Below are 57,671 nucleotides of genomic sequence, written 5' to 3'. Positions count from 1 at the left end.
CCGGACGCGACAAAAAATATTCCAGCATGGAGTGGCATTGGTGGCATTTTGACGCCATTGATTACAACGTTTACGACACAGAAACCCATGCCGTTTACCTGCTCAAAGGTAAAGAATTCGATCGAGGAGTAGACTTAGAAAAAGGCAATTTTGACTACCTCATGGGTTGCGATTTAGATATGGACAACCCAGAAGTCACCGGGGAATTAAAATACTGGGGTGAGTGGTATGTCGATACAACAAACGTTGACGGCTTTCGCTTCGATGCCGTCAAACACGTTAAAGCAGAATTTTTCCAAGAATGGTTGGAACACGTCCGCCACTATGCCCAACGCGACCTATTTGCCGTAGGCGAATATTGGTCTTACGAAGTGGAAGCTTTGCACAGCTTCATCCAAGCAACCGACGGTAAAGTCACCTTATTTGACGCACCCCTCCACTACAACTTCCACGCTGCTAGCAAGGCCGGCAATAGCTACGACTTGCGAACAATTTTTGATAACACCCTCGTCCAACAGCAACCAGCCCTCGCCGTTACCTTGGTTGACAACCATGATTCTCAACCATTACAATCCCTAGAATCTGTTGTCGAGGCTTGGTTTAAACCTCTTGCCTACGCTTTAATCTTGCTGCGAAGCGAAGGATATCCGTGCATTTTTTACCCGGACTATTACGGCGATAACTATAAGGATACAGCAAACGATGGCAACGAATACGAGATTTGGTTAGACAAACATCAGTTTCTTCTCGATAAATTCTTGTTAGCGCGCCAAACTTATTCCTACGGCAATCAGTACGATTACTTCGACCACGCCAATACCATTGGCTGGACGCGACTCGGAACTGAAGAACATCCGGGCGGCATGGCTGTGGTACTCAGTAACGGAGACGAGGGCACCAAGTTTATGGAAGTCGGACAACCGAATCGAACTTATATTGACATCACCGAACACATCAAAGAACCAATCACAACTAATGACGATGGTTGGGGTGATTTTCGGTGTAACGCCGGTTCTGTTTCGGTCTGGGTGCCGCAGCAGTAAGGACTGCGTTAAAATTGACGTACTCCTCTGCCTAAAGTAGGGTGCGCAGTGCGCACCTTACCGCTATAATAAGTACCTTAAACCACTTTTTACTTTCATAATTTTGATCGCGGAAACTTGTGTGTAGTGAGGAGTAAATTCCTCTATCTAGTATTATTTTTATGCTCTGCGATCGCCCAAAAAAATATTTATCTAAAAAAATATGAAACTTTCAGAAAAAGTTGCAGTAATTACCGGCGGTGGGTCGGGAATTGGTCATGCAGCAGCAATTTTAATGGCCAAGGAAGGCGCAAAAGTTGCTATTATCGATCACATTTTGGAAACGGGGCAAGAAACCGTCCGCCAGTTGGTCAATGAAGGAGGCTGCGGGCTGGCTATTGCCGCAGATGTTGGGGATTCTCAGCAAATGCAACAGGCATTTCAAACAATTTTTGACGAATATCAAAGAATTGATATTGTCTTTGCAAATGCGGGTATTAACGGTGTATGGTCGCCGATAGAGGAGATAGAACCCGAGGAGTGGGATCGGACAATTAACACCAACCTCAGAGGAACATTTTTGACTGTTAAGTATGCTGTTCCTCATCTGAAAAAACAAGGAGGTTCGATTGTCATTACATCATCAATTAATGGCACCAGAAGTTTCAGGAAAGTTGGCGCCACCGCCTACGCTTGTAGTAAAGCAGCCCAAGTAGCCTTTGCAAAAATGCTAGCGCTAGAACTTGCTCCCAGCCAAATCAGAGTCAATGTTATCTGTCCGGGTGGGGTGCTGACTGCGATTGAGGAAAGTACCACTAAGCGAAATCTCGATCGCATTCCAGTCGCACCTGATTCCATTCAAGACATGATTCCTTTGACTGATAATACCGCCGGTTCTAGCGAAGAAATCGCCCAATTAGTGTTCTTTCTGGTATCAGATGCCTCCAGCTTTACCACAGGTACTGAAGTCTGGATTGATGGGGGCGGTTCTTTGATTTAAAATCTCAATTGTTTATTTTTATCATATCAAATCTCGCTGCGCCGAATGATATAGAGGACACGGCAGTGCCGTGTCCCTACGACTGATCGCGGTAGGGAAACGGCAGTGCCGTGTCCTGATTTCGGGTAATATTAATTCCGATACAACCGGAATTGATATCACTCGGCGGTTGAAACCGCTGCTGCTATACAAACGAAGTCCGCCTCCGCCGACTAAGAAATTAGAATAATTAATGACTAATTCTGAATTGTTTTACAGCAGTTTGCAATGTCTGGGGCAGCCAATTATCGTACTGAGGATAAACAGGCAAACGCTGCACAAGTTGCCATCCCGATGCTGCTAAAATTTCTGTTAAAGTTTGGTGTTGCAAGTGAGGATAATCGGGATTAACTTCATCCAGCGGCCCGATTCCTCCTAAATCTCTAGCACCAGCTTCTAAACAAGCCAGCAATATGTCTGGCTGTGCAACTAAATTCGGCGGAATTTGTAGCCTGATTTCATCAGGTAAAATGCTGCGGGCGATCGCAATTACTTCCGGCATTCTTGTAGCATCAAAAACTTCCCCGTCCCAACTTTGCTGATTTCCCGGACTGTGCGGCTGGATGATAACTTCTTGAATGTGATTGTAACGCGAATGAATCCGGGCGATCGCCTCTAAAGTCTCGACCCAATCGCCCTCACTTTCCCCAATTCCCAGCAGCAAACCAGTTGTAAACGGAATCTTTAATTCCCCAGCCCATTCTAACTGTTGCAGCCGCAGCGCCGGCACTTTACTCGGTGCGTGTCGGTGAACCGTTTGTAACAAATCTCGGGCAAGCTGTTCTAGCATCAGCCCCATCGATACATTTACCTCTTTTAACTGTGCCATCTCCTGAAAGCTGAGCGGCCCCACATTAGTATGCGGCAAAAATCCCAGAGCAAGTGCCAGTTCGCACAAATCGTAAATCCGCTGCAACCAAGCTTTTCGCCGTTTACTTTGAGGATGTACCTCGCCGCTGAGGATGAGAATTTCAATTACACCTTGAGTTTGCAGGAAGTTGAGCTGTTTTTCGGCTTCTGGTAGCGTCAGCCAAGGACTTTGCAGGGGTTCGGCCCGAAAATTGCAATAGGTGCAGCGGTTAAAACACTCGTAAGTGGGAACCAGAGTATAAGCAGGGCTGTAGGTGACTGTGCGGGACATTTCTTGGGATTTTTATCGATCTGACTTGTGCAACAACATATATCTGTGCAGTGCGAGTTTTGCGATCGTCAACCGCAACCCTTCATCTATCTTAACAAGGATGCCTGTCCCGAATCTCGTTGCCCAGGTAGATTATGAGTATTCTTCATTTGTGGGCGATCGTCCGCAAATTCCGCTTTCTGCTTTTAAACTCCCGATACAGCAAGGCTTATGGCTTGGAATAAGCATAATTTATCTTAAGTATAAGAAAATTTGTGCTTAGAAGGCCTTTACAAACAGAAATAAAAGCTTTATCTTTATTTACATGGCGGAACACAAAGCCGTCACGAACATTGAAAACCAAATAAAGCAATCATAAAACCATGACCACAACCTTACAGCAGCGCGAAAGCGCCAACCTGTGGGATCAGTTTTGCAACTGGGTCACCAGCACCGAGAACCGCATTTATGTAGGTTGGTTCGGCGTCTTGATGATTCCCACCTTGCTCAGCGCCACCATCTGCTACATCATCGCCTTCATCGCTGCCCCTCCAGTGGACATCGACGGCATCCGCGAACCAGTAGCAGGTTCCTTGATGTACGGCAACAACATCATCACAGGTGCAGTTGTTCCTTCATCCAACGCCATCGGCTTGCACTTCTACCCAATCTGGGAAGCAGCTTCCCTCGATGAGTGGTTGTACAACGGCGGCCCCTACCAATTGGTAGTATTTCACTTCCTCATCGGCATTTTCTGCTACATGGGTCGTGAATGGGAACTGTCCTACCGCTTAGGTATGCGTCCTTGGATCTGCGTAGCTTACTCTGCACCAGTTGCAGCAGCCACCGCAGTATTCTTGATCTACCCCATCGGACAAGGTTCTTTCTCTGACGGTATGCCCTTGGGTATCTCCGGCACATTCAACTTCATGATCGTCTTCCAAGCCGAGCACAACATCCTGATGCACCCCTTCCACATGTTGGGAGTAGCTGGTGTCTTCGGTGGTTCTTTGTTCTCCGCCATGCACGGTTCTTTAGTTACCTCTTCCTTGGTTCGTGAAACAACCGAAACCGAATCCTTGAACTACGGTTACAAATTCGGTCAAGAAGAAGAAACCTACAACATCGTCGCAGCCCACGGCTACTTCGGTCGTTTGATTTTCCAATACGCTTCCTTCAACAACAGCCGTTCCTTGCACTTCTTGTTAGGTGCATGGCCAGTAGTCGGCATCTGGTTTACCGCTTTGGGTATCTCCACGATGGCTTTCAACTTGAACGGTTTCAACTTCAACCAATCGATTATCGACTCTCAAGGTCGTGTCATCAATACTTGGGCTGATGTCATCAACCGCGCTAACTTGGGTATGGAAGTCATGCACGAGCGCAACGCTCACAACTTCCCTCTCGACTTGGCTGCTGGTGAGACAACTCCCGTAGCAATGGTTGCTCCTTCTATCAACGGCTAAGTTTTAGTCCTTGATTGACAAAAAGCGCTCCTAGAAATAGGGGCGCTTTTTGTTTGGGGAAAAATATTTTTATCGACATCCTTTTTCCTTCTTCCTTCTATCCGTTACCCCCGTTACCCACATTACATCCATCCGTTGCCTTCCTTCTTCCTTTTTCTTTCTTCTTTCTTCCTTCATCCTTTAATTTTTTATGATTACTATAGAATATGGCCACTAAGCCGATCGAGAGACTGTGACATACTCCCACACTAAATCTCATATTATGGTCTAGGATTCCAATAGTCGGATTCAGAAAATGTTGGGCTTGCCATAAAGTGTTCGCTAGCAGCAATGCAATTGTGTCAATTCCAGAATCTAACCATAGACAAATGTAGCTGATCGGAGTCGCTCCTCACCGTCCCAAGCGCTCTATCTCTAAGGAGGATTTGTATTATGAAAGATGGACAAGAAGTACGCCGCGTCTCCACAGCAGTGATTGCCGGTGTTTGCGGGTTAGCTTTAGTGGCAGGAGGGGGCATTGCCTGGTGGACGGCGAACCGTTCGCCAACCCCTGCAGACACGCACTCTTCCGCTCCGACTACCGCTCCGGCGCTGTCCCCAAGTCCTGCGGAATCCCCTGCTGTAATTATCCCGGTACCCCCTCCAAATCCTGTCCAAGCGCCTACAGCTCAGACGCCTACCGCTCAGACGCCTACAGCTCAGACGCCTACCGCTCAGACGCCTAACGCTCAGACGCCTAACGCTCTGGTATCAAAGTTGCCTCAGCCCAAGCTTTTGCCGCAGCCGGCAGCCCAGACAGTGCAAGTCTACTGGGTTAAAGATGCCAGTGGCAAATTTGAGGGAGTTCCTACGAAAGTAGCTGTCAAACAAGCTGACAAGCCTGATGCAACTTTACAAGCTGCTTTTAACAGTTTGTTGGCCGGGCCCAAGGATGCAAATGTTTCTAGCGAAATTCCTAATGGGACAAAACTCCGGGGTTTGAGTGTCAAGAATGACGGAGTTTATGTCGATTTGTCGGCAGAATTTACTTCGGGGGGAGGTAGCAATTCAATGACTGGCCGGTTAGGGCAAGTTATCTATACGGCTACGAGTTTACAACCGAATACCAAGGTTTGGATTTCGGTGGAAGGCAAGCCTTTAGAACTTTTGGGTGGCGAAGGTTTGGAGGTGGCTCAGCCGAGTACCCGCCAAAGTTTTGACAAAAATTTTCCCCTTTAGTAATTATCAGCCATTAGTGAGAAGTCATTAGTTAGGAGTCATTAGTCATCGGTCTGAAGACAGAGAGTAGGGATTGATAACTGATGACTGATGACTGATGACTGGCGACTAATGTTTAGTGCTTGGTAGTCAGGCTAAATGCGCGAAAGTGTAGGGCTTGCTGTTCGATCCGGCTGGCAAGCCGATCGCACACCATATTACACAGCTCGAAAATTAACTCGTCCTGCACCTTATAATAGGCTGAAGTCCCTTCACTTCGGCGAGTAAGGATACCAGCTTGGAGCATGAGTTTTAGGTGCTTAGAAACATTGGCTTGACTCGTTTGAGTAGCTTCCACCAACTCTTGCACGCATTTTTCGCCGTCGCGAAGCAAGTTCAAAATTCGTAAACGCATTGGCTCGCTCAAAATACTGAAATACTCAGCAACTTGTTGCACAACCTCTTGCGGGACAGGCTGGGATGACTTCATCAAACTCACCGGAGAGAAGTGATCTGGAACTATTAGCATTTATTCCATAACAATAAAGTAATCTTTTAATCCGGATTAATTCGCATCAAAACTTGACCGTATTCCACAGGTTCCCCATTTTGAACTAAAATTTCCATCACTTGACCGGACACTTCATCAGCATCGATCTCGTTCATCAGCTTCATCGCTTCGATAATACAAACTGTCTGGCTGACCTTGATGCGATCGCCCACATTGACAAAAGGCGGCTCGTCGGGAGCAGCAGCGCGATAAAAGGTTCCTACCATCGGCGAGATAATTGGCACCCATTTCGTATCGACAGGAGCAGTCACGGCAGCAGGCACGGCGACTGGTGTGGCGGCAGGGGCCTCAGCCAGAGCTGCTCCTACATTTTGGTCAACAGCAGGAGGTGAGGCTAAGGTGGGGCTAGCAACAGCGCCCAACGCGCTCGGAGCGACTGTCGCCACGGCAGCAGGGAGCGCAGCAGCGGTGCCTGGTGAACTTGCCAGAATGCCTTTGCGCACTGTCAGTTCAAGATCCCCACTTTTTAAGGTCAGTTCCGAAATGCCTGTTTTGTCTAATACAGTTAGGAGTTCGCAAAGCTGGTTTAAGTCTAGTTGCACAGCAGATTCAAGGGTAATTGAGAATTGAAAATTGAAAATTGAAAATTGAAAATTAGGAATCCGGCGAAGCTTGGAGAATTCACCGAGTTTGGAGGGCAAAGGGATAGTTTTTAAGCTGTGAGCGATGAGTGTTGAATTTTGAATTCTTTAACTCATAACTCAGAACTAAAAACTAAAAACTCCCTTTTCCTCCGTCGTTTCTACTCTCGGCCGAGGTACTTGTCTTCACGAGTATCTATCCGAATCCGTTCTCCAATGGAAATAAATAGAGGCACCATAACCTGAGCTCCGGTGGAGACGATGGCTGGTTTGCTGCCACCGGTGGCAGTATCTCCTTTGACTCCCGGATCGGTTTGCAGCACTTCCAAAACAACAGAGTTGGGCAGTTCCACTTCCAGGATTTGGTCGTTCCAGCGAAGGATGTTGACTTCCATCCCTTCACTGAGGTACTTGACACGATCGCCTATTTGCTTGGCACTGAGGCGACTTTCCTCGTAAGTTTCCATATCCATAAAGACGAACTGGTCGCCCTCTTTATAGGTATGCTGCATCGCGCTCTTTTCCAAGTTGGCTTGAGGCATAGTCTCGCCCGCCCGGAAGGTTTGTTCTACTACGTTTCCGGTTTGGACGTTTTTTAATTTTGTCCGCACGAAAGCCGAGCCTTTTCCTGGCTTGACGTGGAGGAATTCGATAACCCGCCACACGCCGTTATTCCATTCAATTGAAACACCTGGTCGAAAGTCGTTACTGGAGATCATATAAATTTTTGCGGGCAATCCCGTCGCCTTGCCGGCACGGGGGAACTACAGTCAGTCGATTTTAGATTTTAGATTTTAGACTTTAGATTTACTCCACAGATGAATTTGGGAGATTGAACCTTGGTCTAAAATTTTGATCTCTCCACGACAGGAGTCTGGGGATTGTATCCGTTTTTGAGCGGCTCAAGTTAAAGCCGCAGTCTAGCTGACGGCATCCAAAAGCAATTGGCATTTTATTTTACCGTTCAAAGGGAGCAAGTGCTGTACAGAAAGCTAAAAAGCTCTCAAGGGAAGGAAGTTCGGCGACGAGCAGTGTACGCCAAACGGATAGAAGGCCGACAGCGCTGTGGGAAGATAATAGAGGCAATAAAAGTTAAAGTTATGTTGCATTGGCCTAATTTCTCGATCGATACGTGCAAGCGCTGGGTCAAAACCCTCGCTTTAGCACTCCTGCTGTTCTCTCTCGGACTGAGTTTCAGTCCAGTCTCCCATGCCAAACGCCCCAGCAGCAGTATGCCTGCTGGGAATGCGATTACCGACGGCCGAGCGCTGCTGCGCTTCGCTTTACCTATTGACAATCAGACTGTGCGAGATTTGCAAATCAGTCTCGAAGACATTGGCAACCACATACGGTCTAAACGTTGGGGGCCCATTAGCAGCGATGTCAGCAAGGCTTCCAGGATTCTCAACCTTCGGGAATCTGACATTTTAGCGAGTATTCCCGACGCCAAAAAGCCGGAAGCTGAGGTGCTACTTGCACAAGTCAAGGAGGGAATTGCTCAACTGGAAAAGGCTGTTGAGGCTAAAAACAAGGAAAAAGTGATTGACTTGAAACCCACAATCCTGGGTTCGGTAGGCGAAATCGAAGAGTTGATGGTGACAAAGTTTCCGTTTGAAGTGCCGGCAAAATATGCTAGTCTCCCTCAACTCAAAGGGCGCGCTACTGTAGCCGTACAAACTGAAAAAGGGGAAATTACTGTAGTGGTTGACGGCTACAGCGCGCCGGTTACGGCTGGTAATTTTGTGGATTTAGTCGATCGAGGTTTTTATGACGGTTTGCCGTTTATTCGATCGGAAGAATCCTACGTTTTGCAAACCGGAGACCCCGAAGGCAAGGAAGAGGGTTTTATTGACCCAGGTACTGGCCAATACCGGAATGTTCCGCTGGAAGTGCTCGTCAGAGACGAAAAGGAGCCTGTTTACGGGATTACTCTAGAAGATGCGGGGCGCTATCGCGACGAGCCTGTTTTGCCTTTTTCTGCTTTCGGTACTGTGGCAATGGCGCGCAAGGAAGCTGAACCCGACAGCGGTTCTTCTCAGTTTTTCTTTTTCTTGTTTGAACCTGAACTCACGCCCGCTGGCCTGAATCTGTTGGACGGCCGATATGCTGTTTTTGGTTACATGATTGAAGGAAAAGAAGTTTTGGAACAACTGAAGCAAGGAGACAAGATTGTATCTGCTAAGGTAGTTAAAGGAATAGAAAATTTGGTGCGACCTCAAGTTTAATTAATGACGGCAATTGAAATCGCTGCTTGTCAAAAGTGAAGGCGATTGAAATCGCTTCTGCACACACAAAGCCCGCCTGCGCGGGCTAAAAAAATCAATAGTGACAGCCATTGAAATCTTTTCTAAATAAAGGTGAAGGCGATTGAAATCGCTTCTGCACACACAAAGCCCGCTGAGGCGGGCTGCAAGAAGAGATAATTTTTATATTTCGTTATTGAAATCAGGAATTTAATCGAGAGTATGGCAATTTTAGAATTTTTATTGGTAATTGGTTTGGGCGGATTCGCAGGATTGTTGATTGTAAAAAATGTGAATGAAAGCAAGCAAAAGCAGCGGTTAGATGAGGCTTTTTATCAGTTGTTGGAAACTCAAAAGAGTCAGGTTTCGCTGATACAACTGGCCGCTAATGCTAGGGTTGAGGCCGAAGTTGCTCAGCAGTATTTAACTCGGCAAGTGAAGATTTTTTCGGCAATTTTAGAGGTAGATGATGAAGGGGATACTTTTTATAGGTTTCCTAGGTTGCGCTTGCCGCCGAGTTCCGGTAAGGAATGGTGAAGTGAGAAAGTGCGATCGACTAATTCCAAATTATGAAAGTTAAAGATATCGGTGAACAAGGTCTTTTAAGAATATTGCAAAAATTCTGCCCCGCAGAGATAGTGGGTGATGATTGCGCTGTGATGCCTACAAATCCCAACCAATCTCTCGCTATTACTACAGATATGTTGGTGGATGGAGTGCATTTTAGCGATCGCACTACGGGGCCTTATTACGCAGGATGGCGCGCCGCAGCGGCAAATTTGTCGGATCTGGCTGCGATGGGAGCAACGCCTCTGGCGGTGACTGTAGCCCTTGCTGTGGCGTCGGATACGGCTGTGGAGTGGGTTGAAGAGTTTTATCGAGGGATGACGGCTTGCTTGCAAGAATATCATACGCCGATCGTCGGTGGCGATGTTGTGCGATCGCCCGTGGTGACGGTGGCGATTACGGCTTTCGGACAAGTTGAGCGCGATCGTACCATTAGTCGGTCAAATGCGCGATCTGATTGGGCGATTGTGGCTACTGGGGTTCACGGAGCCTCCCGCGCGGGATTAGAATTGCTGTTAAATCCAGAATTCGGGCAAAATCTTACAGAAGTCGATCGAGCTTCTTTAATTCTCGCTCACCAGTGCCCTAAACCGAGGCTGGATGTTTTGCCGGTTGTTTGGGAAATTTTAGGTTCCGAAGGCGCGATGGAACCCCCCCTCAGTTCCCCCCTTGCTAAGGGGAGGAAGCAAGAGTCCAATTCTCCAGGTGCGATGGAACCCCCCCTCAGTCCCCCCCTTGCTAAGGGGGGGAAGCAAGAGTCCAATTCTCCCCCCCTTAGCAAGGGGGGGCCGGGGGGGGTTAAATCCCCAATTGCAATCGCCGGAATGGACAGCAGCGACGGTTTAGCTGATGCGATTATTCAAATTTGTCGGGCTAGCGGTGTTGGCGCAAAAGTCGATCGCACAAAAATACCAATTCCCGATATTTTCAGCGAAATTGTATCAACCGAAAAAGCTTTAGATTGGGCATTATACGGCGGCGAAGACTTCGAGTTAGTGCTGTTTTTGCCGATCGCAAATGCTCAGTTATTAGTGGAAAAAATAGGAAACGGAGCCGCGATTGTGGGAATCACTACGGAGAGCACCGATATCTGGTTGACTGATAGCAGCGGTATTTACCCTGATATTGTATTAAAGCTCGATAGAGGATTTCAACACTTCTGAATTATCTCTGAACCCGCATAGACAACTGCCAGATTATTTTGTGTCGTTTGCCATTGTTCGGAAAAGCATCGCGGGTGCGGACTTCTAATGCCGCCGTGTAAAATGCGATCGCCCGTTATATCAATTCCGGCTAGGCCGGAATGATATAGAGGACACGGCAGTGCCGTGTCCCTACGCCAGATTTATTGTAGGGACACGGCACTGCCGTGTCCTGATTTTGGGTGATATTAATTCCGATGCAACCGGAATTGATATTACTGATTTTCCGCCAGCGAATCGTTGATTCTGTTATTGTAGGCAATAGCCAGATTATTTTGAGTTTGCGTCCATTTTTCGCTTCCTGGTTCCCGATTATTTAAAACTATTTGATAACCTGTAATGGCAATTTCAATATTGTTAGCTCTATTACCGCTGGGAAAGTCACTAATATGAACACTCAAATTTTCAATCAGGCTGATAATTGAGTTAATTGTTTCTGAGTTTTCGCCGTCAATTAACTTGTGGGATACTTGCTGTAAAATCTCGGCAAAACGGGCATTGAGGAGATGTTGCCGTTGTTCGAGCATGGGGTAAACTACTGCAATATCGCTATTACTATCTTGTTCGGATCGCAATAATTCTAGGAAAAAGTTTGCATACTCTTGGAAATTTTCACTTTCAGAGTTATTGCTATCTCCGTCATCGTTCGTATCGATGAATTGCCATAGCTGACTGGCCAGATTTCGCAGGAAATTAGCGCCATTCTCGCCTCCTTGTTCTGCCAAGGTTGATGCTACTAACTCGCAAGTTTCCAGAAATCCGCGATCGAGCAATTCTGAGTTATCCTGTAATATCTGCGGTTCCTCTCCGTTGGGGCAATTCAGCAGGGTGTGAATTAATTGCAGATAGGCTTGAGCGCGGTTTTCTTCCATTGTGGGGAGTTGTGAATAACACCGGGATTTATTTTATCATGATTGGGGGTGGGTTTTTGGGTTTGTTTCTGATTTTTGATGATTTTGACCAAGATTTTCTTGATGGTACAAGCCCCCGGATTTATCCGTGGAATCAATCCAAAATCTAAAATCTAAAATCCTCAAGCCCCCGAATTTATCCGTGGAATCAATCCAAAATCCAAAATCTAAAATCTAAAATCGAATGACCGCAGATGTTGGCGGATGGACGCGGATAAATACGGTTATCTGGGCTTGCAGTTAATGTTAACGCTTACATAATGCTACTTTGGGCATTAATCTATCCAAAATTTGCTCGATCGCAATTACTGTCCAATCAATATCAGCTTCTGTGGTTTCTCGTCCGAGAGTCAAGCGAATTCCACCAACGGCGCCGCTTTCGTCATATCCCATTGCTAATAATATCGGACTGGGAGTTAGTTTCCCGCTGCTACAAGCAGAACCGGAACTAATGCCAATTCCTGCTAAATTTAGCTGCCGCACCAGAGTTTTGCCTGTGATTCGCTCTGTATCTCTCTTTTGGTAAGGGCGGCAGGAAGGGGAGACGATGCAAAAACTGACGTGGTGCGGCAGCCGACAATATCGATCGCCTGTTGGTACTAAACTGGGGACATGAGCTAATAGGTCAAAAAGCCGATCGCGCAATCCAATTAACCTCGGCGTTTCCACATCTATTTCCTGCAATGCTAACTCCGCCGCCACCCCAAAACCGACGATTGCCGGCAGCGCTTGCGTCCCGGATCGCAGTTTCAATTCTTGGCCGCCACCGCCTAACATTGGCACTAATTCTATTCCTTGACGCACGTAAAGCGCCCCCGCACCTTGCGGCCCGTAAAGTTTGTGACTGGAAACCGAAAGCAAGTCTACGGGCAATTTCTGCACGTCAATCGGCAGCTTGCCGGCAACTTGAACTGCATCGGTATGAAACATGATATTGCGATCGCGCGCAATTTGTCCCAAGGCCTCTATTGGTTGCAGCGTCCCAACTTCGCTTTGTCCGTAAATAATTGAAATTAACACTGTATTCGATCGCAGCGACTCTTGCAAATCCAAAGGATGAATTCGCCCAAATTTATCCACCGGTAGGCGCGTCACTTCCCATCCCAACTGTTCGAGTTGTCGCGCCGGTTCTGCTACTGCGGAATGCTCTACGCTGGAGATAATAATATGCTGCGGCTTTGTATAAAGACGAGCAATTCCCATAATTGCCAAATTGTCCGCTTCAGTGCCGCCGCTGGTAAAAATTATCGATTCCGGTAGCGCGTTAATCAAGCTAGCAACCTGCATTCTCGCTAATTCTAAAGCTGTCGCCGCCCTTTGTCCCCACTCGTGCAAGCTGGAAGGATTTCCCCACTGCTGAGTCAGGGCTATTTGCATGGCTTGAATCGCTTCTGGGCGCGGTGGCGTTGTGGCGCTATAGTCGAGGTAAATTTGCATGATTTTAAATAACTAATTAATGAATGTTGACTGTTGACGGTTGACTGTTGTGAGTGGCTACCAATAATTAATAACCAATAACTAACTTCCTGGTTTGCAGACGTTGTAGTCTTCGTGCGACAAAACTTTTTGGGGAATTAAAAAAGTGCCGCAATCTTCACAAAGCATTCTGTAGTTGCGCGTTACAGGAATACTGACGATCAAACGGTTGTGACGCAGGCGTTTGCCGCCGAAATCTCTGTAATTCTTATTTTCTCCCAAAGCTGCTATAATGGCGCGAGCTTTAGTGACTACGTGGTCTGGCAGACCTCTGAGATCGATGATATCTCTAGCAAATGATGCTTCCCTCCGTTGTTTTTTGGTTTGTTTTTCTGCCAGCTCTTCAACGTAATGCTGCTGGGCTACCAACTCTTGCGTGCAGCGATGGCACGCTTTACCATATCCTTTGTGACCGCACGGAAAAATTCTTTTTCTTTTAGCCATAAAGCAGGGGTATCGGGTTTGACCCACGCCCCTGATTGCTGCTACCCTACCAGTGATGCTTCCGGCATCGAGGCAGTTCTACAAGACGCAAAATCTCTTCCCTTGCATAAATTTAATAAGTTGTAACTTTACTTGCTCCCATAGCTTTGAACTGTCGGAAGGCTAATAACCTCTATATTTTTTAAAATTTTGTGGCTGTATTGTATTATCATTTACTCGGTTTCTGTTGTGCTGGGCTGCTGGCGATCAATCTGGCGGGCTGTGGACAAACAAAGCAAGACGTGCAGAATTTACCTCTGAGTCTGGCTCCATTGCCTCAAGACCCCTTGTTGCAAGTATACTTCAATCAGTCGATCGCTTCGAGTTATACAGAGCCTTACCGCCAGCAAACTAGATTTGGAGATGATTTGGAAAAGTTGGTCACTGTTGCGATCGCCAGTGCTGGATCGACGTTAGATGTAGCAGTTCAGGAGTTTCGCTTGCCCAGTATTGCGAGGGTTTTGGCCGCTCGGCAGCGATCGGGAATTAAAGTGAGATTAATTGTCGAACAGATGTATAGTCGCCCTTGGAGCGATTTTACAGCCCAGGAGTTGGCGAAATTACCGGAAAGAGAGCGCGATCGTTATAGCGAATTTGTCCAACTTGCTGATACCAATAAAGATGGTAAATTGACTGCCGATGAAATCAAGCAAAACGATGCTTTGGTAATTGTCAAAGATGCAGGAATTCCTGTAATTGACGATACTGCTGACGGCAGTAAAGGCAGCGATTTGATGCACCACAAATTTGTGGTAATTGACGGCAAAACCGTAATCGTCACTTCTGCTAATTTTACCACAAGCGATATACACGGCGATTTCAAGACAGCAGCAAGTCGCGGCAATGCGAACAATTTGCTGAAAATTGAAAATGCTCGAGTAGCGCAACTATTTACTCAAGAATTTAACCTGATGTGGGGCGACGGGCCCGGAGGCAAACCGGACAGCAAATTTGGCATCAAAAAGCCGTTTCGTCAAGTACAAAAAGTGAGAGTAGGGAATGCGACAGTTGCGGTGCAATTTTCGCCGACAACTGCGACTTTGCCTTGGGAAAAAAGCGTCAACGGTTTGATAAATCGAACTTTGGGTAGTGCGAAAAAGTCGGTTGATTTGGCACTGTTTGTATTTTCGGCTCAGCGGTTGTCAAATACTCTGGAAATTGAAGCTAGGCGAGGAGTTGCGGTGCGAGCTTTAATTGACTCTAATTTTATTTATCGCTCTTACAGTGAAGGTTTGGATATGATGGGTGCGACTTTCATCCAAGATTGCAAGTTAGAAGCTGACAATCGCCCTTGGAGAAAGCCGCTGACTACGGTGGGAGTGCCGCTGTTACCAATGGGCGATCGCCTGCACCACAAATTCGGCGTTGTGGACGGCAAAACTGTGCTTACAGGTTCTCACAACTGGAGTGAGGCCGCAAATCACGGGAATGACGAGACGCTGCTGGCGATCGAGAGTCCCACGGTTGCAGCCCATTTTGAGCGGGAGTTCGATCGGCTTTACAAAGGTGCAATCTTGGGAATTCCCGCCCGAATCAAACAGAAAATTGACGCTAAGAAAAAAGAGTGCGATTCACTACAAGCAGCATCAAAATCTGCGATCGCTAAACCTCAAATTGCTGGTCAAAAGTTAGTTAATTTGAATGCAGCGAGTCAGGAAGAATTAGAAACCTTGCCCGGGGTTGGCCCGAAGTTAGCCGAGAGAATTATTGCAGCGCGGCAACAGCAACCTTTTACCTCTTTGGAGGATGCAGAACGAGTGCAGGGAGTCGGGGAAAAACTATTAGAAAAATGGCGCGATCGAGTAACTTGGTAGTTAAGTTCGTACTCAGGACTTTATTCATGACTCTACCAAGTTCGCAGTCAGGACTTCAGTTTTTACTTTCGCCACTCAACATCAAGGACTAAAGTCCTGACTATAAAACTATCCGAGCGACTTTGACAACATATCTGCTCTCAAGCTAAAATAATAACTTGTAAACAAAAGGCTATCTATTAACATTAGAGGTAGAGAAATGAAACAGGCCAGATTTTTTACAGGGAGGCCACAAATTAAATTTCTAGCTATTTTGCTGGGGGCAATTTTTTTGACGCTAGCAGCTTTCACAGTCAGCGCCCAGCAGACTAACGAAGCACAATTTAGGGTCAAAAACGAAAATAGTTTTAATATTAATTTGATTCAATTTAAGCGCACTGAATATGTAGGTGCGTGTGCCGGTACTGCGATCTCCCCTGATTCGCAAAGCGCTCGATTTGTTTCCAGCAAGACTCCTCCCGGCCCTAACAGAAGGGTGGTGATTAAAAATGTGACTGAGGGCATGGAAACTAACCCCTATCCTTACACAGACAGAGGTTACAACAAAGGTGAGTTTTCCGAGGATTTTGGATTTAAGTTGGCTAACAGTCACAAAATAAGAACTTTTTCGGTTTTAGAGGGAGAAAATAAGTTTCTCTATGAAATTAAAGAAAATAATCAAGTTATAGACCAGGGTGGGCTTACCGCTGAAGTGTCTATACAAAATTTGGGTATTTTTCCCCGTCAGCAAATTTGTGAAGATAAGGTAGAATGTCGGGATACTTCTGATTGTCGCGACAGTAAAGGCAGAAAAAGAAGTTGCAGACGACAGTGTTTTCCTGTTCAAAAGTGTACCTGTCCGTAATTACTTTGATCCCAAAAATTATTTTCTTTAATTAACGGCAGAAGACAAAGAGAAATAAAAAATCAGAAAAAAGATAAGTTATTTTCAAGGAAGAAAGGCAACCACGCACGATTGCCCTTCCAATAAAATTGTTGCTTCAAGTAATGGGGTGAAAGTAAAATGCTGCTCCTAACACGATATATGTGGCTAAAAGCAGCACTCCTTCTAGCCAATTAGAGCGCCCGTCAATACTGATTAGATTGGCAATTGTCACTGCAATGGCAACTGCAACTACTTCAAACGGATTGAAGTTTAAATCCATCGGCTGATGAATTACTAATCCGATAATCACCAACACCGGCGCTACCAGCAAAGCAACTAGCAAACTCGAACCCATCGCGACAGAAACTGACAAATCCATATTGTTTTTCATCGCAACTCCCACCGCAGTTACATATTCGGCCGCGCCACCAACAATCGGCAAGAGAATTACCCCTGTAAACAGCGGCGTCAATCCCAATCCTTTGGTAGTTTCTTCGACAACGCCAACGAAAATTTCTGATTCAAAAGCAACGGCAACAGTTGAGGCAACTAGCACTCCTATCCACAGCCACAAATTAGGTTTGTGCGTAGTAGATTCCTCTTTTGTATTTTGAGGATTTTCTGACTCTAGTTCTAGTAAGCCGACTTCGTAAAGATAGCTGTGAGTTTTTAATGAAAATAGCAGAGTTAAAGCGTAAACTGCAATTAGGACGATCGCAGTTATTAAGGAAAGATTCTCTATAGCTGCGGGTTCGACTCCATTGGAGGTGTATATTACCATTGTTGGCAGCAGAATTGCAATCACTGCTAGAGTCATTGTGGAACCGTTCACCCGCGCGATAATTGGCTTAAATTCTTGTTCTTTGTAGCGTATGCCTCCTAGCAGCATGGAAAATCCCATGACTAAGAGTAAGTTGCTGATAATTGTGCCGGTTATGCTGGCTTTCACAATGTCAATTAAGCCGGCTTTCAGGGCAACTATGGCAATAATTAATTCTGTAGCATTGCCGAAGACTGCATTTAATAAGCCACCTATGGAGGGGCCTGTAACGATCGCCACTTCTTCTGTTGCTGTGCTCAACCAAATAGCCAGAGGTATAATGCCTAAAGCGGATGTGATGAAAACTGCGAGGGAGCCCCAGTGCAAATACTCAGCGGCGATGGAAATGGGGATGAAAATTAACAGCGCTATGGAAAGAATTTTTTTGATTGACATAGGAACTCGGATGGTGTACGGCAGTGTGAGGTCGAGTTGTCGGAGCGATCGCCAAGTTGAGTTTACATGATTCAACTGTTGCCTGACAATTCCTGGGGCAAGGGCGATTGGACGTTTTAACCCCAGATGCACACAGATTAACGCAGACAGATATTTAATGAAGGTTAATTTTTTAAACTTGCCAGTTTTCTATCTGAGAAAAAGTCCGCCGTCATTCCGAATCCTTAAAGATGTTTTATCCAAACCTAAATCATTCGTCTCGTCTAATCTTACTTCTACTGTTCCTTCGCCAACAGGTTTCAAACTGGGTTTCAATAATGCGCCATCTGGTCGCCTAAATACAATTGAGGCTGGTAGTGTCAATGCTGGCAGCGCGACTGTTGAATTTTCTGCTAAACTGCGGCGGTTAGTCTGTCCAGCTACCTGATAAAATAGTCGATCGTTGGTTTTATTTGTTAATCTAACATTGACTTTGCCATTGACGGGAACTATCTTGCCGTCAGGAGCTATTTCTGGTTGGTTAGTTTGGGATATTTCGCCAGCAAAACTCGCATTGTGCGTGAAAGGCAAAAAACTGTTGCCTGGTACGGCTAAGCTGACAGCCAGTAGACTTGCCACCCAGGTTTTGTCGATCGCTAATTTGCACATTTATTTTTTTTGTTAGATGAAGTACGCGCGTGCGAAGCTATCCCGAAGGGAATCGCCCTGGCTTCAAAGCACTAATTAAACGAAGGAAGAAGCAAGAAGGAAGAAGCAAGATTTTCTCTACTCTCCCCCTCCCGCAACAGCTATTCAACCCAACGCACCCGCACAAAATGAGCTTCGCGTCCCCAGAAGTCGTGACTTAAAGTAATATCAACAACACCTAAATTAAACGGAATAGCAGTTGTGACGTAACGCTGAGCCAGAGCTCCCACATCAGGAGCTAACTGAGCCGCCGCCGCTGCCGCAGCTCCCAAACCTAAAAGTTGCAGAATGGGCCCCCGGGGCAGGGCTAAATTGATGCCGACAGCAAGTCCAGCAGTCAGTAGCATTCCCACCGACAAATTCGTGCCGCAGCGGGGATGTACAGCTAAATCCCACTCTCCGCTGGCAATCCGCTGCAAAGCCTCGCGCACTGCCTGACGCAACTGTGCAATGTTAACGCGACCGTAAAGATAAAATCCTTGGTCTGTGGACATCCCGCCCAATAAATCATTATCGGCTCTTGCTGTCGCCGTACCGCCAGATTGGCTGAGTACCCAAACCGTAGCGTGTTCCAAAGCATGAACTTGGCGCAAAGTCAAGACTTCCTTCAAACCGGGCACAAAATTGAGTTGTTGCAACAAATCAGCATCTTGAGTCCGCTGCGGGGCAAAGTCGAAGGGAAATTGGCCGGTGCGCCAAGAACTAGAAGCAGCATTTGTCGTCATCTCAAAACGCCTCCACTGATGTCAGATGTTAAATTTTAGAGGCTAGATTCACGGTTGAACGCGCTTGCCTGCGCGAAACTCTCCGGGAAACCGTCTGCCTTTAGCATCTGTAATTACTCCTCTACCGTGAGGCAGTCCCTTGCGCAATTCGCCTTGGTAGCGAATGCCGTTTGGGAAGGTGCAACTACCTTTGGCGTCTAGCTGTTCGTTGAAAAACTGACCGTCGCAGCGCGTGCCGTCAGCGCGGGTGAACACTCCCCGACCAAACGGGTTTCCTGCGAAAAACTGTCCGGCGTAGCGATCGCCGCTAGCAAAGATAAATTGCCCTTGACCGTGCGGCTGACTGCTAGCAGCCCCGCCGCCAACTTGTTGAACAATTTCAAATGTTCCCCGGTAGCGATCGCCACTAGCAAAAATAGCTTCTCCCCTAACGATCAGACCGTTGCGGAACTCTCCCACCATGCGGTCATCGTTGGCGAACAGGAAGACACCTTGACCGTTGGGCACGCCGTTGCGAAACTGTCCTTCATAGCGATCGCCCTTCGAGTATACGTATATTCCTTGTCCCTGAGGTCTGCCGTTGACGAAATTTCCTTCATAATTGTCGCCATTCTCGTAGTTGCATTTGACTCGACCGTTGGGGGGAGAGCCTTCGCAAACGGGAGGGCGGTTTTGGGCGGCTTCTGGCGCCGCCAATGACTGCTGAATGTTGGCTAGCAGTGAGAGGCATCCTACCCCCGAACTAACCAACATCACTATTCCGAATTTTTGAATTGAGCGAAGCATGACTGTTCTCAATTTTCGTTCCAAGGATTGAGGTAAATTTTTCATTAAACTGGGTTTTGGGCAACTCGGGGAGATTTTTCTCCCACAATTTTAGACACCTCTACACCGTTTTCTTCTAAAATCACAACCGGATCGGCTGCTGATAGGAAATCAACCCGTTTGATCAGCACCTGCCCGCTGGCAATCCGCTGTCCTACTTTGATATATCGACTTGTTGGCTCGTTAGGTGCCTTCACAATTACCAGTATGTCATTACCAACTCTGACTACGCCACTAACTTCAACTCCTTTGGCATTGTCTGTCGAAGGCGGAGGCGGTGGGGCTGGTGCAGCCACTGGGGGGGGTGGCGGGTTGGGGTCTTGCCAGGAGGGCGGCGGCGTTAATTCTGGCAGCTTGGGTAGACCGGGCAGTTCTCTGGTGGCGATGTTGGGAATGCTGGGAGGGCTGGGGGGGCGAGCAGCGATCGTTGGGGATCGTCCCGGTGCTCCCGGTCGTCCCGGTGCTCCCGGGCGTCCCGGTGTTCCCGGGCGTCCCGGTGTTCCCGGGCGTCCCGGTGTTGCTTGGGGGCGTGCGGTGGTGCCTCTTGGGAATGCCGGTATAGATGGTAGTCCGGGTATAGATGATGCGGGAGCTGCTGCTATATCTGGGGAGCCTGCCGGTCTAGATCCCGGGCGTCCGGGGCCGGCTGGCTGCCGTCCGGTGGTGCCTCTTGGGAAGCCCGGTAGGGAGGGCAGTCCAGGTATAGATGCAGGATCTCCTGCTATGTCTGGGGAGCCTGCTGGTCTAGCACCGGAGCCTGCTGGTCTAGTACCGGGGCGTCCGGGGGCTGTTTGGGGACGCGTTGAAATTGGCGACCTCCATTGGGGTATGCGGGTTAACGGCAGGTTGGGAAGACTGGACACCTGTACGGGGCTTTGGGTTTGGGGAAGTTCGGCAATTGCGCCGCCGCCCCCTGCGCTTGGGCGCTGTGCTGGCGTCCACTGAGGGGGGTTTCTATCATCTGGCAGCTTGGGCAGATTTGGCACTTGTCGGACAGGCAGGTTGGGGAGTTCGTTGCCCTGCGTCCCGCCGTCTGTTCTGATCGGTTGAGGCGGAAGGACTGAGAATGGATCGTTTGCTTTGCCGGGGATGGGGGTCTGTCGAATTGCCGTCCCGTTTAAGTCCGGTGCTGTCTTTTTGGCCTGGATGTCTGCTTGAGCTTGTCTTGCTCGTTCGTCGGGGTTTGTGGGTCGGAGCAAGCCGGGGGGCTGGGCCGCTACTACGGGGGAGGGAAATGTCTGGGCTGCTGGGGTGGGACTTGCCGCGGCACCGGGAGTTCCTGGAGCGTTGGCGGCCGGTGACGGAGATGCTGCACCGGGACTGAGAGTAGGACTAGGAGTGGGACTGGCCGTGTTGCCGCCCCCGTCGCCGCCACATCCCCCGATCGAGAAAGCCAGCATTCCTATAGTTGCAAAATATAAAAGTTTACGCATTGCCGATCATTCCCAAACGCCTGACTTTTAAGTGATCCAAATGGCAAGTGCAGTTGATGCCATTTGCCGCTTTTAAGTTTACCTGTGTTTGATGGTATGCGATCGCTTGAAAATTGCCAAGCTTTCCTGATGATCTGATGTGGGAGCGGGCGATCTGTTTTCGGGAGCAGGTTAGGATATCAATGGCGGTGGTTCTTCTAGATATTGAATCAATCAAGGCATTCCTCTAATGGCAAAAGTGATTCTCAAGCGGATTTGGCGATCGGGCATTGTTTCTGCGGCCGTTTTGGCTGCTGTTGGCTCGGTGGGGGGCGTCGAGCTACATTCTCATTTACAGGGGGCAGCATTCTCAACAATACCTAAGAAACCGGGTTTGTTGACGAAAAACCTAGGATTTCAGGTGATCCCGCAGCCTGAAACCAAGGTGATGACATTGGTGTCCCATGTGAGTTCCCAGCAGCTCGATCGCACTTTAACAGCAGGATCGGGAGCCGCAACAGGCAATGTGTACTCTCAGTTTCGCAGGGGCCCCTCCAATCCTGGTGCCCGACCGCCGGCGGGGAATCAAAAGATATTTCAAGCTAAAATCAAGCGGCGCGCTGGCGGGACGCCGGTGATTGATGTGGTATTTAACGGCAACAACACTTTTGAGATGATTGTCGATACCGGGGCGAGCGGCACTTTGATTACTCAGCGGATGGCTACTGCACTGCGAGTGAAACCCGTGCGTACCGTGAGAGCGGGGATCGCTGACGGTAGCGTTGTCGAGTTCCCGATCGGCGTAGTGCGATCGATTCGGGTTGGGGGTGCTGCGATCCAAAATGTCGAAGTGGCGATCGCCAAACAAATGCCAATAGGTCTGCTCGGTCACGATTTCTTTGGCAATTACGATGTCAAAATTAAAAAAGATGTTGTAGAATTTTATGTCCGCTGAGAGTGAGCCGGTTCGGAAACCGATTTTTGCTCAACTCGTTGAACGTTATTCCCACCCCAGTCAAAGCTTTTTAATCTATTCCTTAAGGCAGTAGTCAAAGTCCGCCATCTGTGGTAATCTTCTTAGTGTTTCAATAGCAACCTACCGTTGAACAATTGGTGAAAATGCGGCGGCAAAAGCAGGGTCGCTGTTGGTGAGATAGGTAACAGCCTCCGACTGTGCATTCACAGTACAGGGCAAGGCAATCAATTAAACAATTCCCAAAGCAGGTCGAAATTAGTTCCCACAATGCTGTGGCTGAGGGACTTTAGGTTGGCTTTGTTCAGCCGGAGCGTAGAAAATATGTAAACTGATTAGCGGAAGATGTTCCGCAAAATCGGAAATCATGCAAATCGAGAAATTAATTATTCTAAATAAGGTATTCGCATGGCACAAGCGTCTGTATCTCCTGTAGTGCTGATTATTCTGGATGGCTGGGGTTATCGTGAAGAAAAATACGGAAATGCGATCGCAGCTGCGAAAACACCCGTGATGGACAGTCTCTGGGCCGCTTATCCCAGAACTCTGATTCACACATCGGGCCGGGCGGTAGGGCTTCCTGACGGACAAATGGGCAACTCAGAGGTCGGCCATTTGAATCTGGGCGCGGGCCGCGTGGTTCCTCAAGAGTTGGTGCGGATCTCGGATGCCGTCGAAGACGGTTCTTTGCTCAACAACCGGGCGCTGGTTCAGCTTTGTGAGAAAGTGCGCCTTCAGGGCGGCAAGTTGCACCTAACGGGTCTTTGTTCTGAAGGCGGGGTTCATTCCCATCTCAGTCATATTAAGGGTTTGCTGCAATTAGCAAAGGCACAGGGAATTTCTGATGTTTGCATTCACGCGATTACAGACGGTCGCGATACTACTCCGAAAGAGGGCGTCGAAGCTCTAGGCAAGATAGAAAGTTATATCGCAGAGGTAGGGGTCGGTCGGATTGCGACCATTAGCGGCCGCTACTACGCGATGGACAGGGACAAGCGCTGGGATCGGGTGCAGCGTGCTTACGAGGCGATGACGACTGAGGGTGCGCCGGACGGTCGATCGGCTGTTGATGTGTTGCGGGCCTCTTATGCTGAAGGAGTGACGGACGAGTTTGCAATTCCGACTCGGATTGCTCCGGGGGCGGTGGCATCCGGGGATGGGGTAATTTTCTTTAATTTTCGCCCGGACAGGGCTAGAGAATTGACTCAGGCTTTTGTGTCTCCCATTTTTAATGGGTTTGAACGGCAGTTAATTGAGCCGCTGGCGTTTGCGACTTTTACTCAGTACGACCCGAAACTGTCGGTAATGGTGGCTTTTGAACCGCAGAATTTGAACAATATTCTGGGCGAGGTAATTTCTAAGCACGGTTTGCAGCAGTTGCGGACGGCGGAAACTGAAAAGTACGCTCATGTGACATATTTTTTTAATGGGGGTCTGGAAGAGCCTTTTATAGGGGAACACCGCGAGTTGGTGCAGAGCCCGATGGTGGCGACTTACGATGAGGCGCCGGAGATGTCGGCGGCCGTGGTGACGGATGTGGCTGTGGCGGGTTTGGAAAAGCGGATTTATTCGTTGGTGGTGATTAATTACGCTAACCCGGATATGGTTGGTCATACGGGAATGATGGGTGCGACGGTAATTGCGATCGAAACTGTGGATAAATGTTTGGGGCGGCTGTTGAGCAGCATTAGTAAAGCTGGGGGAACGGCAATTATTATTGCTGACCACGGAAATGCTGAGCAGATGTTTGACGAGAACGGGAATCCCTGGACGGCTCACACGACTAACCCGGTTCCGTTTATTCTGGTAGAAGGCGAAGGTCTGAAGATTCCAGGTCACGGAACGGATGTTCCTCTGAGGACGGACGGCTGTTTGGCTGATATTGCGCCGACGATTCTGGAGCTTTTGAGGTTGCCTCAGCCCCCGGAGATGACGGGACGCTCTATGATTGAAGCCGCTAATTTTGAAGTTCGCGCCAATCGCACTCCGGTGCGAGTCCGATTGTAGTAGGGACGCAGCAGTAGGGACACGGCAGTGCCGTGTCCCTACATAAATTGCGGTCGATCGACTGGATGTGCGCGATCGACCGAATTTGATATGATGATTGATTACCGATTACTAATTACCAATTACGGCTAATTATGAATATTGTTTCTGTTTTACAAGCTATCTGGTCTTTGTCTGCTTTAGGACTTGTGGTTTTTGTATTGCTGCACAGTCCTAAAGGTGATGGCATTGGAGGGATTGGCGGACAAGCTCAATTGTTTACCAGCGCCAAGAGTGCAGAAACGAGTCTGAACCGGATTACTTGGGGTCTGTCTATTGTTTTTATGGGTTTGACGGTGATTTTGAGTGCTGGTTGGTTGACGCCTAAGTTATAAGATTCGGATTTTTAACCGCAGATGACCGCAGATAATATCAAGTTCATCTGCGTTTATTTTCGTCTATCTGCGGTTGCAAAAATGCGGTTGTGGAAAGTTACGGTAAAACCCCGATTGCTGGCTGGTGTGGGATTGGCTTTATGTTGTTTTAGCCTGATAATTTTTACTCAGGTTAATACTCCGGCGGCAAGTCTTTCTGCTCTCCCGAAGACTTTGCCAAATCCACAGGTTCACCCTTTGCCGCCAACGCTGGCAAATTGGCAAGATTCCACGGATAGCGGTGATTATTTTGACCAGGTTAAGCCACCGAATTTCGGTCATTTGCTGTGGTCGAAGTTTCCGATTCAGGTTTATGTTGAGCGTCCAGTTGATGCTAATAAGTCTGAAGAATGGGTGGGGGCTGTGTTGGATGTTGTCCGGGAATGGGGGGTTTATTTGCCTTTGGAAGTGGTGGATAGTTCGGAGGTAGCTGATATTAGGATTTTACGTCGCGCTCCGCCTTTGCGTCAAGGGGTGTTGCGATCGCGATCGGGAGAGGCTACCTATGAATTGTACGCCCGTCGCGATGGGGATAAAACTGTGTTATCTCATCGGTTTTCAGTTTATTTGAATCCCAATCAAGTGGGTAAGTACGTTCCGGCGACGGCGCGGCACGAGTTGGGTCACGCTTTGGGAATTTGGGGCCACAGTTTGATAGAAACTGATGTGCTTTATTTTTCTCAAGTGAGAAACCCTCCGCCTATTTCGGCTAGGGATGTCAATACTTTGAAGCGCGTTTACGAACAGCCGACTCGGTTGGGGTGGTAATTTTAGTTTTGATCTGTAAAATCGTGTCGGTAAAAAGATGAAAGATGAAGCTTTTGGTATTGTGCCAGTTTTTGCGACTGAAACTGATAGTTTGTTTTTGTTGATTCAACATCAAGCGGGACATTGGGCGTTTCCTAAAGGTCACGCCAATCAGGGAGAATCTGCGCTAGAAACCGCGAAGCGGGAGTTTGAGGAGGAAACTGGCATCCGCGATTGTGAAGTGCTTGAGGAGCCTAGTTTTGTGGAACGTTATTCCTTTGTTAAGGAAGGGAAGCCTAGTTCTGTGGAACATTATTCCTTTGCGAAGGAAGGGGAATCAATTGAAAAGACTGTTACTTACTTTTTGGCTTTTGTAAATTCAATGGAAGTTCAGTTGCAAGTAGAGGAAGTTCAAAATTCGGCCTGGAGTTCCTTTGAAGATGCAGTTAAGCTGATTACTTTTGATGGGAATCGGCAAGTTTTAAGGGAAGTCAAAGCATTTTTGGACGCGAGGAAGGAATGTTAATCAGTCTTGGACGCACACACTTGTTTATCTAGGGTGTGCATTGTTCACTTTACGCGATAAGTAGCCTGTCAAAGCACTTTTAGCGTCCGCGACTGTTAATATCTGGTCCGGTTATACGATCGCAATTAAATTTGTAGTAAGGACTTTAGTGCTTAGTTACTGCAAGCTTTAAGATAAAGAGCGAGTCCTTACTACAAACAAATTATTTTGTTAAATACCCAACTTCTTCAATAAGTCGGGTATCTAGGTATTCTGTGTGATTATTTGTTGATTTTCTGGGCTTCGGCGTGGTGTTGCAAGCGAGAAAAAACGTTGTAGGCATCGGGGCCGGGATTACCGTGTTCGACTGCGCCGTCGATGGGGCCGTCGATGGCTTTCCAAGCTGGAATTCCGCCTTTTAGTTCGGCTACTTTTCTAAAGCCTGCTGCGCGGAGAAGATTAGCGGCTTCGGCTGTTTGTTCGTCGTTTTCGCCGTAGATGTAGATGTCGCGGATGGGTTCGAGGCTGGATTTTGCTCGCTCTACTAAGTCGTCGATTGGCATGGGTACGGCGCCGGTAATGTGACTTTTGCCGAAGCTTTCAAAATCACGAGCGTCGATGATTGTTAATCCGGGTTCGCCCCAATCTAACCGAGCTTTGAGGTCGTGGCTAGATGCTTGAGCTTTTAAACCGGGAGGGGTAGGAGTTAAATCGGGAAGTTTTTCTTTGATGTCAGAAATTTGGTCGGGAATCTTTTTCATGGGTAAACTGTTGTTCAATGTTTTGATTGCCATTGCAATTTAACAAAATGTGTAGGTTGAATTCGTCTTTCTAAAGGCAGAATCCGGTATTGAACTAAAGTCGCAGTTAAGCTGGGTTGCGGGTGGTTGACTAAGGTTGGGATCGCTACATTTGTTGAGGTTGCTAAGTTGTCTCAGGCGCCGATCGAGATTGTTTTGATTGAAAAGAGCGATCGCTCGTATTGACTGCGGATAATTTGAAGTGCGATAAGTTATCCAACATTCTATTTTATCAATTCACAAGTTTTTAGTCAATCTTCATATTCTTTGTAATCGAATTTTACTGTCCTGATGAGTGACAAAATTATTTAATAATGAAATCTGCATCAGTTATTCGCAGGTTCGCCGGCGTGCTTGCGGAAAAGTTTAAATGTTTCCCAGCAAGGTTTCTGGTAGAATTTGATAGTAAAAACAAGTATTTAAAGGTATGGATATGTCTGAGAATGATGAAATTCCAGTGTCTAAAACTCTGACACCAGAAGAGCAAGCGCTTTGGGATGCGAAGGCGAAAGTTCGGGTACTGCTGAATTTGTGGGATTTGGGCGGCGGGAAGATGAAGGTGAAAAAGGGGGATTTGACTAAGCGGATTGTGCGGACTAATGAGACGAGTCAGAGATATGTGGAAGTGCTCGGCGAGTTGCAGGCGACTGGGGCGATCGAGTATTCGCTGGTAAATCGGGTGACGCTGGTGGAATTGAGCGCGAAGGGGAAAGAAGTTTTAGCGGAAGGCTTGAAAAGTAAGGATTCTCTGTTTGAGTTTGATGGTTCTCAAATTGGTACTCGGCTGGGAAATTCTTTGTTGAAGTGGATTCGGCATCAGGATGGTGCGGCAAGTGTTGGGGTTGAGAAGGGGAAGGCGGATGTAGGGGCGATCGCATCCTATGACGATTTTAAGGCTGTGGCGATCGATGTGTATGACAGCTTGAACCGCGATTATAATTTAGACGATTTAGTGCCGATTTATCGGATGCGTCGGGCGATCGGGGAAAGGGTAGGGCGATCGGAGTTCAATGAGTGGCTGTTGGAAATGCAGGCTCAAGATATTCTCCAACTTATAGGTGGCAGTGTAGAAGACAGCGCCCCCGACAAAATCGAAGATTCTATCACCACAAAAGTTAACGGTTTGCGCTGCTATGTCAAGCGTTTAACCTAATTAACTTGAGTTAGTAGTGTATTCGCTCCTTTATCTTCACACACACACAAAACGATGAATGACTTTCACTCCTCAATCCCCGACCTCAATAAAGCTATTGCAAGTCAAAACCCTTTTGACAGATCGTTAATAGTCAGGAGCAATGATATTTGGAAGCCAAGTTTTCCTGACGTTCCTTCTATCAATGCTCATGCCTCTGATGCTATCTTTCAGGCAATAGAGCAAATCCGCGCCGGGTATCGTACAGTTAGTGGCATCACGATCAAAGCTGAAAAAGGTCTAGGAAAAAGCCACCTAATCAGTCGGATTCGCAGCCGCCTTCTAGATGAAGGTGGTTCTTTCTTTGTTTATATGAGCGACGTAGACTATGGAAACTTAAACCGAGTCCACGCTAACTTTCTAAACACTTTGTCTTTAAGCCTAAAACAGATTGGTAACGAAGGCGTAATGCAGTGGCAAGAATTAGCAACTGCATTGATCAATGAGGCATTCGCGAAAACTTACATACCTCAAAAGTTAATCAAGCAATTTTCGGGTTCATCAGCAAAAAATCCTAAATTAGTTGATGGCTTAACTGCCAAAGTGCTTCAAATTAAGCCAAACATCGAAAATCCTTATTTGATCCAGGCTATTCTGTGGACACTTTCTTCAGATAAAGTGAGCTTTGCAACCAACTGGCTGTCTGGAAAAGCCTTGGCACAGGGACAAGCTGATGCAATGGGTTTACCAAATTCTACAAAAGAGGATAAAGAAGGTGAAGCATTTCAGACTGTCTGCCAAATTTTAGACTTAATCGGTGATTACAGAACTCTAGTAATTGGCTTTGATGAGTTAGAAAGTGTAGATCGGAATGAAGCTGGTTTCAACAGGGCGCAGGTCGTCGCGCTCTTAGTAAAAGACCTGTACGGTAAAATTAAACGAGGTGTCTTAATGACAGCTATGTTTGATGAAACTTGGCAATTTCAAATTAGAGCATTACCCCAGGCCGAGTCAGTCACAGCTAGAATGGGTGAAAAGATTTTTGATTTACAGTATCTGAATGCTGATGATGTAGTAACTCTAGTTTCTCAATGGCTCAAAGAATTTTATGACAGTAAAGGTTTAACTCCACCTTATCCCGTTTATCCTTTTCATGAAGGTGAATTGAGAGAACTGGGAAAAGAAAAGTTAATTGTCAGAAAGGTTTTAGAGGAGTGTGCTAAGAATTGGAAAGTACCTGACGCTCCTACTCCACCGCCCGTAGATCCACTCCATCAAGTTGAACTTGCTTTTAACAACGAACTGAATGCACTTGAGGAAACAATCGAGAAATATTTTGAGGATAGCACTATTTTAGCGGAAGCTCTATATCTTGGCTTTCTTGCAGTAAAAGGGGAGACTGTGGAACGAGTGCAAATTGAGGAGATTGAAAAGGTACAAACTAAAGCTGCAGACAAAGGTTATCTCCACTTTAGAATTCGAGGTCAAGAAGGTGGAAAGTCGGTCAAGATAGTAGTAGCAGTTGTTCAAGAATCTGGGGCAAAGTTTGTCAGTGCTGCATTAAAGCGATTAATTGATTATCAAAAGTTTGATATGACTCGTGGTTGTTTAGTTCGTTCTAAAGATGTTAAACCGAAGACAGTAGGAAAACAGTGTTTGGATCGACTTCGTTCTCCAGAACTAGGTGGAGAATTTGTCAAGCTTGCCAGTGAAGATATTAAGCCTCTCTTAGCTATTTATTTTGTCAACAATGCTCGCACAGATTACGATGTAACCGAAGACCAAATACTGGAGTTTATTGTTGAGAAAAAGCTCGCGGCTGAAAATCCTCTAATTTGTGACATTCTTAGCGAGCCGTCGGGTCAGATTCCTGATGGGTTAGTTGATGAAAATGAGATAGCTGAAAGTACCTTCATACCTGATACAACGGAAATTAACAACCTTGACGAAGCACTTGATAAATTATTAGGTCAATAAGTGGATGAGTTATTCTGTTTTTGTTGATACGGCTTTGCAGTTACCTGCGCCAGATGTGGAAGCCTTAATCGAAGGGCGAGTGATTGCAGCCATGCCTCGAATTTTCATCGAGCCTGGTAGGTCATTTGCCCTATATCCAGCCAAGATCTCGATGAATTTGCTCCCCCACGAGCAATACTACCGATCGAGTTTTTTACCAATTGCTAAAACCTCATTTTCTCAGTTAACTTCTAAGACGATTTTGATAAAAGCTTGGGCTAAATGCGAATGGTGTCAAATACTAAACGATCCCGAATCATTAGAGGCTTTGTCGCGGTTAACAGTCTGGACAACAGAGGCATTACAGCAAACTCTCCTGCAACGAGGTAATATTTTTCTAACTCATCTTCGCGTTTATCTGCTAGCTCAGCCGCTGGAAATGCCAGTGCATCCCAGCGGCAATTTTGTATCTTTGCCAAAATCTCTAACTGTTACTGATTCAACGCCTGTGTTGAGCGAATCTATCTTTGCTAAACGCAGTCACAAGCTGAAAAAATTTGAGCCTCCCGATTATCCAGAATTGGAAGAGTTGCAAAGTGCATTAGTGTATTTATCTACCACCAACCCAAAAGCCAAACAACTAGACGCAGAAATTAAAATATTTCTAGGTTGGTCTGAAAATTTACCAGCAGCAAAACCAGATCGAGATTTTGATTGGATTAAAACGATCGCAGCTTTGGGAAATCGCAGCATCGAACTAGAAGAAAAAAAAAGCAACTATCAAGCAGGCACCGATTTTGAGAATATCACACGTCAAAGCCTTGAATTCTTAGGATTTAAGATTGAAAATGCCTACAAAGGCGGCGCTGGTGGCTTAGATTTATTTTGCTCCAAACCCTATCCCTTAGTTGGTGAGTGTAAGGCGGGTAGACTTATCCCCAGTCGAACTGCTGAGGAATTGATTAAACTGGGAGGAATGCACTTAAGTCGGGATAAATTTTTAGAATCTACCAAGTTAGTGATTGGCCCTGGCAATCCTTCGGCGGATATGTTGAAAGCAGCACAAGAATGGAAAGTTAGTATTATCAATGCCATGACTTTACAGAAGCTAGTTGAGTTAAAAGCTAAATATCCAGGTGCTGTCAACTTAGTTGAACTCAAGCCCTATCTAGAAATGGGGCGGCAAATCGACGACAGAATTCATGATTATATTCAGAAAGTTGAAAGAGAAATTAGGCTGCGCTCGCAAATCGTACAAGCAGTTAAACAACTTTGCTCCGATAGCGACTTTACAACGGTTGTTGAGATTAAAGTTCAATACAATGCTACATTTGCCGCCACTGATTCTAAGCTGACAAACGAATCCGTAAAGGATTTGACTATAGAACTTTCTTCACCGCTGACTGGTTACTTAGGGCGAATTAAAGGAGAAAATTGGCAAAGCGATCGCTTTTATTTCCTGCGCGACTTGTCGCTAGAGGATTGAGATACATCAAGGGCGATTCCCTACCCTTCGGGAACCTCTGCGGGAAGATAGCTTTGCTTCACCCACTTTATCCCATCTTCTACACAGCATCAGGATTTACGCCCAATTCCCGTAACCTCGCCGTCAACCTTTCAGCACCCTGTTCGACTGTTGGTAGATGTTTCCTCAAATTTACCAAATTCACCTGCAACGGCAACTAAAAAATACCGAATATCTGGCTCTCAAAGTTTTGGTATATCTCTGGCAATCTCACAAACAAGTTAGCCGGGAATTACTGGCGATCTTAATGCCTTAGTGTTTTGACGCTAGTAACCATTAATAAAACCAGCCAAAATTTGACCTGAAACTTGAGCTTGAAAAGACTTAACCCAGCCCCCAAAGCTCAAGTTTACGCTTAGAGCGAAACGAATTTGCGGGCGATAGCCCGTCACAGCGATTTCGGTGTCAGCGCCAGTTTTCAGGCAACTTAATCCCGCTAATTCTATCACTTTGGTTGCCATTCCAAAGGCTTAATACCCAATCCGGCTTAAATATCCCCTCTTATTCTTAGTCGCCCTCGGCTCGGAATTTGTGTGTGTAGGATTGGCTAGTGCCGAAGATAGAAAGGGTTTTAAACTATTAAGAATCGACCATCCAAGCAACACATTTCCGCATTTGATTGCTCATTGTTTGTCGATCGGCATTATACCTGCGGCCGTGTCCCGGCAACACCCATTCAAACGAGTAATTAGCCAAATTCTGCATAGATTTGATTTGTTCCGGCCAAGAATACCAACAGACTTCGTGAAAGCCAACTAGCTGCTGCAAACTTTCCGACCAAGCAAGATGATCGCCGCTGAACAAAAACTTGTTATTGTAAAGCAAAACTGTGTGACCTTTCGTGTGGCCGGGAACAGGTACAATCAACAAATCATCGGCTATTTGATGCGGTTCGCTGCCCCCCAATTGAATTTCTACACTGCGAGTACCCGCGTTAATTTCGTCAGTATGGAGAATGCGATCGCACCCAAAATGATCGCGGTATTTTTGATGGTCTGCTACGTCGTCGCGGTGAGTCAAGTACAGATAGCGAATGCCCCCCATTGCTTCTATGTTTTTGACTAGCGGCGGCACAAAACGGGGAGAATCAACTAAAACATTGCCCTCTGGACGGACAATTAAATAGCTAGCAGCACCGTAGGATTGCTCTGAGTGATAGCCGCAGTGATAAACATTTTCAGCTACGAGTGCGGGCAACTGTTGCTGAACTTGTTTGATGTTTTTGGGTTTTTCAACAGTGCCGATGGAACTTGTGGGACAAGACAAAAGAGCCGCGAGCGATCGCACTTCTTCCATCTCGTTAGTTGGCTGGTGGTAAACAGCAGACTGTTCTCCATCTTGAGTAAATACTTCAGGTGCCATCCACCGACAAGTATCGCAGTCAATGCAGGTACTGTCTACATAAAAGTTACCGTTAATATTTTCAGTACGCCTCCGATTAATGTTAGCCATTGTTCTACCTCTTAATAACCCATATAAACTATGGTAACTTACTATAACGAGTACCCCCGACATCCCGCCGGAGGTTTAAACCCCCGTATCACAGCACAATCCGGTTAAAACCGACTAATAATTACTCCCTATTTATTGACAGTAGCTTAGTATCAGTCCTCTTGCATAGGACTGATACTTTGAGGCAGGGGTTTAAACCCCTGCCGGACTCTTGCTTGTGCGTGCAAGATATAAGTTTCAATCAACAATGCTACCGCTCCTGGGCCGCTGGAAAAGCACCCGCTTTCACGGCAACAGTAACAGGTTGTCCGCTGCGGCTCACTTCAAGCTGCAGATCGCTGCCCACTGTACTTTTCTCGACAATTTGCTGTACGCTGCCAGCATCGCTGACTTCTGCACCGTTGATTTTCTTGATCACATCGGCAACGCGAACTCCAGCTTGTTCTGCCGGAGAACCTTTGGCAATTCCCAAAACTAACACGCCTTTATCTTCAGTCAGCCTCAATTTGGGGTTGGGATTTTTATTGAATTCTGCCTTGACTTCGGGAGTAATGCTCAACATCCGAACGCCGAGATAAGGATGTTCGGCTTTTCCGGTTGTTACTAATTGGTCAGCAATTTGTTGTGCTCGATCGATCGGAATCGCAAAACCCAATCCTTGAGCGCCTTGAATAATCGCCGTATTCATGCCGATAACTTGACCGCGCTGGTTCAGCAGCGGGCCGCCAGAATTACCGGGATTGATCGCAGCGTCGGTTTGAATAAAGCTGACGCGCTTGTCGGGAACGCCGACATCGGCGCTAGAACGGCCTGTAGCGCTAATAATGCCCACAGTTACAGTATTGTCCAAACCGAGGGGATTGCCGATCGCGATCGCCCATTCTCCCGGCTCTAATTCTTCAGATTTGCCCAAACTCACCACAGGCAAATTGGTAGCTTCAATTTTAACAACAGCCACATCAGTAACTGTATCTACACCTAAAACTTTGCCGACAAATTCGCGACCATCCTTCAGTTTTACCGTCACCGTATCTGCACGGTCAACGACGTGAGCGTTAGTCAAAATGCGACCGTCGGAACCGATGACAAAACCCGAACCGGAGCCCCGTTCTACCCGATTTTCCGGCGCAATCGGAGATTCCGAACCGAAGAAGCGGCGGAATTGCTCGGGGATCTCATCTGGAACTTGGTTCGTCACCGTGCGAGACGAATTGATCCGCACCACTGCCGGGCCGACTTCCTGCACAACTTTAGTGACAAAATTAGAGTCTTGAGAGGGCAATATATTTGCAGGTAATGCTGAGATTGGCGCTGCACTTGCCGGTTCAGCTTTGATGGCGTTAGAACTTCCAGGAACTTGAGAAGTTAGGGCGTTGCACCCAACAGTTGCGGTCGAGCCGAGCAAAAGTAGGGATAAAAAAGCAACTTTTTTCGGCAAATAAAAACGGCGAGAACGCTGAGAGGCAGGCATATCTTTGGTTGACATAGTATTGATTTGGTGGGAGTTAGAGCGAGAGTTATAATTATGGTTTTCCATTTTTAGCACCTACTGTAATTAACTTAGAACTAAATGCTCTTTAATTTTAATTCAAGCATTAGTGAGATCTGCTTGACTGGTAGGGTTTACCCTACAAGCTGGGGTAGAAACCCGACAAGTGCAGGCAAATTGTGTGTGGATTCCAGCTTTTGAGTGCGATCGAACTGAGCCAGGATTGGAGAATTGCCTCAGATTTCAATAATCAAGACTACGGCTGCAGGCCAGGATATTCCGCATTGGCATGAAATGTTGACAGAATTGATATCCGAACTCTACAACAGTCCTGGAATCACAAAAACCTGGTTAAGAGTCAAAATCTTCGTTGTGAGCGATCGACGTTCACGTAGAAACGGGGTTTTTGACCCCGCCTGCATCGAGGACAGCAGCTAAAGCACCCGCAAAGCCTAAACCTAAAGCAGGAAGTAAAAAACCTGTAATGCCTCAAGCTAAAGTACCAACTCAACCTCAGCCACAATAGCCGGCAAAAACTCCCTTAAAATCTTAAATATGAACCGATTTTGCAATTTTATTGCTCTATAGATTTAATGGAACTAACCGAATCTATTTCCCTTGACTTGTTCCTCGAAATTTCCAAAGTATCAACAGTATTCTTAATAAAACCAGCCATCGGCACAGCAACTAACAAACCTGCTACTCCAGCCACCTTAACCCCCACCAGCAGCGACACTAAAATCCACACGGGATTGAGACCGATAAAACTGCCTAATAACCGAGGAGCAACTCCGCTTTCAATTACTTGCTCAATTATTGTAGCGACAGCTAAGACTGTGACGCCGAGCCAAAAGTTGTTTAATGTGATCAACAAACTGACAATGCAAATACTGAAAGGTGCCCCGAAGGGAATCATGGTCATTACACCCACACCCAAACCGAACAGCAGTCCGAAAGGAACTCGCAAAATTAAAAAAGCAACAGTCATCGACAGTCCCATCAAACCCGCCAAAGTTGCTTGCCCGACGAAGTAGTTGTGGAAGCTTCGCGCCAGCAACTCTCGCAATTGAAGGTTCAGCTTGGAGGGAAACCATTTAAACAAACCTTCCCAAAGGCGATCGCCGTGCAAGAGCAAGTAAAATGTCAGGACTATTGTGAGCAGGGAATTCAACAGACTGTCTGCCGCACCCAAGCCAAATTTGAGAATTTCGCCAGTGAGAGACTGCAATTGAGATGAAAGTCGATCGCTCAATTGAGTAGTCAAACCGCTAACATCAATGCGGAGATTGCGATTTTCCGCCCATTTGTGAAACGCTTCCATCTGTTCTGTGCCAGAAACTATCCAAGTCGGCAGTCTGGTGGCGAGTTCAGTGATTTGGTTTAGCAAAATGGGAGCCAGAGTCAGACCTAAAACCACCAATAGCAGTAAAGTAAAAAAGAATACCGACAAAACTGCTCGATCGCGCTTCAAGCCGTATCTGTGCAGAAAACGCACTGGATAATCTAGCAAAAAAGAGAAGACTGTAGCGACGATCAAAACTGTAATCAGTGCGCGAAAATATTCAAAAACTAGGAGGGCTAACCAGCAGTTGAGTACCGCTAGGGGAAAAAACAGTCCGTAAGTCCACCAATGCGACAGTTGAGTGAAACGTCTCATCTAAGTTAACCGAGTTAAATTTTAAGATGCAAGATGTGAGATTGACGCTGCTATTCGCTGTTCTCAGTTAAACATTTTATGTTGCATTTAATTTATACTAGCCTGCTAAAAATTGCCAGTTGCTCGACCAGCACCAGAAATAGGGTGGCGGGCAGGCACTGCCTGCCACAACCATGTTATATCGTTTCCGCTGGCATGGATATATTACCTGCAAAATAATTTATTTTTTGCTCTTGACACGAAAGCAGTTTGCCGCTCGCGATTCAACCTTTTTCCCCGTGCCGTTCGAGAGCTAATTGAATTAAACGGTCTACTAATTCCGGGAAAGAAATGCCGTCCGCTGCCCACATTTGCGGATACATACTGGTAGCTGTAAAGCCGGGAAAAGTGTTGATTTCATTAATCAAAACTTCTCCGGTTGATTCAATGTAGAAAAAGTCTACTCGCGCTAAACCTGCCGCGTCTACAGCCAAAAATGCTTTTACTGCCATTTCTTGGATTTGCGAGACGATCGCACCGCTGACTTTTGCCGGGATTGAGCAGTCGGCTTGTCCCAGGGTATATTTAGTTTCGTAGTCGTAGAAATCGCTTTGAAAAGTAATTTCTCCCACGGTTGAAGCTTGGGGATTGTCGTTGCCTAAAACTGCACATTCTAATTCTCTAGCAACCACACCCGCTTCGACAATTATCCGCCTGTCGTAGCTGGCGGCGCTATCGAGAGCTGCTTCTAATTCAGCGCGCGATCGAGCTTTAGCAATTCCCACAGACGAACCCAAATTCGCCGGTTTAACAAAGCAAGGATAGCCCAAAGCTGATTCAATTTTGTCGCACAGTTTGGGGAAAACGCAAGGATTAGACCAGATTTCGGAACGGTTGACAGCGATGTATTTTACCTGCGGCAAACCAGCGTGAGCAAAAGCCATTTTCATCGCAATTTTATCCATTCCCAGCGCCGAACCTAAAACCCCGGAACCGACAAAAGGAATTTGCATTAATTTCAGCAACCCTTGCACCGTACCGTCTTCGCCGTTTGGGCCGTGCAAAACAGGAAACCAAACATCTACGGCATTAAAATTAGGAAACTGTCCAGACGCGGCAGAGTCGTCTTTTCCGGGTTGTTCCTCTATTTCCAGAGGTTTCCCGGTGGCTAAGACTTGTTGAGGTAATGTTCCCGACAGCCAGCGGCCGTTTTTTTGGATGTAAAAGGGCAGAACTTCGTATTTAGAGGCATTTTCGTCGGCAGCGAGGGCGCGGGCGATCGCCCGCGCCGAACTAATGGAGACTTCGTGTTCGCCCGATCGCCCCCCGAACAATAGCCCGATCCGCATCGTTGTCATTTTTCACTACTCCTAGGACTTTTCGACAAATATACACGCAGTTAGCGCAACTAACCCAGAGACGAACCGCTTTAAGACTATTTATGTCCTCTGTCTCCTCTGCGATCTCTGCTGTTAAAATCCCCCCTCCCGCCTGTCAAAAGCCTGAATTCCTCCCCGGTCATTTTCACTTAAACCGTCGCCAGAATCCACAGCAAACAGTCACAGTTAGTCAAAAATTGCCTCCCCTAAACAGCTTAAAATCGAATCATTTCCCTCAGCATTCGATTCCCGGTTTCTAGCCCTCACTTGAAACAGTTTATTTCCTTCATCATCCTTCAGCGCAGCCGGATATTCCCGGAATCAACAGACACGCTTAATACTTCAGCAATCCTCAGTTGTCGGAATAGTTGTTTGCCGCAAAATGCGAATTGGTTTATTTATTATTTGCTGCCGATATTCAATTATATTGTTTCCGGTTGCACCGGAATTATATAGAGGACACGGCAGTGCCGTGTCCCTACCGGGATTAATTGTAGGGACACGGCACTGCCGTGTCCTAGCTGTGGGTAATATTAATGCCGATGCTACCGGATTTGATATTACTTATTTCCACAAATCTAGTTGCGATTTAACCACCCTACAATTTCAGTTTAGAGTATTGAGTTTGCCAACATTATTTGTGGGAATTCAACTCAAAACTCAAACCTCAAAACTATTCCAGCATTTCTCCTGTCAAACTAAAAGCGCGAATATCTGTAATTTTAACCCGCACAATTTTACCCGCCAATTCAGCAATATCGCCCTTAAAAAATGTCAGACGATTGCCGCGAGTGCGTCCCATCACTTGAGTTGAATCTTTGAGATTTTGGACTTCCACCAAAACCTCTTCAGTGCGTCCAAAATAGCGCTGCGATCGTTCCATCGCCGTTGTTGTCACCACATGATTGATCCGTTGCAGGCGATCGGCTTTCACCTCTTCACTCAACTGATTTTCCCACAAAGCCGCCGGCGTTCCCGGGCGCGGCGAATAAGCCGCAGTATTCACCAAATCGAAACCAACATCTTCGATCAACTTCAACGTCTTTTCAAACTGCGCTTCCGTCTCCCCAGGGAAACCGACAATCGCATCCGCAGTAATCGACGCATCCGGCATATAACGGCGAATTGTATCAATAATCCGGCGGTATTTTTCCTGAGTATAACCGCGCGACATCGCTTTCAAAATATCATTATCTCCCGACTGAAAAGGAATGTGAAAATGTTCGCAAACCTGCGGTAATTCCGCACAAGCCTTAATCAATCTTTCCGTAAAATAGCGCGGGTGGCTAGTAGCAAATCTGAGGCGATCGACACCCGGCACATCCTGCACAAAATAAAGCAAATCCGTCAAAGTATGCTGGTTGCTGCCGTCCGGTTTTGTTCCCGGCAAATCGCGCCCGTAAGCATCAATATTTTGCCCCAATAAAGTTACTTCCTTGTAACCTTGGCGGCCCAAATCCTCCATTTCCGCGCGAATTGCCTCCGGCATTCGCGACTGTTCAACTCCGCGAACATTCGGCACAACACAATAAGTGCACCGTTCATTGCAGCCGTAAATTACATTCACCCAAGCAGTCACCTTGCTGTCGCGGCGCGGCTTAGTAATATCCTCCATAATCTCAACAGCTTCAGTCGCCACAACTTGATTGCCCTCAAAAACTTGTTCCAGCAAATCTTCAAGTCGGTTAGCGTGTTGTGGCCCCATTACTAAGTCTAATTCCGGCACTCTCCGGAGCAGCGCTTCACCTTCCTGCTGCGCCACGCATCCAGCTACAATTAAAGTTAAACCCGGTTCTTGGCGCTTGCGATGAGCTTGCCTTCCGAGGTTAGAATAAACTCTTTGTTCGGCATTGTCGCGAATTGTGCAAGTATTGTAGAGAATCAAGCTAGCTTCGTTCGGGTCTTCCGAGAACTCAAAGCCCATATTTTCCAGAATGCCGGCCATCCGTTCCGAGTCGGCTTTATTCATCTGGCATCCGAAAGTAGTGATGTGATAGCGGCGGGGTTTAACGGTCATGGCGAATTGCAGGCAAATAAAAAATATAGGTTTTCAACCTTAACAATTTATTATAACACTTCTATGTTAAACGAGATACGTCTGGTAATTGGTAATTTTAGTAATTGTAGGGTGCGCAATGCCCTCATAACCGCTACAAATAGTTTTAGATACGCGACAAATTTTGCGAAGTCTGGTATCTGGCTACTCGGTTTTTTTAGTTAGATAAAAACTGTAAAATTGTTTTGGCAATACCTTGTGCAGCTAAATAAGGAACCCCATTGCCAACAGTTTTAAACATATTAGTCAACGTCATTTTAGCCGGAAGTGCAAACTCTTTGGGCAGTGACTGAACCGCCAGTGTTTCTGCAACCGAAAGCCTGCGAAGTTTGTAAGGGTGCAAGTGAACTTCGTTATTGCCGTAACAAGCTGTCGGCGAATAACGCCACCGATGCAATCGCTTGAAAGATTTTTTTGAATCATCTCCTTCATCAACGGAAGCAAACCGCTTAATTCCAGCTTTGGGTTGAAAATAGTGGTTGGCATTGGGATGGTTGAGAACGTCATTTCTTTGGAACCAAAATTCAACCGTTAACTCTTGGGGAATGCCATCAGGACACGGCAAGAAACCATCGCCTCCGAAAGCATTTCTCTTGGGCCAAGGATGAGAAAAAACTTCTGACTTGGGATATAAGATATGACTTGACCACGGCAATAAATTTTCTGGTAACATTTGGCTTGTTTTCTCTAGGAAAATGCCCAGATTTGTGATTACTTTTTTTTTAAACCCTATCAAAATAATTCGATCCCTATCTTGCGGGACACCGTATTCTATCGCATTAATTAAACGTTCGGCAAAAACGTATCCCGACTCAGACAACTGATTTTTGAGTGCGTCGTAAAAAGCTTTATGTTTTTTTGTTCTCCACAAACCTTTGACATTTTCAAATAAAAAGAAATCTGGCTGCTGCTGACAAATCAATTCAATGTATGAAGCTGAAAGTTGACCTTTATCTCCTTCTTGACCTCGGTTTTTGCCGCCAATAGAAAAGTCAGGACAAGGCGGCCCCGCGATAAATCCCACAATATCGTGATGTTTGCGGGCATCCTGCATCAATTCCCGCAGGCGAAAAGCTGGTTCTTCCCCTACAAGTCGAGTGACATCTGCTTCCTCTCCTTCGCAATATCCGTATTCTGGTTGCGGCAAATTCAGGCACTGCCGAGAATAGCGGTATGCTTGCATGAAAGGTGGGAAAATTTCATTGACATACGCTACATTAAAGCCGATCGACTCAAAACCCAGATCGAGCAAGCCTGAACCTGAAAAAAATGAGAAAATACAAGGAGGACGGTGCATTGAAGGATGCCAGCAATTTTGAGTTGAGCTTACTATAAATTATGTTGGGTGCCCAGGGATCGGTACACCTGACTGTAAATTCTGTAGGGAATTGGGAATTGGGAATTGGGAATTGGTAGAATAGCCGGAGCGGGTTTATTCGATTATGGGTTTGAGGCGATTATTGTGGGTAAAACCCGCCGCTACAGGTATTATTACAGCCATTGACCGCCTCGGAAACGCCAGTAAGGAAAGAAAATCCGCATCAGTGTTTGCGATGCCAGATAAATAGCCAGCCACACTAAACTATAATGCAATGCAAAAGCTCCCAAGTCAAAATCTTGTGCAGGTATTCCCGGCAAACCGATAATTTTGATTAAAAATAACACAAAAAGTGCTTCCCAAATTCCAGCGAGCAATTGAAACGCCCCAGGCCAATCTCGATCCCAGCGAAACTGCTGGATCGAAATATATAAAGCATCCCAGCCGATGCCAAAAATCGCTACATACCCTAAAATCCAGAAAAAGATTGAGCCTGATTGGGAGGTAATTAAACCCATAAAAAAGGGCAGGGTTACTAAAACGCCTACGGTTGCAAATAGCAATAACCGAGTTTGCCAGCGGCCGAATAAAGTGGGAGTCATGCGATTTTAGATTTTAGATTTTAGATTTTAGATTGAAGGGGAAGGTTGTTCGGTTTTAGATTTTAGATTTTAAATTAAACGCGAAACTCAGTTAAATCCATTAAATCTTATACATTGCTTGTTGCCGAACTTCCTCCTTCAAGTTAGCCGGGAGATTTATTTAAAATCCACTTCCACCACTGCACGAACGATCGCCAAACGCTCAATTTCCGCACACCAGCAACTCGGTTGGCGGCCAGACTTTCAACCGAACGCAAGGCGGCGTATTGCAAGCCCAAAAAACTGTCTACGGGCGCGTAAGGCCCTCCCAAAGTAATCGCGCCGGCTGCGTATACCCGGCCTTCTGTGTTGCTAGCACAAGAATTCCGCAATTCGGGCACTTCAAAATCGTTGTTAACACTCAGCCGCCCCAAACCGTTGAGGGGAAGATTGTATTGAGCTACCAAATCGTTTAATAGGGGACTGGTTTTTACCTTAGCGTCCAAACCCGTAGCGTCAATAATAAAATCAGCCTCTAACTTAATTTGCCCCTTGAGTTCCTTCTCCTGAATGTACGTCACCGTGCGGTTTTGACTGTCGCGCTCGACTCGCTCGACTTCCCCGAAGGTAATTTGATACCATCCTTGACTTAAACCTTCTTTGACAATCCGCCGCCAGTCGCTGCGCTGGGCTGTGGTAGTGCCGCCCCAGTCGGTGAGCAACTGCGGCCGAAATTCAGGCGCGGCTTGTTCCAAAAGTACGCGGAGTTCCCCGCCCCAGCAAGCTTTCGGCCAGTTGAAAGGTTGAAATTCGTAGTGATTTTCGACGCTGCGCTGAGCGAGGTTAAATTTGTTGCCCTGGGGTTTGGGCGATCGCATCAAATGCAATACTTGAATATTCCGATTGCGCTGTCGCGCTTCGTAAATCCGCTGCACCACCCGCGAAGCTACAATTCCCCGGCCTCTAATTAACACGCTGCCGCCGCTGGCCTCCAATTTTTCGTAAACGCCGTCGTGGTTTTCGTAAGCGTTGACAACCGACTCAAAATCCTGGGTTTTTTCGCGGTAAGCTTGCAAATCCGGCAAAAATTGAATGGCGGGATAGCCGGTGGCTAAGTGTACGTATTTGGCGATTAAAAAAGCGTGGTCGCGGTGATCCGCATTAGATCGAGAATAAGCGATCGCGTACCTGCCGTCATCTATTTTGCGAATTCCCCGCACTCTACCGTAGCGAAACATCTGATTCCACCCTATTCGATCGACTTCCCTGTCAATAGAATCAAACACATTCCCCGCGCGAGGCGTATAAGTTTCGGCAAAAGTCGGTTCGGCAAACACCTGCCACATCAACTTCAACGACATCCCCAAACGCCCTTTGAGTAATTCCTGCCAAGCTTCCCGCAAAGCATAGGGAGGCCAGCCCCAAATGTTGTCTGGACAGGAGTCAGAATTCGATCTTAGGCGTTCCCGCAGCGGAATTTGAGAATTTAGGCACAGACGCCGATAGCGGGCGTAAGGTTGCTCTTCCATGCCCAAAACCGCTATTCGATCTGTTGTCACCCCGCAAATTCTCAGCAAATCCACCCAAATAAAGCTGCCCAAACCGCCGCCAACGGCAGCCCAATCAACTTCTGCCACAGGGACTCCCATAGATTGGAGCGATCGCATATTCACTTGAGAAGCGTGCAAAAATGCGATCGGCGGAAATTCTCCCGTACTACGTGTTTGAGGAAGCTGCAACACCATTTGCTGGCCCCGTGGGTCTGGCCCATTGGTCTGCGGGTTAAAGAAAATGTGAGAATTGACCGAGGGCGTTTCTGGGGAATTAATAGCAAAAGAAATGCCGATCGCGTAGGGGCCAACTTGCAGCATATCCCCGTTTGCCAGCACGCACCGGGTTTGGCGAACGCCGTTAACAAAAGTACCGTTGCGGCTGCCCGTGTCAGTGAGTACAATACTGTTACCTTCGGTGCCAATCACTGCGTGAAAGCGAGAAACTTGACTGCTGCTGAGCGCAATTCGAGAAACTCGTTCCCCGTTGAGTGTGGCGGGCATAGCTTCAAAAATTCGTCCCAAAGCGATGGGTAAGTCGAGTATCGGGGATCGACAATCCCCCGTAGCTGTATCTGTCCAAGTCAGTCGCAGGCGCAAGGGTTGAGAATTCATGATTATTTTTTAAACATCAGCCTTCAGCTTTGAGCTTTCTGCAACAAAGATTTTTGAAATTGAGAGTGTTTAGCGGATAGGCCGATTTTCCCTTTTTCAAACATTCACGGAGAGATCATCACACTCGCCGCAGCCGCCAAAGAAGTACCGCACCACGGACACCCCGCATTCAACTGCGCGTAAGGCGAAATTCGAGTGCACTTCGGACACTGCAAACCATATTTTGAAGGCCCCGTCGGCCCAGAGTTAACCGGTGCGGGAGGCCCGGACAGCAAAACTGTCTGCGGCGCGGCTACCTCCACCTCAGTCACCTTCACCACCTCGATTTGCACTTGGCCTAAATGGATGCGGCTTCCGGGACTCAATTTTGCTTCGCCTCGGGCGAGAATTTTTCCGTCAACCAGGGGCGGATTGCTTTCGCGCAAATTCCGCACTGCATACTCCTGCAATTCCTGATTAAAAAATATTTCAACCTGCAGACCCGATACGCTGGGATGGGAAAATACTATATCGCACTTCGCCGGATCGCGCCCGAGCCTCACGGTTCCCAGATTTTTGCTCGGCTGTCCGTTTTGAATTGTCAGAGTTTGACGCACCCCAGCTTCTGTCCATGCTAAAGTGAGCTGGCTTGTCATGATTGTATAGTTTGCTCAAAAATATAAAAAAATATTAGCTGATTTATTTTGAGCACTGACTTCCTCACCAAAAAACTTAATTAGAATTATTGACGCCGACTCGATCGAACTTCTGAAAATATTATGTGCAGCTAAACAAAAAAGCCCCGAAGTCAGGGCTTTTTGTGCTCGTATTGGCTTTTTTTGAGAGAGTGACTCGCCCTTGCCAGCTTTTCTTTCCCGCAAAATTATTGACCCCAGTGCAGCTTTGTTAAAATTTTGCTGTTAAAGATTTGCCAGCGATTGCTAAAAACTAATTGCTGTGGGGTTTTCAGATTTGCGAAGCTTTGGTGCGCTAATAACGAATTTTGGAGGTATGGCGATCGAACTATCTCGGGAAATTCGCTCGCCCCACCTCCTCAAACGCTCAGTGTCCTAGTGCTATCTCTCAAGCTGCAACTGTGCAATCTTTCGTTGCAGCGCCAGCCTGGAGAGACTTATTCGCTCTTGCGGCTTTTCCGACCGCCTTCGCGACCAATTTGAGCCATGTGTTCGCGATTTCTGCTGACAGCTTCGCCGCCTTTTTGGCCAGCTTCTCTGGCTTCTTCAGGGGTGAATTCGTGTGCAGTTCCTTTCTCGTGTGCAGCTTTTCCGCCTTTGCTAGCAATTGCGCGCTGTTTTTCTGCATCCATAGAAGCGAATCCGCGTTTGCTTTTCTCAGCCATGACTGTCTCCTTGTTTTTTTTCTGATTTTTTAGCTCGATCGCGCCTTCGCCTCCCACTGTCGTGGTTGCTCCCAGTCAGTGGTGAGATATCCGACGGTAAATTATGAAACCTCATCAGACGAATCTCTGCTTTTGGTTTAACTCGCAGAATGAATATTTCATAATTTACAAATGTGAACTAAAAATAGTTCACGCCCGGGCACTATAGTTAGAGCCGCCAATGTTTAAGCAGGTTACTGTCTTTCAATCATTGTAGAAACCCCCCAACTTTTATACCTCTTTCTCAGGTATAGTCATTCTTTAGTTCGCTGGAAGGATGGAAGCCAAAGCTGATTGGGGGTAGACTCAGAGGATTTTTTGACTTAACGGCGACACCTCAAAAATTAAAAGTCCCAAGAGGGATGCTTTTTTGCCTTTTTACTTTTTTTTTGATGCCTTCCGCGCTTGCCAGTTATCCCGATGTTAGTTGGTCTGCAGATCGAGTTGTTTCTGGTAAGCGATATTTTGGGGCGCAGCACAGGACGTACTCGATCGCAGTTTTCAAGTTTACCTTATGGCCAATGGAAACATAAATCGGTTTTACCCCTGTTTGCGTCCTCAGCGCTGCGCCTACCGTTGCTCCCTCCAGCAGCAAGGGTTCCCAACTGCCCCGGTCGATCCCGACTTCTGAATGTTCTCCAATAAATCGATTTTTGGCAACTCCGATGGTCGCAATCCCTGTCAACACCCCCAAATGGCAGGCAAGACCGAACCTGCGGGGATGGGCTAGTCCCTGACCGTCGCACAATATTAAGTCTGGCCTCAAACTGATATTTTCCAAAGCCTCAAGGACTGCCGGCACTTCTCGAAAAGACAGGAAACCCGGAATATAAGGAAAAGTTGTAGGACTGCGAACCACAGCTTGCTGCTGCAACTGCAAGTCGGGAAAGCTCAGAACTGTTACAGCGGCGCGCGATACGTCGTCTGCAATGTCGTAGCCGACATCTACGCCTGCGACGTACCGAACTGTCTCCAATTTATTTTCGGTAATTACCTCTGACCGAAGTTGTTCTTGAATGGCGATCGCCTCTTCAATTGTCTGCGGCCAAGGGTGTCGCTGCAACATTAGGCATCTTTATTTAACCGTTCTCATCTAAGTTTAACTTATTTTCTGGCATTTTTAAACTCGGATTTTTATCCTTTTACACTATAAATTCACAGCTTGCGTAAGGAGTCTTTCTTTATACTCTTGAGGTTTGAGTAAGGCGGGCCGAGGCTTATTCTACAAATAGAGTCTGTACGTCGGAGTATGAAATTCTATCTTTCGCGGCTTGCACCAACCTGCAAAGGTTTCACCGCCGCTCACCTCCTATTTTCTACTCAAACTTCACAAAAAATACCTATTTGATGCTGATTTTTTAGCTTTCTAGAAAGCTTTATCTTTGCGATCGCCATTTTATTTTATCGCTTGTCGGAGAGCGATCGAGCTATCTATTTACTTCTGCTTTATCTAAAAAAATCCTCCTTGTCAAGATGATTGAAACATTTATTCATCAATAATCTCACCCAGCTACAAGTGCCATTGTTCATCCCCGCTCATCGAGCTAAGAAGTTCCCAGACCCTCACAAATATATGACTTTTATGACAAAAAATAAATGAATTTATGAGTTGTTGCACCATTAACATGAAGTTATAATCTTAGATAATAGCGAAGAGAAAACTAACATCAAGTAACACAACATAGGTGAATTAACATATGAAAACCATGCAAAGTGTTCGGTACAACCTAGCTCTCTACATCGTCGGTGGCATCGTCTTCATCATCGCCGCCTTAATTTTAAGACCTTTTACCATCGTCGGCGCAGGGGAACGGGGCGTCATGATGCGCTTTGGCAAAGTTCAAGACGCTATTTTAGATGAAGGCATCCACCCGATTTTCCCGATCGTCACCTCTGTAAAAACTCTCAGCGTCCGGGTACAAAAAACAGATTTGAAAGCAGATGCAGCCTCCAAAGATTTGCAAAGTATTACTACAGATTTGGCAGTCAACTGGAATGTAGATCCTGCCAAAGTCAATCAAATTTTCCAACAAATAGGAGAGGAAGAACAAATTGTTACCAGCATTCTGAGTCCGGCTATTTCGGAAGTTCTCAAAGCAGCAACTTCTAAAAAAACCGCAGAAGAAATTATTACTAAGCGCACGGAACTCAAAACAGAAATAGACAACAGCCTCAAAAAGCGTTTGGAACCTTACGGCGTCATCGTCAGAGATGTTTCGTTAATAAATTTTGGCTTTTCTCCAGAATTTAGCAAAGCCATCGAAGCCAAGCAGATAGCAGAACAAGAAGCTAAACAGGCAGAATTTACAGTTAAAAAAGCAACCCAAGACGCTCAAGCCCAAATTAATCGCGCTAAAGGTCAAGCCGAATCTCAGCGCTTGCAGCGGCAAACTTTAACTCCTGAAATTTTGCAGCAGCAAGCGATTGAAAAATGGAACGGTCAGTTTCCGACAGTAATGGGAGGAGGTGGAACTTTGCCCTTAATTAATATTGCGCCGCCGAGTTCTCAAGCTGCAATTCCTGCTAAATAAGCTGCTGCGCATCCCGATTAACGGAGCGCGGGGAGAAGGGGAGAAGGGGAGAGAGTCCGAGGGGCAGAGGAATAGAGAGAGGGTTTTCACTGCAGAAGTGAAGATGTGCTTTTTTAAATGCCCAACAGCAAGCGTATAAAATACAACTAACAACTAAGGTTAAATCCCGCTTACTTAAGTACCAAGATAGAATTTACGTGGCGCGAACCATGAAAAACGCTAAAGTAAGAAACAACTCGGAAATTGTAAAGGTTTGCTTGAAACTTCGGCTGATGGGAGATCGCGAGAACCAGTCAATTTCTAATTTAGGTGAAGTGGGGAGTGCCGATCGCCATACTGCATCAAAAGCACTGTGGCTGCGCGATCGAGCCTTGGCAGCTACTAGCAGCGGCATTGTCATTGCTGACGCCAATGCACCCGATTGCCCCATAATTTATTGCAATCCGGCCTTTGAACGGATGACAGGTTACTGCGCCAGTGAAATCTTGGGGCGCAATTGCCGATTTTTGCAAGGTCCGGATACCGATCGAACTACTGTAGCTAAGATCCGCGACGCCTTGCGCCAAGGTCTAGAAATCAAGACAACCATCAAAAATTACCGCAAAGACGGCAGTCCTTTTTGGAGCAAATTGTCGCTATCTCCCGTGCGAGACGACAGCGCTAATTTGACTCACTTCGTAGGGATTCAGTCGGACTTGTCGGAACGCATCTGTGAAGTGCACGAAGCATTGCAGCAAGCTAACGACCAACTGCAAACGATTTTGGAAGCAGTTCCGGGAACAGTATCTTGGATTAGCTCGGATTTGCACTATTTGGGGGTTAACCAGCACTTAGCCAAACTGCACGGTTTGCCGCCGTCGGCTTTTGTCGGTCAAGATATCGGTTTTCTGGGCGCTAGCTCGGATTTTAACTCTTTTGTGGTGGAGTTTTTTGCTGGCGACGCTACGGAAGCGGTTAAAGAACTCAGCGTTAAGGTGAAAACTGATGGCGGAGAGTCGGCGGGATACTATTTGATTGTTGCTCAAAAGTACGATCGCGGCAAAGCAGCTTGTCTGGTAGGGATAGACATTACCGAGCGCAAGCGGATAGAAGAAGCTCTGGTGCTGACTCGCAAGGCGGTGGAAAGTTCGAGCGACGCGATCGGGATCAGCGATGCGAACGGCACTCACATCTATCAAAATCAAGCATTTTCTCAGCTATTTGAATGGGACACGGCAGAGGAATTTAAGCTAGCCGGAGGTATACCGGCAGTTTTTGCTGACCCCGCAGTCGCCAGCGAGGTACTAGACACGATCGCCCACGGTTATTCTTGGTCTGGTGAAATTACCAACCGCACCAGAAGCGGCGAAATGTTGCAAGTGCTGCTGCGGGCCGATGCTATTAAAGACCGCACAGGGAAAATAGTCGGTCGGATTTACATGAATACCGATATTACCGATCGCAAGCGCACGGAACAAGAGCTGCGGCAAAGCGAGAAGCGCTTTCGATCGTTGATTGAAAATGCTAGAGACATTATTGTGATTCTGGACGAGAAAGGCTTTTGTCGCTATGTCTCTCCTTCCCTAGAGCGGATTTTGGGCTACCCGACGGCGGAAGTGCTCGGCCGATCTGTATTTGACTTGATTCACCCTGACGAATTGCTGATAGTGGATCAAGTGTTCCAAGGTGTCATGCAAAAGCCGAGAGTTAGCCAGGGAATGGCCGAATACCGAGTGCAGCACAAGGACGGTTCCTGGTGCGTGTTGGAAGCGGTGGCGACGAATTTGCTCGACGAACCTTCGGTGCGGGGAATTGTGGTCAACTGTCACGACGTGACTGAGCGCAAGCTGGCTGAAGAGCAATTGTTGCACGATGCTTTGCACGATGCGCTGACGGGGTTGCCGAACCGGGGTTTGTTGACAGACAGGTTGGGGCAAGCTTTTGCGCGCGCGCAACGGCATCCAAGCGATCGGTTTGCGGTGCTGTTTTTGGATTTGGACAGGTTTAAGGTGATTAATGACAGCCAGGGACACCGCACGGGCGATCGGCTGTTGGTGGCTGTGGCTCGCCGTCTCTTGACTTGTTTGCGACCTGGCGATACGGCGGCGCGTGTGGGGGGAGATGAGTTTGTGATTTTGCTGGAGGAAATTCAGGGTGTTGATGAGGCGATCGCCCAAGCAAAGGAAATTCTCCAGGCGATCGAACGACCGCTTTATTTGGAAGGGAATAAAGTTTTAATTACTGCTAGCATCGGCATTGCTTTGAATACCGACAAATATCAGTGGGCAGGAGATATTTTGCGCGATGCTGATATTGCGATGTACCGCGCCAAAGCTCTCGGTAAAGCTCGCTACGAAGTGTTTACCAGTTCGATGCACACTCGGGCTGTGGCTTTGATGAACTTGGAACACGATTTGCGGGAATCGGTTGAAGAGCTGAATTTGAAACATTCAATAGTGGATTTAGGATGTGGGGCGGCGCAGGAAAACTCGCCTACGAGCGAAATGGAGCGCAAGTTTGAGCGTCCGAAATCGCAATTTGTTCCTTTTAAATTGGAATGTCCTTTTACTGTTTATTACCAGCCGATCGTTTCTTTGAAAAGTGGCTCAGTTATCGGATTTGAGGCGTTGGTGCGCTGGCTGCACCCGGAACGAGGTTTAGTTTCCCCGATGGAATTTATTGCGATGGCGGAGGAAACAGGGTTAATTACGCCTTTGGGTTTGTGGGTTTTGAACGAAAGCTGCCGCCAAATTATCAAGTGGCAGAGTTTGAATTTACCTGTGGGAAATTCGGGATTGACAGTAGCAGTAAATCTTTCGGGGAGGCAGTTTTCGGAACCGGACTCGATCGAGCAAATTAAGCAAGTTTTGCTGGAAACGGGTGTGGACGCTCGCTGTTTGAAGTTGGAGATTACTGAGAGTGTGCTGATGGAAGATGGGGAAGTGGCGGCGGGGATGCTTTCGCAGTTGAGAGAGTTGGGGATTGAGCTGTGCATTGATGATTTCGGGACTGGTTATTCGTCTCTGAGTTATTTGCACAGGTTCCCGATTAATATTTTGAAGGTCGATCGCTCTTTTGTCAGCCGCATCGGGGAAAAGGGCGAAAATTTGGAAATCGTGCGGGCGATCGTCATGCTGGCCAGCAGTTTGGGGATGAAAGTAGTGGCAGAAGGTGTCGAAACCGCCGTCCAGTTGGCTCAAATGCGGGCGATCGGCTGCGAGTACGGTCAGGGGTTCTTTTTCTCTAAACCTCTCGACAGCGAGGCAGCTACAGCCTTGTTGAGCCGATCGCCGAAATGGTGAACTGAACCAAATATTTAATTTGTACATTGAAAAATATTAAAACTATTGCGCGGTGCGCTTATTGGAGAATCACACGATTTTAGATTTTAGATTTTAGATTTTAGATTGAAGAAAGCGACCCCACTGATAAATCCGGCGGCTTGCGAGCGGGATTCGGAGCTTTTTTCTCGCTCCACGAATGAATCCGGGGGCTTGTGACCAAATTGCTTGATTGTCAATAAGGGCGATCGATCTTTTGCTAATCGATGCCTGGAGTGTTAAAGTTACACTTTAAAAATTAGGTGTTGCTTAATCTGGGTATGAAAAAAATTCAGTTGAAAATCCCGAAGCTTTGTGGATACTGGTTTCTCTGACTTGCATATTTAGCCTTTCATACCCTAACTCAGCAACGCCTGTTGCATTCATTTTTTATTTTACTTGGAGTTTTGGTAGTTTTTTATTAAATCTTTTTCAGCGCGTTTATGTAGGGTAAGGTGCGCAATGCGCACCTACACTTTATCTAGGGTCAAGTGCGCATCGCGCACCCGGAGAAAGCGATTTAACCTTGACTGTAAGCCTCCATTGGCAAACAAGAACAAACAAAATTGCGATCGCCAAACGCATTATCTATGCGGCCCACCGCCGGCCAAAACTTATATTCGCGAGTCCAAGGTGCCGGATAAGCCGCTTGCGCGCGAGTATAAGGACGATTCCACTCATCAACCATCAGAGATTCTGCGGTGTGGGGCGCATTTTTTAAAACGTTATTTTGCGCATCAACATTACCTTTTTCAATTTCCGCAATTTCGCCTCGAATCGCAATCATCGCATCGCAAAAACGATCTAATTCCTGTTTAGATTCGCTTTCCGTCGGTTCCACCATTACCGTACCAGCAACCGGCCAAGAAACCGTCGGCGCGTGATAGCCGTAATCCATCAACCGTTTAGCGATATCTTCGACTTCAATAGTCGCAGATTTTTTGAGCGATCGCAAATCTAGAATACACTCGTGCGCCACCAAACCAGCTTTCCCTTTGTACAAAACCGGATAATAAGATTCTAAGCGTTCTGCCATGTAATTAGCATTAAGAATTGCTACTTTTGTTGCCTCAGTTAAACCCCCTCCTCCCATCATCCGAATGTACATCCAAGAAATAGTCAAAATGCTAGCACTTCCCCAAGGCGCTGCGGAAACAGCACCAACTGTTGACTGTTGACTGTTAACTGTTGACTGTTGACTGTTAAGAATAGAATGACTGGGCAAAAATTCTACCAAATGAGACATTACCCCAATCGGGCCCATTCCCGGCCCGCCACCACCGTGGGGAATACAGAAAGTTTTGTGCAAATTTAAGTGACAAACATCAGCACCAAAATCACCTGGGCGGCACAAACCAACTTGAGCATTCATATTTGCGCCGTCCATATAAACTTGTCCGCCGCAGTTGTGGACAATATCGCAAATCTCTTTAATTTCTTCCTCAAAAACGCCGTGCGTAGATGGATATGTCACCATCAAAGCCGCCAGTTCATTTTTGTGTTTCTCGGCTTTTTTATGTAAATCCGCAACATCAATATTGCCCTGAGAATCGCACTCCACAGCAACTACTTTCATTCCCGCCATCACCGCGCTAGCCGGATTTGTACCGTGGGCTGACTGGGGAATCAAACAAATATTTCGGTGAGATTCGCCTCGGTGTTCGTGGTATTGGCGAATAACTAACAAACCCGCGTATTCGCCTTGGGAACCGGCGTTTGGCTGCAAAGAAATTCCCGCAAAACCGGTGATTTCTGCCAGCCACTGTTCTAGCTGCACGAACATCATTTGATAGCCGCGAGTTTGATCGCGGGGGGCAAAAGGATGTATCTTGCCAAATTCCGCCCAAGTCACGGGCATCATCTCTGCTGTTGCGTTCAATTTCATTGTGCAAGAACCCAAGGGAATCATCGATGTATTTAGCGATAAATCTTTGGCTTCTAAACGGTGCAAATAGCGCAAAAGTTCAGTTTCTGAATGGTAGCTGTTGAAAACTGGATGGGCGAGATAGCTGCTGCTGCGATCGCAAAAATCTGGTAACGTCAAATATGAATTCAATGCGTCGGCATCCAGCGGAATGTTAAGAGCATTCTGCCCGTCTGCCCTGATATAATCCTTATCCTGGGAAAATATTTTCCACAACTCTTGCACATCTTCAACGGTGACAGTTTCATCTAACGTGATTCCTACTGTCGAATCATCGAAAACTCGGAGATTAATTTTGCGAACTTTAACAGCTTCTAGAATTTCTGACAGCGGTTTGTCTCCCAATTCTACTCGCAAAGTATCGAAGAAATGTTGAGAACCAATTTTGTATCCGAAACTTCTTAAACCGGATGCCAAAAGTGCTGTTAAACTCCATACTTTCTCAGCAATGTCTTTCAGTCCAGACGGCCCGTGATAAACAGCATACATACTCGCCATCACTGCCAGCAAAACTTGAGCAGTACAAATATTGCTGGTTGCTTTTTCGCGGCGGATGTGCTGTTCGCGAGTTTGCAAGGCCAGACGCAAAGCAGATTTGCCGTTGGCATCTTTAGAAACGCCGACAATTCTCCCCGGAACTTGCCGTTTAAACTCTTCTCGCGTGGCGAAATAGGCTGCGTGGGGCCCTCCGAATCCCATCGGCACTCCGAAGCGCTGAGTGCTTCCTACGGCTATATCCGCGCCGAATTCGCCGGGGGGTGTGAGCAAGCACAGGCTCAAAATGTCGGCGGCTACTGTGACTAATGCGCCGACTTCGTGTGCCGATCGAATAAAATCGGTATAGTCGTAAATTGCGCCGTCTGTGGCGGGGTATTGCAGGAGAGCGCCGAAAATTGTACGATCGAACTCAAAACTTTGATGGTCGCCGACAATTACCTCAATTCCCAGCGGCTTAGCGCGAGTTTGCACGACTTCCACAGTTTGAGGGTGGCAATCTTGGGAAACAAAAAACGCTTTTGCCTTATTTTTACTCGCGCCGTAACTAACCGCCATCGCTTCGGCCGCAGCAGTCCCTTCATCCAGCAAAGAAGCGTTGGCAATTTCCAAACCCGTGAGGTCAATTATCATGGTTTGGAAGTTCAGTAAAGCTTCCAATCGCCCTTGAGCAATTTCGGCTTGATAGGGAGTGTAAGCTGTATACCAGCCGGGATTTTCTAGGATATTCCGCTGAATGACGGGGGGAGTTATGCAGTCGTGATATCCTGTGCCGATGTACGATCGAAATACCTGATTTTTGGCAGCAATTTCTTTCAATTCTGCCAAAGCGCTGTACTCGCTTTGCGCTGCGGGAAGTTGTAGCGGTTGAGAAATGCGAATCGCCGCAGGAACCGTTTTGTCAATCAACTCATCGAGGCTGGAAATGCCCAAAACATCGAGCATTTGCTGGATTTCGCTGGGTGTCGGGCCAATGTGTCGGCCCGCAAAACCACCTATGGGGGAAAGGTTTTGCTGCTGACTGGGTTCAAGTTGAGGGCTGTAGAGTACCAAGGCGGATTCTCCTGAATAGACTTTTGCTTCTTTGTTTGTAACATTTTGCTAAGAAAACCAGGAAGATTTTCTGCGTCTATCAAAGTCCGACAGTCCGACAGGGGTTGAAACCCCTGTCTCACAGCTAAAGTGGTCGGTCGCCGACCTTAGATTAAGCCGCACTTATCGCAAATCGCCGCGCAACTGCTTAGTATTTCAGTCGTCTTTAGACGACTTGTGCTATAAGCCCCGTGGGTTTCAACCCCTGGCGGATTGTGGAGGAATCAACGAGCCCTAGCCCCAAATTCCCACTCAAAACCCAAAACTCATAACTACTCCCCTTCCACCATTTTGCGATACTCCGGGGCCGAGAAAGCCTCGTCTGCGTCGCTGGTGTTGTCAACGCGCACTTTCAGCAGCCAGCCAGCGCCATAGGGGTCTTCCGCCAAATTTTCGGGAGACTCTATAATTTCATCATTGCGTTCTACGACTGTACCGGTAACTGGTGCTTTCAAGTCTTCAACGGCTTTCACTGACTCGACTGTACCGAAAGCTTCGCCTTTTTCCAACCCTGCACCGACTTCTGGCAAATCTAGAAACACGATATCGCCGAGTTGGTCAACTGCAAAGGCACTAATGCCGATGGTGGCTATTTCGCCTTCGAGTCGGATGTATTCGTGGGTGTCTAGGTATTTCAAGTCATCGGGGTATGTTAGTGCCATGTCTTTTCTCGCAATAAAAAAGTATTAGTTAAATCTTATTCAACTATGAGCCTTTAGTAATGACTAAGTGGAACAGAAAAAATATTAAACCCTTGCTTTTCGGAGAATTTTCTGTCAAACGACTTAGGAAATCTCTAATTTTTATTTACGCATTTCTGTGTTTTTACAGTTTCTTTGTTTCAGAACGGCTAATTTTCCAACATCCCCCATCTAGTCAGAGTGATAGCATGGAAGTTATCAAAGTTAGCTCAGCTAATGGCGTGAAAATTTCTGCTGTTCATTTTCCTAACCCGCAAGCTAAATATACCATACTTTACAGTCACGGGAATGCGGAAGACTTGGGCGGGATTTTATGGGTACTCAGAGAGATTCGAGATAGCGGGTTTGCTGTGTTTGCCTATGATTATCAAGGTTACGGCACGAGTCAGGGAAATCCTTCTGAGTATAATACTTATCGTGATATTGATGCTGCTTATAATTATTTAACCCAACAGTTGAGAGTACCTGCAAACCAAATTATTCTTTACGGGCGTTCTGTGGGCGGTGGGCCGGCAATTGATTTGGCGTCGCGGCAAAAAGTCGGCGGTTTGGTGGTTGAAAATTCCTTTGTTTCGGTTTTTCGGGTGTTGACGCGGATTCCGATTTTACCCTTTGATAAGTTTGTGAATATTGATAAGATTGACAAAGTTCGATCGCCTGTTTTGGTGATTCATGGTAAGGCTGATGACGTGGTGCATTTTTGGCATGGAGAGCAGTTGTTTGCAGCCGCGAAGCAGCCGAAATTAAATTTTTGGGTTGATGGGGCCGGTCATAATGATTTGATGGACGTGGCGGGCGATCGCTATGCTGCAACTTTGCAAAAATTTGCTAAGCTAGTAGATGAATCTTCTCGACCAATATGAGCAACGGGCTAGAAGCCCGTGCCACAACAACACATACACTTACACTTTCTTGTGAATCCTTCCTCTAAGCAACGCCCCTGAATTAATGCTCACCTACTTAAGTTAACTGGGACGGTTTGGCGAGCGATAAAATGGTTTTTTCACCACACTAGCCGGATAGTTTTTACTGCGAATTTCGATTTCTAATTGCTGACCGATTTTAGCTAATTTTGTCGGAACAAATGCGAGGGCTACTGGCCGATTCAATGTAGGCGATAATGTACCGCTAGTAACTTCTCCTACTGTTTCGCCTTCAAATATTACCGGATAGCCGTGGCGCGCAATGTGCCGCCCCTGCATTTCTAACCCTACCAACCGCTTCGATACTCCACTCGCTTTTTGCTGTTCCAAAACCTCGCGACCAATAAAATCGCCTTTGCTATCTAGGTGCACTACCCAACCCAATCCAGCCTCTAAAGGCGTGATATTGTCGTCTATATCTTGACCGTAAAGAGCCATTGCTGCTTCTAAACGCAAGGTATCTCTCGCACCCAAACCGCAGGGCACAACCCCAGCAGCTAACAGTTTTTGCCACAGTTCTTTTCCTACTTCGGCATCCACCATGATTTCAAACCCATCTTCACCGGTGTAACCAGTTCTGGCAATAAAACTCGGCTGTCCCAACAGATTTGTTTCTAAGTGACCGAAAGCCTTAATTGGTGCGAGGTTGTCTTCCACAAAAGGCTGGAGATAGTTAACAGCTTCCGGCCCTTGAATGGCAATTAAAACTTTATCTTCGGATCTGTCTGTAAAACAGAGTTCGCTCAATTCTAAGTGCGTGGTTATCCATGCTTTGTCTGAGATGCGAGTGGCGGCGTTGACAATAATTACTGCACGTTCTTCGTTAGTAATAGCGTCAGGTTCTTGGCAGTAGAAAATAATGTCGTCTAAGATGCAGCCTTTGGCATTTAGCAAGACTGTATATTGAGCTTGACCGGGTTGCAAGCGGCTCAAGTCTGAGGGTACTAAGGGTTGAAATTTTTCTATTACTTTTTTCCCTGTCAAACCAAATTTTCCCATGTGGGAAATGTCGAACATTCCTGCTTGCTGGCGTACTGCTTGATGTTCGCTGCTGATGCCTGCGTACTGTACTGCCATCTCCCACCCGGAAAAGGGTACCATCCGGCCTTTGAGTTGTAATGATAGGTCGTACAGAGGCGATCGGGCAAGTTGGATCGGACTCTCTGGATTGTTGGGTTCAGTTGACTTTGCCACAGGTAGCGCTTTGTTTTTGCGGGTAGACTGTTTTGATTTTACGGGAAAATTGGTTTTCAGGGTGTGCGGCGCGATCGAATTTAAACACGGGGTGCTACTGTTTCGGTACAAAGCGCGATCGTATTTAAGCACACGGTGGTACTGTTTGCGTACAAATTAGGTTAGGGCAGTGCCGTTTCTTTAATCTTTTTTATGGAGAATAGCGGACTTGAACCCCTAACCCCTACAATGCCATTGTTCATATATTTTGCCTGTAATACTTATTTTGTATAGCTTTTTAGCATTCTCAATAACTGATATCCCTCTTCTGTCACTAAGCGGAAGAAGAAAATAAAAATTCACTCTCATTCATCAAGTGAGAGAAGGATTTGGGTAAAAAATCATTAACGCCTTTAATCGAGCCAAGCCTGTAGATAATTGTGGAATCGGAAAAACTTTTAGCCACTGTTGTATCAAGTTAAAGCTAATTAAAGGTTGCAGCATTAATCTCAAGTTGTTTATATCAATACTCCGGACAGTTTTTAAGCAGCCAAAGTACCATAAGACAAGACTGAAGGAAGATTAGGATGGTTTAAAAT

49 protein-coding genes (1 of these 49 running past the window's edge) are annotated in these 57,671 nt (G+C 46.8%); 21 read left to right on the top strand and 28 right to left on the bottom strand.

Annotated elements, in window-relative coordinates; translation table 11 throughout:
• On the top strand, positions 1-1,043 hold the 3' portion of the coding sequence (locus QUA54_RS22280) for an alpha-amylase (RefSeq protein WP_333202321.1). Its footprint begins 436 nt before the window's first position; only the last 1,043 of its 1,479 coding nucleotides appear in the window; its start codon lies off the left edge, out of view; the stop codon is at positions 1,041-1,043.
• 202 nt (positions 1,044-1,245) lie between these two features.
• On the top strand, positions 1,246-2,022 hold the full coding sequence (locus QUA54_RS22275; protein ID WP_333202323.1) for an SDR family NAD(P)-dependent oxidoreductase: 777 nt from the start codon (positions 1,246-1,248) through the stop codon (positions 2,020-2,022).
• A gap of 229 nt (positions 2,023-2,251) precedes the next feature.
• Here QUA54_RS22275 and cofG read toward each other — a convergent pair whose 3' ends face one another.
• Positions 2,252-3,202 (bottom strand): 7,8-didemethyl-8-hydroxy-5-deazariboflavin synthase subunit CofG, encoded by a 951-nt coding sequence (gene cofG / locus QUA54_RS22270; protein WP_333416326.1) that lies wholly within the window; start codon positions 3,200-3,202, stop codon positions 2,252-2,254.
• Positions 3,203-3,564: 362 nt separating this feature from the next.
• Here cofG and psbA point away from each other — a divergent pair, with 362 nt between their 5' ends.
• Positions 3,565-4,647 (top strand): photosystem II q(b) protein, encoded by a 1,083-nt coding sequence (gene psbA / locus QUA54_RS22265; protein ID WP_172186093.1) that lies wholly within the window; start codon positions 3,565-3,567, stop codon positions 4,645-4,647.
• A 432-nt stretch (positions 4,648-5,079) separates the two neighbouring features.
• Entirely contained in the window at positions 5,080-5,865 is a 786-nt protein-coding gene (locus tag QUA54_RS22260; RefSeq protein WP_333416325.1) for a GerMN domain-containing protein, read from the top strand.
• A 115-nt stretch (positions 5,866-5,980) separates the two neighbouring features.
• On the opposite strand, the gene QUA54_RS22255 is transcribed toward QUA54_RS22260, so the two are convergent.
• The 3 genes from QUA54_RS22255 to efp form a co-directional block, all read right to left on the bottom strand.
• On the bottom strand, positions 5,981-6,373 hold the full coding sequence (locus QUA54_RS22255; protein WP_246277063.1) for an ArsR/SmtB family transcription factor: 393 nt from the start codon (positions 6,371-6,373) through the stop codon (positions 5,981-5,983).
• Positions 6,374-6,399: 26 nt separating this feature from the next.
• Positions 6,400-6,957 carry an acetyl-CoA carboxylase biotin carboxyl carrier protein gene (gene accB / locus QUA54_RS22250; protein ID WP_333191820.1) on the bottom strand — a complete coding sequence of 186 codons (558 nt, stop codon included), beginning with the start codon at positions 6,955-6,957 and terminating at the stop codon, positions 6,400-6,402.
• Between the two features lie 200 nt (positions 6,958-7,157).
• The gene (efp, locus tag QUA54_RS22245; protein ID WP_333191822.1) at positions 7,158-7,715 is read right to left on the bottom strand and encodes an elongation factor P; all 558 of its coding nucleotides are present in this window, start codon (positions 7,713-7,715) and stop codon (positions 7,158-7,160) included.
• 381 nt (positions 7,716-8,096) lie between these two features.
• On the opposite strand from efp, the gene QUA54_RS22240 reads away from it, so the two are divergent.
• The 3 genes from QUA54_RS22240 (at position 8,097) to thiL (ending at position 10,969) form a co-directional block, all read left to right on the top strand.
• Positions 8,097-9,221 (top strand): peptidylprolyl isomerase, encoded by a 1,125-nt coding sequence (locus tag QUA54_RS22240; RefSeq protein ID WP_333416324.1) that lies wholly within the window; start codon positions 8,097-8,099, stop codon positions 9,219-9,221.
• A gap of 240 nt (positions 9,222-9,461) precedes the next feature.
• Positions 9,462-9,776 carry a hypothetical protein gene (locus QUA54_RS22235; RefSeq protein ID WP_333416323.1) on the top strand — a complete coding sequence of 105 codons (315 nt, stop codon included), beginning with the start codon at positions 9,462-9,464 and terminating at the stop codon, positions 9,774-9,776.
• A gap of 32 nt (positions 9,777-9,808) precedes the next feature.
• Positions 9,809-10,969 carry a thiamine-phosphate kinase gene (gene thiL / locus QUA54_RS22230; RefSeq protein ID WP_333416322.1) on the top strand — a complete coding sequence of 387 codons (1,161 nt, stop codon included), beginning with the start codon at positions 9,809-9,811 and terminating at the stop codon, positions 10,967-10,969.
• Positions 10,970-11,223: 254 nt separating this feature from the next.
• Here the strand turns inward: thiL and QUA54_RS22225 are convergent, their stop codons facing one another.
• The 3 genes from QUA54_RS22225 to QUA54_RS22215 form a co-directional block, all read right to left on the bottom strand.
• The gene (locus QUA54_RS22225) at positions 11,224-11,880 is read right to left on the bottom strand and encodes a hypothetical protein (RefSeq protein ID WP_333416321.1); all 657 of its coding nucleotides are present in this window, start codon (positions 11,878-11,880) and stop codon (positions 11,224-11,226) included.
• Positions 11,881-12,165: 285 nt separating this feature from the next.
• A complete protein-coding gene (locus tag QUA54_RS22220; protein ID WP_333416320.1) occupies positions 12,166-13,356 on the bottom strand; it encodes a cysteine desulfurase family protein in 1,191 nt (396 codons plus the stop codon).
• An 81-nt stretch (positions 13,357-13,437) separates the two neighbouring features.
• Entirely contained in the window at positions 13,438-13,839 is a 402-nt protein-coding gene (locus QUA54_RS22215; protein WP_172187360.1) for a DUF7682 family zinc-binding protein, read from the bottom strand.
• A gap of 191 nt (positions 13,840-14,030) precedes the next feature.
• On the opposite strand from QUA54_RS22215, the gene QUA54_RS22210 reads away from it, so the two are divergent.
• A complete protein-coding gene (locus QUA54_RS22210; RefSeq protein ID WP_333416319.1) occupies positions 14,031-15,692 on the top strand; it encodes a phospholipase D-like domain-containing protein in 1,662 nt (553 codons plus the stop codon).
• Positions 15,693-15,891: 199 nt separating this feature from the next.
• On the top strand, positions 15,892-16,536 hold the full coding sequence (locus QUA54_RS22205) for a hypothetical protein (protein WP_333416318.1): 645 nt from the start codon (positions 15,892-15,894) through the stop codon (positions 16,534-16,536).
• A gap of 136 nt (positions 16,537-16,672) precedes the next feature.
• On the opposite strand, the gene cax is transcribed toward QUA54_RS22205, so the two are convergent.
• From cax to QUA54_RS22180, 5 genes are all read right to left on the bottom strand, one after another.
• Positions 16,673-17,773: a calcium/proton exchanger gene (gene cax / locus QUA54_RS22200; RefSeq protein WP_172187366.1), complete on the bottom strand. Its 1,101-nt coding sequence runs from the start codon at positions 17,771-17,773 to the stop codon at positions 16,673-16,675.
• 189 nt (positions 17,774-17,962) lie between these two features.
• Positions 17,963-18,421, bottom strand: a complete 459-nt coding sequence (locus tag QUA54_RS22195; RefSeq protein ID WP_333416317.1) for a hypothetical protein — start codon at positions 18,419-18,421, stop codon at positions 17,963-17,965.
• 140 nt (positions 18,422-18,561) lie between these two features.
• Positions 18,562-19,185, bottom strand: a complete 624-nt coding sequence (locus tag QUA54_RS22190; RefSeq protein ID WP_333416316.1) for a DUF6391 domain-containing protein — start codon at positions 19,183-19,185, stop codon at positions 18,562-18,564.
• A gap of 48 nt (positions 19,186-19,233) precedes the next feature.
• The gene (locus QUA54_RS22185; RefSeq protein WP_333416315.1) at positions 19,234-19,971 is read right to left on the bottom strand and encodes an MORN motif-containing protein; all 738 of its coding nucleotides are present in this window, start codon (positions 19,969-19,971) and stop codon (positions 19,234-19,236) included.
• Between the two features lie 44 nt (positions 19,972-20,015).
• Positions 20,016-21,443 (bottom strand): hypothetical protein, encoded by a 1,428-nt coding sequence (locus tag QUA54_RS22180; RefSeq protein WP_333416314.1) that lies wholly within the window; start codon positions 21,441-21,443, stop codon positions 20,016-20,018.
• Positions 21,444-21,672: 229 nt separating this feature from the next.
• Between QUA54_RS22180 and QUA54_RS22175 the strand changes: the two genes are divergently transcribed.
• From QUA54_RS22175 to QUA54_RS22155, 5 genes are all read left to right on the top strand, one after another.
• Entirely contained in the window at positions 21,673-22,377 is a 705-nt protein-coding gene (locus tag QUA54_RS22175; protein WP_333416313.1) for a retropepsin-like aspartic protease, read from the top strand.
• Positions 22,378-22,803: 426 nt separating this feature from the next.
• Complete coding sequence (gpmI, locus tag QUA54_RS22170) at positions 22,804-24,402, top strand: 2,3-bisphosphoglycerate-independent phosphoglycerate mutase (RefSeq protein WP_333416312.1); 1,599 nt, start codon at positions 22,804-22,806, stop codon at positions 24,400-24,402.
• Positions 24,403-24,536: 134 nt separating this feature from the next.
• Positions 24,537-24,776: a preprotein translocase subunit SecG gene (secG, locus tag QUA54_RS22165; protein ID WP_172187376.1), complete on the top strand. Its 240-nt coding sequence runs from the start codon at positions 24,537-24,539 to the stop codon at positions 24,774-24,776.
• Positions 24,777-24,857: 81 nt separating this feature from the next.
• Positions 24,858-25,583, top strand: a complete 726-nt coding sequence (locus QUA54_RS22160; protein WP_333416338.1) for a peptidase — start codon at positions 24,858-24,860, stop codon at positions 25,581-25,583.
• A 37-nt stretch (positions 25,584-25,620) separates the two neighbouring features.
• Positions 25,621-26,088, top strand: a complete 468-nt coding sequence (locus QUA54_RS22155) for an NUDIX domain-containing protein (protein WP_333161514.1) — start codon at positions 25,621-25,623, stop codon at positions 26,086-26,088.
• A 260-nt stretch (positions 26,089-26,348) separates the two neighbouring features.
• On the opposite strand, the gene QUA54_RS22150 is transcribed toward QUA54_RS22155, so the two are convergent.
• Positions 26,349-26,861, bottom strand: a complete 513-nt coding sequence (locus QUA54_RS22150) for a rhodanese-like domain-containing protein (protein ID WP_333201293.1) — start codon at positions 26,859-26,861, stop codon at positions 26,349-26,351.
• A gap of 439 nt (positions 26,862-27,300) precedes the next feature.
• Here QUA54_RS22150 and QUA54_RS22145 point away from each other — a divergent pair, with 439 nt between their 5' ends.
• The 4 genes from QUA54_RS22145 to QUA54_RS22130 all read left to right on the top strand — a co-directional run bounded on the left by QUA54_RS22145 (position 27,301) and on the right by QUA54_RS22130 (position 31,736).
• Complete coding sequence (locus tag QUA54_RS22145) at positions 27,301-28,020, top strand: hypothetical protein (RefSeq protein ID WP_333416311.1); 720 nt, start codon at positions 27,301-27,303, stop codon at positions 28,018-28,020.
• Between the two features lie 54 nt (positions 28,021-28,074).
• Positions 28,075-29,976 carry a hypothetical protein gene (locus QUA54_RS22140; RefSeq protein ID WP_333416310.1) on the top strand — a complete coding sequence of 634 codons (1,902 nt, stop codon included), beginning with the start codon at positions 28,075-28,077 and terminating at the stop codon, positions 29,974-29,976.
• Between the two features lie 4 nt (positions 29,977-29,980).
• Positions 29,981-31,441 carry a DUF1802 family protein gene (locus tag QUA54_RS22135; protein ID WP_333416309.1) on the top strand — a complete coding sequence of 487 codons (1,461 nt, stop codon included), beginning with the start codon at positions 29,981-29,983 and terminating at the stop codon, positions 31,439-31,441.
• A gap of 157 nt (positions 31,442-31,598) precedes the next feature.
• Positions 31,599-31,736 (top strand): hypothetical protein, encoded by a 138-nt coding sequence (locus QUA54_RS22130; protein ID WP_333416308.1) that lies wholly within the window; start codon positions 31,599-31,601, stop codon positions 31,734-31,736.
• A gap of 10 nt (positions 31,737-31,746) precedes the next feature.
• Here QUA54_RS22130 and QUA54_RS22125 read toward each other — a convergent pair whose 3' ends face one another.
• The 12 genes from QUA54_RS22125 to nfi form a co-directional block, all read right to left on the bottom strand.
• Positions 31,747-31,941: a hypothetical protein gene (locus tag QUA54_RS22125; protein ID WP_333416307.1), complete on the bottom strand. Its 195-nt coding sequence runs from the start codon at positions 31,939-31,941 to the stop codon at positions 31,747-31,749.
• 118 nt (positions 31,942-32,059) lie between these two features.
• A complete protein-coding gene (locus tag QUA54_RS22120; protein ID WP_333416306.1) occupies positions 32,060-32,932 on the bottom strand; it encodes an MBL fold metallo-hydrolase in 873 nt (290 codons plus the stop codon).
• Positions 32,933-33,182: 250 nt separating this feature from the next.
• Positions 33,183-34,418, bottom strand: a complete 1,236-nt coding sequence (locus tag QUA54_RS22115; protein ID WP_333416305.1) for an HhoA/HhoB/HtrA family serine endopeptidase — start codon at positions 34,416-34,418, stop codon at positions 33,183-33,185.
• 577 nt (positions 34,419-34,995) lie between these two features.
• Complete coding sequence (locus QUA54_RS22110; RefSeq protein WP_333416304.1) at positions 34,996-36,078, bottom strand: AI-2E family transporter; 1,083 nt, start codon at positions 36,076-36,078, stop codon at positions 34,996-34,998.
• 263 nt (positions 36,079-36,341) lie between these two features.
• On the bottom strand, positions 36,342-37,415 hold the full coding sequence (locus tag QUA54_RS22105) for a D-alanine--D-alanine ligase family protein (RefSeq protein ID WP_333416303.1): 1,074 nt from the start codon (positions 37,413-37,415) through the stop codon (positions 36,342-36,344).
• A gap of 694 nt (positions 37,416-38,109) precedes the next feature.
• Positions 38,110-39,453 (bottom strand): tRNA (N6-isopentenyl adenosine(37)-C2)-methylthiotransferase MiaB, encoded by a 1,344-nt coding sequence (miaB, locus tag QUA54_RS22100; RefSeq protein ID WP_333416302.1) that lies wholly within the window; start codon positions 39,451-39,453, stop codon positions 38,110-38,112.
• A gap of 196 nt (positions 39,454-39,649) precedes the next feature.
• On the bottom strand, positions 39,650-40,789 hold the full coding sequence (locus QUA54_RS22095) for a DNA cytosine methyltransferase (RefSeq protein WP_333416301.1): 1,140 nt from the start codon (positions 40,787-40,789) through the stop codon (positions 39,650-39,652).
• Positions 40,790-40,983: 194 nt separating this feature from the next.
• On the bottom strand, positions 40,984-41,412 hold the full coding sequence (locus QUA54_RS22090; protein WP_333416300.1) for a hypothetical protein: 429 nt from the start codon (positions 41,410-41,412) through the stop codon (positions 40,984-40,986).
• Positions 41,413-41,555: 143 nt separating this feature from the next.
• Positions 41,556-43,556 carry an FHA domain-containing protein gene (locus QUA54_RS22085; RefSeq protein ID WP_333416299.1) on the bottom strand — a complete coding sequence of 667 codons (2,001 nt, stop codon included), beginning with the start codon at positions 43,554-43,556 and terminating at the stop codon, positions 41,556-41,558.
• 104 nt (positions 43,557-43,660) lie between these two features.
• On the bottom strand, positions 43,661-44,191 hold the full coding sequence (locus QUA54_RS22080; RefSeq protein ID WP_333416298.1) for an FHA domain-containing protein: 531 nt from the start codon (positions 44,189-44,191) through the stop codon (positions 43,661-43,663).
• A gap of 476 nt (positions 44,192-44,667) precedes the next feature.
• Positions 44,668-44,895, bottom strand: coding sequence for a KGG domain-containing protein (locus QUA54_RS22075; RefSeq protein WP_015175252.1), 228 nt, complete (start codon positions 44,893-44,895; stop codon positions 44,668-44,670).
• Between the two features lie 451 nt (positions 44,896-45,346).
• Positions 45,347-46,000 carry a deoxyribonuclease V gene (nfi, locus tag QUA54_RS22070; protein ID WP_333416297.1) on the bottom strand — a complete coding sequence of 218 codons (654 nt, stop codon included), beginning with the start codon at positions 45,998-46,000 and terminating at the stop codon, positions 45,347-45,349.
• 631 nt (positions 46,001-46,631) lie between these two features.
• On the opposite strand from nfi, the gene QUA54_RS22065 reads away from it, so the two are divergent.
• Complete coding sequence (locus tag QUA54_RS22065) at positions 46,632-47,465, top strand: prohibitin family protein (RefSeq protein WP_333416296.1); 834 nt, start codon at positions 46,632-46,634, stop codon at positions 47,463-47,465.
• Positions 47,466-47,674: 209 nt separating this feature from the next.
• Positions 47,675-50,746, top strand: a complete 3,072-nt coding sequence (locus tag QUA54_RS22060; RefSeq protein ID WP_333416295.1) for an EAL domain-containing protein — start codon at positions 47,675-47,677, stop codon at positions 50,744-50,746.
• 538 nt (positions 50,747-51,284) lie between these two features.
• On the opposite strand, the gene gcvP is transcribed toward QUA54_RS22060, so the two are convergent.
• The gene (gene gcvP, locus QUA54_RS22055; protein WP_333416294.1) at positions 51,285-54,236 is read right to left on the bottom strand and encodes an aminomethyl-transferring glycine dehydrogenase; all 2,952 of its coding nucleotides are present in this window, start codon (positions 54,234-54,236) and stop codon (positions 51,285-51,287) included.
• A gap of 311 nt (positions 54,237-54,547) precedes the next feature.
• Positions 54,548-54,937: a glycine cleavage system protein GcvH gene (gene gcvH, locus QUA54_RS22050; protein WP_006631619.1), complete on the bottom strand. Its 390-nt coding sequence runs from the start codon at positions 54,935-54,937 to the stop codon at positions 54,548-54,550.
• A 59-nt stretch (positions 54,938-54,996) separates the two neighbouring features.
• On the opposite strand from gcvH, the gene QUA54_RS22045 reads away from it, so the two are divergent.
• A complete protein-coding gene (locus QUA54_RS22045; protein ID WP_333416293.1) occupies positions 54,997-55,839 on the top strand; it encodes an alpha/beta hydrolase in 843 nt (280 codons plus the stop codon).
• A 102-nt stretch (positions 55,840-55,941) separates the two neighbouring features.
• On the opposite strand, the gene gcvT is transcribed toward QUA54_RS22045, so the two are convergent.
• Positions 55,942-57,093, bottom strand: a complete 1,152-nt coding sequence (gene gcvT / locus QUA54_RS22040; RefSeq protein WP_333416292.1) for a glycine cleavage system aminomethyltransferase GcvT — start codon at positions 57,091-57,093, stop codon at positions 55,942-55,944.
• Positions 57,094-57,671 lie beyond the last annotated feature (578 nt).

Origin of the sequence: Microcoleus sp. MOSTC5, assembly GCF_036701825.1 — a bacterium.
GTDB classification, from domain to species: Bacteria; Cyanobacteriota; Cyanobacteriia; order Cyanobacteriales; family Microcoleaceae; genus Microcoleus; species Microcoleus asticus.
The sequence above is the reverse complement of the archived record's forward strand: the minus strand, read 5'-3'. Positions and strand labels throughout refer to the sequence as shown.

Excerpts from the sequence above, each read along its gene's own strand:
- QUA54_RS22275 (WP_333202323.1), top strand. The coding sequence starts at position 1,246 with ATGAAACTTTCAGAAAAAGTTGCAGTAATTACCGGCGGTGGGTCGGGA.
- cofG (WP_333416326.1), bottom strand. The coding sequence starts at position 3,202 with ATGTCCCGCACAGTCACCTACAGCCCTGCTTATACTCTGGTTCCCACT.
- psbA (WP_172186093.1), top strand. The coding sequence starts at position 3,565 with ATGACCACAACCTTACAGCAGCGCGAAAGCGCCAACCTGTGGGATCAG.
- QUA54_RS22260 (WP_333416325.1), top strand. The coding sequence starts at position 5,080 with ATGAAAGATGGACAAGAAGTACGCCGCGTCTCCACAGCAGTGATTGCC.
- QUA54_RS22255 (WP_246277063.1), bottom strand. The coding sequence starts at position 6,373 with ATGCTAATAGTTCCAGATCACTTCTCTCCGGTGAGTTTGATGAAGTCA.
- efp (WP_333191822.1), bottom strand. The coding sequence starts at position 7,715 with ATGATCTCCAGTAACGACTTTCGACCAGGTGTTTCAATTGAATGGAAT.
- QUA54_RS22240 (WP_333416324.1), top strand. The coding sequence starts at position 8,097 with ATGTTGCATTGGCCTAATTTCTCGATCGATACGTGCAAGCGCTGGGTC.
- QUA54_RS22235 (WP_333416323.1), top strand. The coding sequence starts at position 9,462 with ATGGCAATTTTAGAATTTTTATTGGTAATTGGTTTGGGCGGATTCGCA.
- thiL (WP_333416322.1), top strand. The coding sequence starts at position 9,809 with ATGAAAGTTAAAGATATCGGTGAACAAGGTCTTTTAAGAATATTGCAA.
- QUA54_RS22225 (WP_333416321.1), bottom strand. The coding sequence starts at position 11,880 with ATGGAAGAAAACCGCGCTCAAGCCTATCTGCAATTAATTCACACCCTG.
- QUA54_RS22220 (WP_333416320.1), bottom strand. The coding sequence starts at position 13,356 with ATGCAAATTTACCTCGACTATAGCGCCACAACGCCACCGCGCCCAGAA.
- QUA54_RS22215 (WP_172187360.1), bottom strand. The coding sequence starts at position 13,839 with ATGGCTAAAAGAAAAAGAATTTTTCCGTGCGGTCACAAAGGATATGGT.
- QUA54_RS22205 (WP_333416318.1), top strand. The coding sequence starts at position 15,892 with ATGAAACAGGCCAGATTTTTTACAGGGAGGCCACAAATTAAATTTCTA.
- cax (WP_172187366.1), bottom strand. The coding sequence starts at position 17,773 with ATGTCAATCAAAAAAATTCTTTCCATAGCGCTGTTAATTTTCATCCCC.
- QUA54_RS22195 (WP_333416317.1), bottom strand. The coding sequence starts at position 18,421 with ATGTGCAAATTAGCGATCGACAAAACCTGGGTGGCAAGTCTACTGGCT.
- QUA54_RS22190 (WP_333416316.1), bottom strand. The coding sequence starts at position 19,185 with ATGACGACAAATGCTGCTTCTAGTTCTTGGCGCACCGGCCAATTTCCC.
- QUA54_RS22185 (WP_333416315.1), bottom strand. The coding sequence starts at position 19,971 with ATGCTTCGCTCAATTCAAAAATTCGGAATAGTGATGTTGGTTAGTTCG.
- QUA54_RS22180 (WP_333416314.1), bottom strand. The coding sequence starts at position 21,443 with ATGCGTAAACTTTTATATTTTGCAACTATAGGAATGCTGGCTTTCTCG.
- QUA54_RS22175 (WP_333416313.1), top strand. The coding sequence starts at position 21,673 with ATGGCAAAAGTGATTCTCAAGCGGATTTGGCGATCGGGCATTGTTTCT.
- gpmI (WP_333416312.1), top strand. The coding sequence starts at position 22,804 with ATGGCACAAGCGTCTGTATCTCCTGTAGTGCTGATTATTCTGGATGGC.
- secG (WP_172187376.1), top strand. The coding sequence starts at position 24,537 with ATGAATATTGTTTCTGTTTTACAAGCTATCTGGTCTTTGTCTGCTTTA.
- QUA54_RS22160 (WP_333416338.1), top strand. The coding sequence starts at position 24,858 with ATGCGGTTGTGGAAAGTTACGGTAAAACCCCGATTGCTGGCTGGTGTG.
- QUA54_RS22155 (WP_333161514.1), top strand. The coding sequence starts at position 25,621 with ATGAAAGATGAAGCTTTTGGTATTGTGCCAGTTTTTGCGACTGAAACT.
- QUA54_RS22150 (WP_333201293.1), bottom strand. The coding sequence starts at position 26,861 with ATGGCAATCAAAACATTGAACAACAGTTTACCCATGAAAAAGATTCCC.
- QUA54_RS22145 (WP_333416311.1), top strand. The coding sequence starts at position 27,301 with ATGTCTGAGAATGATGAAATTCCAGTGTCTAAAACTCTGACACCAGAA.
- QUA54_RS22140 (WP_333416310.1), top strand. The coding sequence starts at position 28,075 with ATGAATGACTTTCACTCCTCAATCCCCGACCTCAATAAAGCTATTGCA.
- QUA54_RS22135 (WP_333416309.1), top strand. The coding sequence starts at position 29,981 with ATGAGTTATTCTGTTTTTGTTGATACGGCTTTGCAGTTACCTGCGCCA.
- QUA54_RS22130 (WP_333416308.1), top strand. The coding sequence starts at position 31,599 with ATGTTTCCTCAAATTTACCAAATTCACCTGCAACGGCAACTAAAAAAT.
- QUA54_RS22125 (WP_333416307.1), bottom strand. The coding sequence starts at position 31,941 with ATGGCAACCAAAGTGATAGAATTAGCGGGATTAAGTTGCCTGAAAACT.
- QUA54_RS22120 (WP_333416306.1), bottom strand. The coding sequence starts at position 32,932 with ATGGCTAACATTAATCGGAGGCGTACTGAAAATATTAACGGTAACTTT.
- QUA54_RS22115 (WP_333416305.1), bottom strand. The coding sequence starts at position 34,418 with ATGTCAACCAAAGATATGCCTGCCTCTCAGCGTTCTCGCCGTTTTTAT.
- QUA54_RS22110 (WP_333416304.1), bottom strand. The coding sequence starts at position 36,078 with ATGAGACGTTTCACTCAACTGTCGCATTGGTGGACTTACGGACTGTTT.
- QUA54_RS22105 (WP_333416303.1), bottom strand. The coding sequence starts at position 37,415 with ATGACAACGATGCGGATCGGGCTATTGTTCGGGGGGCGATCGGGCGAA.
- miaB (WP_333416302.1), bottom strand. The coding sequence starts at position 39,453 with ATGACCGTTAAACCCCGCCGCTATCACATCACTACTTTCGGATGCCAG.
- QUA54_RS22095 (WP_333416301.1), bottom strand. The coding sequence starts at position 40,789 with ATGCACCGTCCTCCTTGTATTTTCTCATTTTTTTCAGGTTCAGGCTTG.
- QUA54_RS22090 (WP_333416300.1), bottom strand. The coding sequence starts at position 41,412 with ATGACTCCCACTTTATTCGGCCGCTGGCAAACTCGGTTATTGCTATTT.
- QUA54_RS22085 (WP_333416299.1), bottom strand. The coding sequence starts at position 43,556 with ATGAATTCTCAACCCTTGCGCCTGCGACTGACTTGGACAGATACAGCT.
- QUA54_RS22080 (WP_333416298.1), bottom strand. The coding sequence starts at position 44,191 with ATGACAAGCCAGCTCACTTTAGCATGGACAGAAGCTGGGGTGCGTCAA.
- QUA54_RS22075 (WP_015175252.1), bottom strand. The coding sequence starts at position 44,895 with ATGGCTGAGAAAAGCAAACGCGGATTCGCTTCTATGGATGCAGAAAAA.
- nfi (WP_333416297.1), bottom strand. The coding sequence starts at position 46,000 with ATGTTGCAGCGACACCCTTGGCCGCAGACAATTGAAGAGGCGATCGCC.
- QUA54_RS22065 (WP_333416296.1), top strand. The coding sequence starts at position 46,632 with ATGAAAACCATGCAAAGTGTTCGGTACAACCTAGCTCTCTACATCGTC.
- QUA54_RS22060 (WP_333416295.1), top strand. The coding sequence starts at position 47,675 with ATGAAAAACGCTAAAGTAAGAAACAACTCGGAAATTGTAAAGGTTTGC.
- gcvH (WP_006631619.1), bottom strand. The coding sequence starts at position 54,937 with ATGGCACTAACATACCCCGATGACTTGAAATACCTAGACACCCACGAA.
- QUA54_RS22045 (WP_333416293.1), top strand. The coding sequence starts at position 54,997 with ATGACTAAGTGGAACAGAAAAAATATTAAACCCTTGCTTTTCGGAGAA.